This is a genomic window from Massilia sp. UBA6681, from assembly GCF_002454935.1.
GTDB lineage: Bacteria > Pseudomonadota > Gammaproteobacteria > Burkholderiales > Burkholderiaceae_D > Telluria > Telluria varians.
Genome location: NZ_DKJX01000088.1, coordinates 1 through 56,491 on the forward strand (window position 1 = coordinate 1; position 56,491 = coordinate 56,491).

Genomic DNA, 56,491 nt, shown 5'->3' on the forward strand with positions numbered 1-56,491 from the left:
AGTTCGACTAGGGTCTAGCTCCGCATGCGGAACCGGCGTGGCTTCGTCACGTCCATCCACAGGCGGTTCCGTAGTACTGACAACAGAACGGAGACTTTCAATGGCATTCCTCTTCAATCGGGCCGCACTTGCCGCCGCCTGCATGGCGCTGGCCGCACCGAGCTTCGCCCAACTCCAGGCCGGACCCGGCACCTGGAGCGCGAACCAGACCTGGGCCACCGACACGGTCAACGGCGGCGCCCTCACCGGCTACTACTACTGGCCCGCGACCGCGCCGCAACTCGACAACAAGCGCGCACTGGTGCTGGTGCTGCACGGCTGCGCCCAGACCGCGGCCAACGACGTCATCGCCGGCAGCAGCGACGCCGGCTACAACTGGAAGGCGGCGGCCGACCAGTACGGCGCCGTGATCCTCGCGCCCAATGCCACCGGCAACCTGTACGGCGCCCACTGCTGGGACTGGGCCGCCACCAACCGCAGCCGCAGCTATGGCCACAACGCGGTGCTGCTCGACCTGATCAACCGCTTCGTGAGCAACCCGCAGTATGCGATCGACCCGAAGCAGATCTACGTCACCGACATCTTCGCCGGCATCGGCATCAATGCCGGACCGGCGCCGACCGTGTCGACCTCGCAGATCTCCATGGTCCCTTCCGGCACCACCTCGAGCAGCGTGGCCAGCAGCTGCAGCTCCTGGGCCGGCAGCAACGCCAGCCATTTCGCGACCCAGGTCGCCGGCGTGGTCTGGGGCACCAACGACTACACCGTGGCGCAGGCCTACGGGCCACTCAACGCGGCGGCCATGCGCCAGGTCTACGGCGGCAGCTACACGAAAGGGACGGCAGTCACGGTGCCGACGGGCGGCAGCAACGTGCCCTATACGGACAGCAACGGCAAGCTGCGCACGTCGGAGATCGTGGTCACCGGCATGGGCCATGCCTGGCCGGCCGGTACCGGTGGGCAGAACAGCAACTACGTCGATGCGACCAAGGTCAACTACCCGGCCTTCGTGATGGATTTCTGGTTCAGGAACAACCTGCGGGTCGCACGCGCGGCGGCGCCCAGCATGAGCTCGTGCAGCGCCAGCGTATCGGGTTCGACCATCACCGTGAACGGCGCCGCCACCGATCCGGCGGGCAGCATCGGCAGCTACCGCGTGGTGCTGAACGGCCCGACGCCGGTCGACGACAGCGCGGCGGGCAGCGGCGCCGGCTTCAGCAAGGCCTATGCGGCGCGCGCCGACGGCTATTATTCGGGCATGGTCACCGCCACCAACAACACGACCGGGCTGACTTCCAGCGCCTGCAGCATCCCGCAATTCCTGGTCGGCGCGGCGCCGGCCCTGCAGCCGCCCGCCGGCCTGGCCGTCGGCACGCGCACGGCGAACAGCATCGCGCTCAGCTGGAACGCCGCAAACGGCGCTACCGGCTACAACCTCTATCGCAACGGCGCCAAGCTGAATGGCACGCCGCTCACCGGCACCAGCTACCTTGACACCGGCCTGGCCGCGGCCACCAGCTACACCTACCAGGTATCCAGCACCGGCAACGACGGTGTCGAGAGTGCGAAGTCGGCCAGCCTGACGGCCTCGACCACCTCGGGCTTCGTGTGCAGCACGACGACGGCCAGCAATTACGCGCACGTGACGGCAGGACGTGCCCATGCGAGCGGCGGCTACGCGCTGGCCAACGGCTCGAACCAGAACATGGGCTTGAACAATACCTTCTACACGAGCACGCTGGCGCAGACCGCGGCAGGGTATTACGTCATCGGCAACTGTCCGTAAAGCCTGGGCAAGGCCGGGGTGCTGCCCCCGGCCTTGTTCGTTCTTACTCAACAGCCCGCTTGATGGGGGATAAGCCACGCCGGGCGGTGCTTCGTAGCATTGGGTGTCTCCATTGTCACAATAAGGATGCCTGAATGAAATCAACCCTGCCCCTGCTGGTCCTCGCTTCCCTGTCCCTCGCCGGCTGCGCCACCTCGCCCAGCATCGGCGCCTCCGGCGCCAAGACCGTGGCCACCGGCGCGGCCGGCGGCAGCAATGCGGTCGGCGCCAACACGCAGCTCGAGCGCTGCGACAAGAGCCTCGGCACGCTGGCCATCGTCGAGGAAGCGAACCAGCCCTGGCTGAACCAGTTCACCGCCGAGTACCGCATGCAGAGCACGGTGCCGCTGCTGCGCATGATCATCCAGCAGTCGAACTGCTTCGTCATCGTCGAGCGCGGCCAGGCCTTGCGCAGCATGCAGGGCGAGCGCGCCCTGATGGAGTCCGGCGAACTGCGCAAGACCAGCAACTTCGGCAAGGGCATGATGGCCGCCGCCGACTACACCATGACGCCCTCGATCACCTTCAGCCAGAAGGATACCGGCGGCCTGGGCGGCCTGGTGGGCGGCAGGATCGGGGTCGTGGCCTCGCTGGTCGGCAGCTCGATGAAATCGAACGAGGCCTCGACCATGCTGCTGCTGACCGATAACCGCTCCGGCGTTCAGCTGGCCGCGGCCGAGGGCAGCGCGCAGAACTGGGACTTCGGCATGCTGGCCGGCTTCTTCAAGGGTGGATTGGCGGGCGCGCACGGCTTCAGCAACTCGCCACAGGGCAAGGTGCTGGCGGCATCCTTCATGGATTCGTACAACCAGATGGTGAAGGCGGTGCGCAGCTACAAGGCCCAGTCGGTGGAGGGTGGACTGGGCAATGGCGGGGTGCTGCGGTCGAACTAGGCGGCCGCCGGTGGCGATCCCTTATGCGTGCTCTTCGGGAGCACGCGTCATGCGCGAGAACATCGGCGCCACGATCAGGCCCAGCTCGTAGAGCAGGCACATCGGGATGGCCAGCGCCAGCTGGCTGACCACGTCCGGCGGCGTGACGATGGCGGCGATGACGAAGGCGCCGACGATCACGTAGGAACGGATCTCGCGCAGCTTCTCGATGCTGACGATCCCCATGCGCACCAGGATGATGACGACCACCGGCACCTCGAAGGTGGCGCCGAAGGCCAGGCACATCGACATGACGAAGTCGAGATAGTTCTCGATGTCGGGCGTCACCGCGATGGACGTCGGCGCGAACTCGCCGATGAAGTGGAACACGCGCCCGAACACGAAGAAGTAGCAGAAGGCCACGCCGCCGATGAACAGCAGCGAAGACGAGATCACCAGCGGCAGCACCAGGCGTTTCTCGTGCGCGTACAGGCCGGGGGCGACGAAGGCCCACAGCTGGTAGAACACCCAGGGGAGCGACAGGATGAAGGCCAGCAGCAGCGTGACCTTCATCGGCACCAGGAAGGGCGAAACGACGCCGGTCGCGATCATCTTGGCCCCGGGCGGCAGCGACGCGATCATGGGCGCGGCCAGCAGGTCGTAGACCTGCGAGGGTCCCGGCCAGATGAACAGGGCCGCGCAGGCGATGGCGATCCCGATCGACGCCTTGACCAGGCGGTCACGCAGTTCGACGAGGTGGGAAATGAAGGTTTCGCCTGCGGCTTCTTCGGTCATCTAGAAAAAGGAAGTCTTGGATTTGCTTGAACCCGGCCGGAACTTGCGCACGCGCGCGGCGCCGGAGAGCACATGGGTCTTGCCGCCGTTGCGGTGCTTGTACCAGGCCGGCACGGCTGAAGTGCGCACCAGCTTCTTGCGCCGGAAGTCGCGCGCCTTGCGCTCGATGTCGCCCGTGCTGACGAAGGGATACGTGCCGGACGAGGAGGTGCTGGAGGTGGAGGAGGAAACATGCTCCCTGCCGTCCCACAGCGCCTCGACCTCGTCGACGTGGCTGGACATGGACTGCTCGACCTCGTCCTTGAACGAAGCCGCGCTCTCGTGCACTTCCTTGTGCAGGTTACGCAGCTCGTCGAGCTCGATCTCGCGGCTGACCTCGGACTTGACGTCGTGCAGGTAGCGCTGGGCGCGCCCGTACAGGGTGCCCGCCATGCGCGCCACCTTCGGCAGCTTTTCAGGGCCGATCACGATCAGCGCGACAACGCCGATGATCGCCAGCTTCGACAGTCCGAGATCGATCATGCCCGTGGATCAGTGACGGGACTTGTCGCGGGCTTCCACGTCGATGGTGGACTTGTCGGCCACCTGCTGCGGCGGCTGGGTGCTCGTCGAAGCAGCGTTCGGATTGGCCTTGTCTTCCTCGCCCTTCACGCCATCCTTGAAGCCTTTCACGGCCTTGCCGAGGTCACCACCGATGTTGCTGATTTTCTTGGTGCCGAAAATCAGCATCACGACCACCAGGACGATCACCCAGTGCCAAATACTCATCGAACCCATGTTTATCTCCTAGCAAGGCGCATCGCGCCTGTAATTCGGGAAAGCGTACGTTTCAGTATACGCCATACGGGGCGTCTTGCCCCCACTAAAATCTTAGTTCAGGCTTACGTCCCCAGGCCGCGCCATGGGCGCTTGCCGCCGTACACGTGCAGGTGCAGGTGGTAGACCTCCTGCCCGCCGTCCGGTCCGCTGTTGATCAGGGTCTTGTAGCCGCCGCTGCGTCCGCCATTGCCGTCGGATTTGACGGCAATACCATGCTCTTCTGCAAGCTTCGGCGCCAGCGCCAGCATCTTGCCCAGCACGGCCGCGTGATCCATGCCGCAGTCGGACAGGCTGTCCACGTGCTGCTTCGGGATCACCAGGAGGTGTACCGGGGCAGCCGGGTTGATGTCCTTGAAGGCCAGCACGTCGTCGTCTTCATAGACGACGCTGGCCGGAATCTGCTTGGCGACGATCTTGCAAAAAATGCAGTTATCCATCTTGTCTCCGATCTTGTTACAGCGTCCCCTGTCAGGAACCCGTGCATCCTACCGGCATCGCATGACATCGATGTGACGGCGGAGGCCTGATTATGACATCGCTTGCAGGCATGGCAAGCGTGAGTAGGTACTTACTGTTTGCTTATTGTCTGTTTATTCTTTGCGCGCGGCTTTTTCTTCGATTCCCGACACGCCTTCGCGGCGCGCCAGTTCGTCGATCACCTGCTGCGGGCTCAGGCCGAATTGCGCCAGCAGGACCATCGAGTGGAACCACAGGTCGGCGGTCTCGTACAGCACCTTGGAGGCGTCGCCCGAGACGCGCGCGTCCTTGGCGGCCATCACGGTTTCGGTGGCTTCTTCGCCGATCTTCTTCAGGATGGCGTCGTCGCCCTTGCTGAACAGCTTGGCAACATAGGAAGTCGCAGGGTCGCCGCCGGCTGCCGGTTTGCGCGACTCGATGGTGGCCGCGACGCGGGCCAGGATCTCACTCATGGGATTTCTTGTTCTGGGAATAGATGGTGTCGGGGTCCTGCAGCACGGGATCGACCGCCTGCCAGTCCTCGCCGTCGAAGCGCTGGAAGAAGCAGGAGTGGCGCCCGGTGTGGCAGGCAATGCCGCCCTTCTGCTCGATCTTGAGCAGCACGACGTCTTCGTCGCAGTCGAGGCGCATTTCCAGCACTTTCTGGGTGTGGCCGGATTCTTCGCCCTTGTGCCACAGCTTCTTGCGCGAGCGGCTCCAATAGACGGCTTCGCCCAGCTCCGCCGTCTTCGCGAGCGCCTCGCGGTTCATCCAGGCGAACATCAGGATGTCGCCGGTGGCGGCTTCCTGGGCGATCACCGGCACCAGCCCGTTCTCGTCCCAGCGGATTTTATTCAGCCACTTGTTCGGCATGTTCACTCCAGGCGCATCGGGATGCCGCGCTCGTGCATGAAGCGCTTGGCTTCGCCGACCGTGTGCTGCCCGTAATGGAAGATGCTGGCGGCCAGCACGGCGTCGGCATGGCCTTCGAGGATGCCGTCGGCCAGGTCCTGCAGGCCGCCCACGCCGCCCGAGGCGATCACGGAAATGCCGACCGCGTCGGACACGGCGCGGGTCAGGCCCAGGTCGAAGCCGGACTTGGTGCCGTCGCGGTCCATCGAAGTGAGCAGCAGTTCGCCGGCGCCGAGCGATTCCATCTTGCGCGCCCACTCGACGGCATCCAGCCCGGTCGCGTTGCGCCCGCCATGGGTGAAGACTTCCCACTTGCCGGGCGCGACCTGCTTGGCGTCGATCGCCACCACGATGCACTGCGAACCGTGCTTCTGCGATGCGTCGAACACCAGCTGCGGGTTGGTGACGGCCGAGGTGTTCATCGACACCTTGTCGGCGCCGGCATTGAGCAGGCGCCGCACGTCCTCGACCTTGCGCACGCCGCCACCGACGGTGAGCGGGATGAACACGGTCGAGGCCACGGCTTCGATGATCGGCAGGATCAGGTCGCGGCCGTCGCTCGAGGCGGTAATGTCGAGGAAGGTGATTTCGTCGGCGCCCTGTCCGTCATAGCGGCGTGCGATCTCGACCGGGTCGCCGGCGTCGCGCAGCTCGGTGAAGTTGACGCCCTTGACCACACGGCCGCCGGTGACGTCGAGGCAGGGGATGATGCGTTTTGCGAGCATAAAAATTCTAGCGTTAGCCTGTGAACGTCGTTCCCGCGAAGGCGGGAACCCAATTCCTGTGTTCAGTGTGAACGCATGCAGTTCGGCATGCACGCAAACTTGGATCCCCGCCTGCGCGGGGATGACGTGCTGAGGAACGTGGCCGTAACCACTTTTACCTTACGCCTGCGCCCCTTCAGTCAGTTCATCGGCCCGTTCCTGCGCCGACGTCAGGTCCAGCGTACCTTCGTAGATCGAACGGCCGCAGATCACGCCTTCGATGCCTTCGTCCTGCACCGCGCACAGCGCTTCGACGTCGGCCAGGTTGTGCACGCCGCCCGAGGCGATGATCGGGATCTTGACGGCCTGGGCCAGCTTGACCGTCGCTTCGATGTTCACGCCGCCCATCATGCCGTCGCGGCCGATGTCGGTGTAGACGATCGACTCGACGCCGTAGCCTTCGAACTTCTTGGCCAGGTCGATGACTTCATGGCCCGACATCTTGCTCCAGCCGTCGGTGGCGACCTTGCCGTCCTTGGCGTCCAGGCCGACGATGATCGAGCCCGGGAAGGCGCCGCAGGCGTCGTGCAGGAAGCCCGGGTTCTTCACCGCGGCGGTGCCGACGATGATGTAGGTGATGCCGTCGTCCAGGTAGCGCTCGATGGTGTCGAGGTCGCGGATGCCGCCGCCCAGCTGGACCGGGATCTCCTCGATGCCCATCTCTTCGGCGTAGTCCTGCACGGTTTTCAGGATCGACTTGATCGCTTCCTCGTTCTTCGGCTTGCCCGCGAACGCGCCGTTCAGGTCGACCAGGTGCAGCCGGCGTGCGCCCTTCTTCAGCCAGTGCAGCGCCATTTCGGCGGGGTCTTCGGAAAACACGGTGGCGAGGTCCATGTCGCCCTGTTTCAGGCGAACGCAGTGACCGTCTTTCAGGTCGATGGCAGGGATCAGCAGCATGGTCGTTGTCGGTTGGTTGGCAGCGGATTAAGGTTGAAACTCACGGTTTCCAATGGATGAAATTGCGGTACAGGCGCAAGCCGGCGGCTGCGCTCTTTTCGGGGTGGAACTGGGTGGCGACCAGGTTGTCGCGCGCGACGGCACAGGTGTACATGCCGCCATAGTCGGCCTCGCCGATCGTGTCGGCAGGCTCGTCGGGCGCAGCATAATAGCTGTGCACGAAATAGAAATAACTGCCGTCTTCCACGCCTTCCCACAGCGGGTGGGCGCGGGTCTGGCGCACGCGGTTCCAGCCCATCTGCGGCACCTTGAAGCGCGAGCCGTCGGCCTGCAGCTTGCCATCCAGCTGGAAGCGCACGACCCGGCCCGGCAACAGGCCCAGGCCCGGCGTGCCTTCGTTCTCTTCGCTCTCGTCGAACAGCATCTGCTCGCCGACGCACACGCCCATCACCGGGCGCGTCTTCACGGCGCGCAGCAGGGCTTCCTCGGCGCCGGATTCGCGCAGGCTGCGCATGCAGTCGCGCATCGCGCCCTGGCCCGGCAGCACGATGCGGTCGGCCGCGTCGATGTCGGCCGCGTTGTTGGACACCAGGATGTCGGCTTCGGGCGCCGCGGCGCGCAGGGCCTGCGCCACCGAGCGCAGGTTGCCCAGGCCGTCGACCACCACAATCTTGTTCGTCATGATGGTTTTACAGAGTGCCTTTGGTCGAAGGGATGATGCCGGCGGCGCGTTCGTCCAGCGCGGTGGCCATGCGCAGCGCGCGGCCGAAGGCCTTGAACACGGTCTCGCACTGGTGGTGCGCGTTCACGCCGCGCAGGTTGTCGATGTGCAGGGTCACGCCGGCGTGGTTCACGAAACCGCGGAAGAATTCGCCGGTCAGGTCGACGTCATAGGTGCCGATCATGGCGCGCGTCCAGGGGATGTGCATTTCCAGGCCCGGACGGCCCGAGAAGTCGATCACCACGCGCGACAGCGCTTCGTCCAGCGGCACGTAGGAGTGGCCGTAGCGCACCATGCCCTTCTTGTCGCCCACGGCCTTGGCCACCGCCATGCCCAGCGTGATGCCGGTGTCCTCGACGGTATGGTGCGCATCGATGTGCAGGTCGCCGACGGCTTCGACTTCGAGGTCGATCATGCCGTGGCGCGCGATCTGGTCGAGCATGTGGTCGAGGAAGGGGACGCCGGTATTGAGATTCTGGCGGCCGGTGCCGTCGAGGTTGATCGCGACGCGGATCTGCGTCTCGTTGGTGTTGCGCGTGATGTCGGCGGTGCGGTTCATTGCTGGGGGCTCGTCAGTGCGGCCTGCCCGAAAGGGGCTGCCGCGGGTAACACTTTATAGGGACGCTTTCAGGGCATTCAGGAATGCGGTGTTTTCTTCGGGGGTACTGACCGTGACGCGAATGCAATTGGCCAATACCTTGTCCATTTTACTCAAATTTTTAATCAGCACCTTTTCGTCGCGCAGTTTTGAACAGGCACGGTCCGCGTCCGGCACCCGCATCGAGATGAAATTCGCCGCCGATGGAAACACTTCGACTCCCGGCAGGGCCGCCAGTTCGGCGGCCAGGCGCGTGCGCTCGGCGTTCAGCATCTCGGCCTGCTGGTCGAGCACGTCGAGGTGATCGAGCGCGAACTCGGCCGCGACCTGGGTCAGCACGTTGACGTTGTAGGGCGGGCGCACCTTCTCGAACTGCTCCAGCAGTTTCGGATCGCCCGACAGGTAGCCGAGGCGGATGCCGGCCAGGCCCAGCTTGGACAGGGTGCGCATCACGACCAGGTTCGGGAATTCCGGCAGGCGGCCCATGAAGCTCTTCTTCGCGAAGGGCTGGTAGGCCTCGTCCACCACCGCGATGCCGGTCTCGCCCAGCGCGCGGATGATGGCTTCCATGTCCCCGGCATCGAACAGGTTGCCGGTCGGGTTGTTCGGATAGGCCAGGAAGACCAGCGACGGCTTGTGCTGCGCGATGGCGGCCAGCATGGCCGGCAGGTCGAGCGAGAAGTCGGCTTTCACCGGCACGCCGACGAAATCCGCGCCCGCGAACTGGGCAGAACGCGCGAACATCACGAAGGCCGGGGTCGGCGCCATGACGACCGCCCGTTTGTCCTGGCGCGCCACGGCGGTGGCCATGATCGAAATGAGCTCGTCCGAACCGTTCCCGAGCAGGACGTCGTAGCCGCCCGGCACGCCCAGGCCGGCGCAGATCTTCCCCTTGAGCGTGCTGTAGGAAGGCGGTGGATAGCGGTTCAGCGCGGCGTCGGCCAGGCGCTGGCCCAGCTCGGCGCGCAGCGCGTCCGGCAGTTCATAGGGGTTTTCCATCGCGTCGAGCTTGATGTAGCCGCTCGCATCCGGCACGAAGTAGGTGGCGGTGTCGCGGACGTCTTGGCGGATGGTATTGGCGATCAGCTTGTCGATCGCAGTGACGCTCGATGTCATGCGGTTTCCTCGTTCAGGGGAGCGTTCTTCGCGCTCTTGCGTTTTTTACCTGCGACCGGCACCTCGGGCGCGGCCAGGCGCGCGCGGATGATGTCGCAGTAGGCGGGGTTCAGTTCGAAGCCGGTGAAATGGCGCCCGGTCTGGCGCGCGGCGATGGCCGTGGTGCCGCTGCCCATGAAGGGGTCGAGCACGACGCCGCCCGGCGGGCAGGAGGCTTTCACCATGCGCTCGATGATCTCGAGCGGCTTCTGGGTCGGGTGGTCGGCGCGCTCCGGGTGCTCGCGGTGCAGGCGCGAGACGCTCCACACGTCCTTCGGGTTGTAGCCGACTTCCAGCCACTTGGCGCCGATGAAGATCGAGCGCGAGCGCGCCTTCTTGGTCTCGGCGTCATAGGGAATGCGCACGGCATCCAGGTCGAAATAATAATCCTTGCGGTTGACGAAGAAGCCGATGGTGTCGTGCACCGAGGAGAAGCTGCGCACGCTGCCGCCCATCGAGGGCACGCGGCGGTCCCAGATGATCTCGTTCATCATCGTCATGCGCCGTTTCAGCATCACGAAGATCTCGGGAGCGAAGCGCCAGGTGAGGAAGATGTACAGGCTGCCGTTGGCTTTCAGCTTGGGCAGCGCGGCATCGATCCATTGCTCGGTCCAGGCCAGGTAATCCTCGACGCTCTGCTGGTCGGAGGCATTGCCGTAGTCCTTGCCGAGATTGTAGGGCGGGTCGGTCAGGATCAGGTCGATGGACGCATCCGGGATGCGCGCCATGCCGGCGAGCGCATCCTCGCAGAAGACCTGGTCGACCCAGGTGCTCATGATTTCAGGCGGAGTTCTGCGCTGCGGGCGTGCGCCTGCAGGCCTTCGCCATAGGCCAGTTCGGCCGCCACCTTGCCCAGCGTCTGGGCGCCCTGCTCGCTCACCTGGATCACGGACGAGCGCTTCTGGAAGTCGTACACGCCCAGCGGCGACGAGAAGCGCGCCGTGCGCGAGGTCGGCAGCACGTGGTTCGGGCCGCAGCAGTAGTCGCCCAGCGACTCGGACGAGAAACGGCCGAGGAACATGGCGCCTGCATGGCGGATTTTATCCGCCCACTGCAGCGGCTCCTCTGCGGAGATCTCGAGGTGCTCGGCGGCGATGGCGTTGGCGATCTCGCACGCCTCTTCCATGTCGCGCACCTTGACCAGGGCGCCGCGGTCGCTCAGCGAGGTGGTGATGGTCGCGGCGCGCGGCATGGTCGGCAGCAGCTTGTGGATGCTCGCTTCCACGCGCGCAATGTAGTCCGCGTCCGGGCACAGCAGGATGGCCTGGGCCAGCTCGTCGTGCTCGGCCTGCGAGAACAGGTCCATCGCCACCCAGTCCGGGTCGGTCGTGCCGTCGCACAGCACCAGGATTTCCGACGGGCCCGCGATCATGTCGATGCCCACCACGCCGAACACGCGGCGCTTGGCGGCCGCCACATAGGCATTGCCCGGGCCGACGATCTTGTCCACCGCGGGAATGGTCTCGGTGCCGTAGGCCAGCGCGCCGACCGCCTGGGCGCCGCCGATGGTGATCACGCGGGTGACGCCGGCGATCGCGGCGGCAGCCAGCACCATCTGGTTCTTCACGCCGCTAGGTGTCGGCACCACCATCACGATTTCCTGCACGCCCGCCACCTGGGCCGGAATGGCGTTCATCAGGACCGAGGACGGATAGGCAGCCTTGCCGCCCGGGACGTAGATGCCGACGCGGTCCAGCGGCGTCACGCGCTGGCCCAGCACAGTGCCGTCAGGCTCGGTGAAGGTAAAACCGTTCAGTTCCTGCTTCTGGCGCTCGTGGAACACGCGGATGCGCTGCGCTGCGGTACGCAATGCCGCGCGTTGCGCTTCCGGCAGCGAGGCCAGGGCCGCATCCAGTTCGTCCTGCTTGACGTCGAAGGCGCCCATCGACGTGGCGCCGCCGTTCGGGATGCGATCAAAACGGTTGGTGTACTCCAGCACGGCAGCGTCACCGCGATGCTTCACGTCCGCCAGGATCTTCGCGACGCTGGACTCGATGGCGTCGTCGGTTTCGGCTTCGAAGGCCAGCAGGGCGGAAAGCAGCTGCTTGAAGTCGGGGGCGGTGGAGTCGAGCTTGCGGATCTGTACTGCCATGATGCTTTAGCCTTGTTGTGAGGATGCCCGCTGGAAGGCATCGAGGATGGGTTGCAGGCGCTCGCGCTTGAGCTTGAGCGCGGCCTGGTTGACCACCAGGCGCGACGAGATGTCCATGATCTTTTCGACTTCGACCAGGTTGTTGGCGCGCAAGGTGCCGCCGGTGGAGACGACGTCGACGATGGCGTCGGACAGGCCGACCAGCGGCGCCAGTTCCATCGAACCGTACAGCTTGATCAGGTCGACGTGCACGCCCTTGCGGGCGAAGTGCTCGCGCGCGGTGTTGACGAACTTGGTCGCCACGCGCAGGCGCGCGCCCTGGCGCACCGCGCTCTCGTAGTCGAAGCCGGCGTTCACCGCCACCGACATGCGGCAGCTGGCGATGTGCAGGTCAATCGGCTGGTACAGGCCTTCGCCGCCATGCTCGAGCAGCACGTCCTTGCCGGCCACGCCGAAGTCGGCGGCGCCATGCTGGACATACGTCGGCACGTCGCTGGCGCGCACGATCAGCACGCGCACGCCCGGGTCGTTGGTCGGCAGGATCAGCTTGCGCGAGGATTCCGGATTCTCGAGGACGGTAATGCCGGCGCTTTCCAGCAGCGGCAGGGTGTCCTCGAAAATGCGGCCCTTGGAGAGGGCCAGGATCAGGCCCGGCTCTCCGGTGTTGGTGGTCATAGTCATTCTTTGATGCGGACGATGTCGGCGCCGACGGCCGAGAGCTTGACTTCCATGCGGTCGTAGCCACGGTCGAGGTGGTAGATGCGGTCGACCAGGGTGGTGCCCTGCGCCGCCATGCCGGCGATCACCAGCGAGGCCGAGGCGCGCAGGTCGGTCGCCATCACCGGCGCGCCGACCAGGCGGTCCACACCCTTGATGAAGGCGGTATTGCCCTCGGTGGAGATCTGGGCGCCCAGGCGGTTCATCTCCTGCACGTGCATGAAGCGGTTTTCGAAAATGGTTTCGGTGACGCGGCTCGGGCCGTCGGCCAGGATGTTCACGGCCATGAACTGGGCCTGCATGTCGGTCGGGAAGCCCGGGTATTCGGTGGTGCGGAACGAGACCGGGTGCGGACGCTTGTCCATGCGCGCGCGGATCGTGTCCGTGCCGACGTCGAGCTGCAGGCCGATCTCGCGCAGCTTGTCGAGCGCCACGTCGAAAATGTCGGTGCGGGTGTTGCGCAGCATGATGTCGCCGCCGGTGGCCGCCACCGCGCACAGGAAGGTCGCGGCTTCGATGCGGTCCGAGATCACGGCGTGCTGCGCGCCATGCAGGGCTTCGACGCCCTGGATCACCAGGCGGTCGGTGCCGATGCCTTCGATCTTCGCGCCCATGGCTACTAGCAGGTTGGCCAGGTCGGTCACTTCCGGCTCGCGCGCGGCGTTCTCCAGCACGGTCTCGCCCTCGGCCAGGGTGGCGGCCATCAGGAGGTTCTCGGTGCCGGTCACCGTGATCATGTCGGTGTGGATGCGCGCGCCCTTGAGCTTGCCGTTGGTCCGGGCGTGGATGTAGCCGCCTTCGATGGTGATCTCGGCGCCCATCTGGCGCAGGCCCTTGATGTGCTGGTCGACCGGACGCGAACCGATCGCGCAGCCGCCCGGCAGCGAGACCCTGGCTTCGCCGAAGCGCGCCAGCAGGGGCCCCAGCACCAGGATCGAGGCGCGCATGGTCTTCACCAGCTCGTACGGCGCTTCCAGCGAAGTGATGTTCGAACCATTCAGGGTGACGCGTTCGTCGTCCTGGGTCACCTTCAGGCCGGTCTGGGCGAGCAGCTTGAGGATGGTGCGCACGTCGTGCAGGCGCGGCACGTTCGACAGTTCGAGGTCGCCGCCCGTCAGCAGGCCGGCGCACAGGATGGGCAGCGCCGCGTTCTTGGCGCCCGAAACGGAAATGTCGCCATTCAGGCGCTTGCCGCCAACGATCTGGAGCTTGTCCATGTTTTAGCCTTGGTACTCTTCAGGGGTGAGGGTCTTCATCGACAGCGCGTGGATCTCTTCGCGCATGCGGTCGCCGAGCGCGGCGTACACCAGCTGGTGGCGCTGGATCGGGCGCTTGCCGGCAAAGCTTGGGGACACGATGACCGCCGTGAAGTGCTGGCCGTCGCCTTCGACGTGCAGATGGGTGCATTCGAGGCCGGCGCTGATGTAGCTGTGGATCAGTTCGGGTGTGGTCGCCACGGATAACTCCAAATGAATTCTTTTAGTGGCGCAGCCTGTAGCCGCGCTTGAGAAGGTTGACCGCAATGGCCGCCAGCACCACGAAGAACACCGACACGATGGCCAGGCTGGTCCAGGGCGAGACGTCGGACTTGCCGAAGAATCCATAGCGGAACCCGTCAATCATATAAAAGAACGGGTTGAAATGCGAGACTGCGAGCCAGAACGGCGGCAGTTTTTGGATGGAATAGAACACCCCGGCCAGGAAGGTGGCCGGCATGATCAGGAAGTTCTGGAAAGCGGCCAGCTGGTCGAACTTCTCGGCCCAGATGCCGGCGATCACGCCCATGGTGCCGAGGATGGCCGCGCCCAGGAAGGCGAACACCAGGATCCACAGCGGCGCCACGAAACTCAGGTGGGCAAACCAGGCGGTGATCACGAACACGCCGAAGCCGACCACGACGCCGCGCAGCACGGCCGCCGCCACATACGCCGACAGGATTTCGGCATGCGACAGCGGCGGCAGCAGGATGAACACCAGGTTGCCGGTGATCTTGGACTGGATCAGGGACGAGGACGAGTTGGCGAAGGCGTTCTGCAGCACGCTCATCATCACCAGGCCCGGGATCAGGAAGGCGGTGTAGCTGACGCCGTCCAGCATCTCGACGCGGCCGTCCAGCACGTGGCCGAAGATCAGCAGATACAGCATGGCCGTGACGACCGGCGCGGCGATGGTCTGGGTCGCCACTTTCCAGAAGCGCAGCGACTCCTTGTAGAACAGGGTGCGGAAACCCACGGAGAACAGGGTCATTGCGGACCTCCCGGCTGTTTGTCGCCGACCACCTGCAGGAAGATGTCTTCCAGGTCGGCCTGCTCGAGCTGCATCTCGTCGATCACGGCGCCGTTCGTGCGCAGGCTGGCCAGGATCGGCTCGACTTCGTTGACGTGGTTGACGCGCAGGGTATAGCGGTTGCCGCTGCCGTTGTTCTGGTCGTGCTCATCATGCGAGACCAGGTGGCGCAGGCCATCCGGCAGTTCGCCGCTCTTCAAATGCACCACCAGCTGCGAGCCGGACACGCGGCGCAGCAGCGCCGACATGGTGTCCAGCGCCACCACTTCGCCCAGTTTGAGCATCGCCACGCGCTGGCACATGGCCTGCGCTTCTTCCAGGTAGTGGGTGGTCAGGACCACGGTATGGCCCTCGCGGTTCAGGCGCGAGATGAACTTCCACAGGGTCTGGCGCAGCTCGACGTCGACGCCGGCGGTCGGCTCGTCCAGCACGATGACGGGCGGCTTGTGCACCAGCGCCTGGGCCACCAGCACGCGGCGCTTCATGCCGCCCGACAGGGCGCGCATGTTGACGTCGGCCTTGTTGGTGAGGTCGAGGTTGTGCATCACCTCGTCGATCCAGGCGTCGTTGTTCTTGATGCCGAAATAACCCGACTGCAGGCGCAGCGTCTCGCGCACGGTGAAGAAGGGATCGAACACCAGTTCCTGCGGCACCACGCCCAGGCGCTTGCGCGCTTCGCGGAAGTCGCTCACGACGTCGTGGCCGTGGATCTTGACACTGCCCACGTCCGGGCGGATCAGGCCGGCCACGGTGGAGATCAGGGTGGTCTTGCCGGCGCCGTTGGGGCCGAGGAGGCCGAAGAACTCGCCTTCCTCGATGTTCATCGAGACGCCCTTGAGGGCCTTGAAGCCCTTGTAGCTCTTCTCGACGCTGTTAATCTGGATCGCTGTCATTCTTGTTGGGAGGCGGCGCGAGCGCGCCAGGCCGTGCGGGGAAACGACCCATTATAGGGGAAATCGACAATGCAAGAGGCCGGCGGGGTAATTCGGCGCAGGAGGGGTTCCCCGGTGGGCGGCCTTGCCGCCCACCGGGGAAATATGAGATTACGACTGCGGGATCAGCTGGTCCACGCCATACAGCGCAGCCAGCTTCTGCACGTTCTGGGGAACGTTGATGAAGGTGAGGCGCTGGCCGGCCTTCTGGGCACGGCGCTGCCAGGCCAGCAGCAGGGCCACGCCGGACGAATCGGCGGCGCCGACGCCGGCCAGGTCGAACACGGTCTCGCCCGCGGCGATCGCCGCGCAGCCCTGCTCCAGGGCGCTTCTGGCGCTCTGGAAGGTCAGGGCATCGAGCGAGAGCATCGGATTGGCTTCGGCCATTACTTCGGCGCCTTCAGCGGCTTGGAGGCCAGCTGCTGGTTACGCTCGGCCAGCTTCTTGATCAGGCCATCGATGCCGCCCTTGTTGATCTCGCTGGCGAAGGTGCTGGTGTAGGTCTGGACCAGCCAGGCGCCCAGCACGTTGATGTCGTAGATCTTCCAGCCCTGCGGACCATTGGCCAGGCGATAGTTCAGGGTGATCGGCTCGCCACGGGCGACCTTCACCTGCGAACGCACTTCCACGTCGTTGGCGCCCGCTTCGGCACGCATCGGCTGGAATTCGACGGTCTCGTTCTTGATCTGCGACAGCGCACCCGAGTAGGTGTAGACCAGCAGGTTGGTGAATTCCTTGGTCAGCGCCTGCTGCTGCGCCGGGGTGGCCTGGCGCCAGAAGCGGCCGGCCGCCTGCTGGGTCATTTTCTGGGCGTCGACGTGCGGCAGGATCTTGGAATTGACCAGGTCCATGATCTTGTTGCGGTTGCCGGCCTGGATGTCCTTGTCCGACTTGACGGTCTCGATGACGTCGGCGCTGATGCGCTTCACCAGGGCGTCCGGGGCTTCGGCGGCGATGGCCGAGGTGGCGAAGGCGACGGTGGCGCTTGCTGCTGCGATCAGTTGGATGATGGGCTTCATGTGGTTTCCTTGTCGTTGGGGCACGGCGCCGGCTTGAAGCGGCGCGGCATGTCCCCGGTTAACTCTTCTTGCTGTGCTACGGATGACACCGGTATGTAAGGACTTGTTACTTGGTCGGCTCCGCCGCTGCTTTACCGGCCGGGTCGGCGGCCGGTTCGGCGTTGCTGGTGGCCTCATCGGCATCCTCGACCTGGCGCGGCACGTTGCCGTCATAGACCTGGCTCTGGCGGCGCTGCATGTAGCCGTCGCGGATGAACTCGTAGCGGTCCAGGGCGGCGTCTTCCAGCAGGTTGCCGGCATCGAGCAGGCTGGCGCGCTTGTCGACCACGCGAATCGCCGAACCGATGTTGCGCCAGTTGTCCGGGCGCTTGTACTTCCAGATGTCGGCGCCGATATCGGCCGGCAGCGCAGCGGTGTCACGCACCGTAGATGGGCCCAGAATCGGCAACATCAAGAAGGGGCCGCTTGGAACGCCCCAGACGCCCAGGGTCTGGCCGAAATCCTCGTTGTGCTTCTGGATGCCGGCTTCCGAGGCGATATCGAGCAGGCCGAAGATGCCGAAGGTCGAGTTGACGGCGACACGGGTGACGTCGCCCATGCCATTCTCCACCTTGCCCTGCAGCAGGTTGTTCACCGCGCTCCAGGCGTCGGACAGGTTGCCGAAGAAGTTGCCGACGCCAGTCTGCACGAAGCTCGGCGTCACGTTCTTGTAGGCGGTGGCGGTCGGCTTCAGGACGGTGCGGTCGACCGCGTCGTTGAAGCGGAACACGGTACGGTTATAGCCTTCGAGCGGGTCTTGCGTCGTGGCGCAGCCGGTCAGCAGCAGGACGGCAGCGATTGCTGCAAGCCCATGGATACGGCCGGTGGTACGGTGTGGTGCGTGCTTCATTCACTACCTTCCTTTCCTTCAGCGGCCTTGCTATAGATAAATTGGTTGATCAGGTCTTCGAGCACCGTCGCCGACTGGGTACGGTTGATGCGGTCGCCCTCAGCCAGGTTCTGGGTGTCGCCACCCGGTTCGATGCCGATGTACTGCTCGCCCAGCAGGCCAGCAGTCAGGATCTTCAGCGAACTGTCTTTCGGGAATTTATATCCTGGCTCCATATCGAGGCGCACGAGCGCCTGGTAGGTCTTGTCGTCGAAGGTGATTTCACCCACGCGGCCGACCACCACGCCGGCGCTCTTGACCGGCGCCTGCGGCTTGAGGCCGCCGATATTGTCGAACTTTGCGGTCACGGCATAGGTCTTGCTGAACGAGAGCGAGCTCATATTGCCGGCCTGCAGGGCCAGGAACAGCAGCGAGGCCGCGCCCAGCAGGACAAACAGGCCAACCCAGACGTCGATAGTTTTGCGGTGCATACGAATACCCTAGTAAATCTTGTTTAGTTACTTGCTTGTTCTTACTTGTTGAACATCAGCGCGGTCATGATGAAGTCCAGGCCCCAGACCATCAGCGACGCGATGACGACGGTACGCGTGGTCGCGCGCGACACGTCTTCCGGGGTCGGCTTGGTCTGGTAACCCTGGAACAGCGCCGTGAACGTCACCGCGATACCAAAGATAAAGCTTTTGAGAACACCATTCAGTACGTCAGCACGCACATCCACACCAGCCTGCATCTGCGACCAGAACGCGCCCTCGTCCACGCCGATCAGCTGCACGCCGACCAGGTAGCCGCCGAACACACCGACTGCCGAGAAGATGGCCGCCAGGATCGGCATGGCGATCACACCGCCCCAGAAGCGCGGCGCCAGCACGCGCTGGACCGGATTGATTGCCATCATTTCCATGGCGGACAGCTGCTCGCCGGCCTTCATGAGACCGATCTGGGCGGTGAGCGAGGTGCCGGCACGGCCGGCGAACAGCAGCGCGGTCACGACCGGGCCGAGTTCGCGCACCAGGGCCAGCGCCACCACCTGTCCCAGCGCCTGCTCGGCGCCGTACTGGTTCAGTGTGTAATAGCCCTGCAGGCCGAGCACCATGCCGACGAACAGGCCGGACACGATGATGATCACCAGCGAATAGTTGCCGATGAAGTGGATCTGTTCCGAGATCAGGGCCGGGCGCCTGAAGGCGCCGGGCGAGACGCCGAGCAGGTTGAAGAAGGCGCGCGTGGCGAAGCCGACGCTTTCGATGGCTTCGCGTACGCTGCGGCCGATGTTTCCCAGGAAACGCGTGATCATCATTTGCGCACCCCGCCCAGGCCGAGGTCGTCGGCCAGCGACTTGCCCGGATAGTGGAAGGGCACCGGACCATCGGGCGCGGCATTCACGAACTGCTTCACATACGGGTCTTCCGAGACGCGCAGCTCGGCCGGCGTGCCTTCGGCCACGATCTTGCCTGCCGACATGAAGTACACGTAGTCGGCGATCGCGAAGCATTCGTGGACGTCGTGCGACACCAGGATCGAGGTCGAGCCGAGGGCATCGTTCAGGTTGCGGATCAGGTTGGCGGTAACGCCCATCGAGATCGGGTCGAGGCCGGCGAAGGGCTCGTCATACATGATCAGTTCGGGGTCGAGCGCGACGGCGCGGGCGACGGCCACGCGGCGCGCCATGCCGCCGGAAATCTCGGCCGGCTTCAGGCGGTGCGCGTTGCGCAGGCCCACGGCATTGAGCTTCATGAGCACCAGGTCGCGGATCACTTCTTCCGGCATGTCGGTATGCTCGCGCAGCGGGAAGGCGACGTTGTCGAATACCGACAGGTCGGTAAACAGCGCGCCGAACTGGAACAGCATGCCCATGCGGCGGCGCAGGCGGTACAGGCCCTCGGTATTGAGCTGGTGCACGACTTCGCCGCCCACGCGCACCTCGCCGCGCTGCGGACGGATCTGGCCACCGATCAGGCGCAGGACCGTGGTCTTGCCACAGCCCGAACCGCCCATGACGGCCACGAGCTTACCGCGCGGGAAGTCCATGCGCAGGTTCGACAGGATGGAACGCTCCCCGTACGCAAAGTGCAGATCGCGGATTTCAACTAGGTTGGACACAGCGTGTTTGATATTTTGGGTAATCCGTTATTGTAGTGCAGAAAGCTTAAGCCCCGCTTGAGGTGGCCCATTTTGGCCCGCTTTCGCGACGTGCTCTTACAACAATATTGACTAATGAGTCAGATATTTTATTTTGTAAGGCATTGTTTTTTAAGAGATATGTATATCTACTAACATGACAGTTATTGAATTATATCAATAAATACTGCGGAGCAATGAACCATACATTTGCGGATGTATCTTTTTGCCCGCACCCGCATTTTGTGTCATGTGATGCACTGCAATAAGGCTTAGCCTACGAACATTGAGCGCTTGATCGTCGTGCGGACACGCACATAAGTGTGTCGGTAAGCGGTAAATACCTCCCGGCTGTTGGAACCTGTACACACCAAGATAAAAAAACCAAAAGAAAAAGGCGACCACAGCCGCCTTTGTCCCGCTATTGAAAAGCTTAGTACCGCCGGGGTCAGGTCTGACATTCGGACACAGGCTGAGCAATACAACAGGGTTAACGCTCGAGCTCGTGTCTAAAAGTCAGACCTGACCCTGAAGGGTTTATAAAAAAGGCGGCCGAAGCCGCCTTGGTTTCGCTATTGAAAAGCTTAGCGCGGCAGCACCGAGCTTCCCATCAGGAATTCATCGACCGCACGGGCGCACTGCCGGCCCTCGCGGATGGCCCACACGACCAGCGACTGGCCGCGGCGCATGTCGCCGGCGGCAAACACTTTCGGCTGCGAGGTCTGGTACGACTTTTCGCCCTCGACCGTGGCGCGGGCATTGCCGCGTGCGTCCTTCTGCACGCCGAAGGCGTCCAGCACGTTCTGCACCGGCGACACGAAGCCCATCGCCAGGAAGACCAGGTCGGCCTTCATCTCGAATTCCGAATCCGGCACCTCGACCATCTTGCCGTCTTTCCACTCGACGCGGCAGGCCACCAGCTTTTCGACCTTGCCGCCCTTGCCTTCCAGGCGCTTGGTGGCCACCGCCCAGTCGCGCTGGCAGCCTTCCTCGTGCGAGGACGAGGTGCGCAGGCGGGTCGGCCAGTAAGGCCAGACCAGCGGCTTGTTTTCCTGCTCCGGCGGCATCGGCATCAGTTCGAACTGGGTGACGGACGCCGCGCCATGGCGGTTCGAGGTGCCGACGCAGTCGGAACCGGTATCGCCGCCGCCGATCACGACCACGTGCTTGCCGGTGGCCTTGATCTGGTCCTTCAGCTTGTCGCCGGCATTCACGCGGTTCTGCTGCGGCAGGAAGTCCATCGCGAAGTGCACGCCCTTCAGCTCGCGACCCGGCACCGGCAGGTCGCGCGGCTGCTCGGCGCCGCCGGCCAGGACCACTGCGTCGAAGTCTTTCGCCAGGTCTTCCGGGAAGATGGTGTCGCGCGCCATGTTGCTGACGGTGGCCGGGAAGTCCTTGCCGATCAGGACGCTGGTGCGGAAGACCACGCCTTCCACCTTCATCTGCTCGACGCGGCGGTCGATCAGGTCCTTCTCCATCTTGAAGTCGGGAATGCCGTAGCGCAGCAGGCCGCCGATGCGGTCGCTCTTCTCGAACACGGTCACGTCGTGGCCGACACGCGCCAGCTGCTGGGCGGCGGCCAGGCCCGCGGGGCCGGAGCCGACCACGGCGACCTTCTTGCCGGTTTTATTGGCGGCCGGCTGCGGCACGATCCAGCCGTGCTCCCAGCCGGTGTCGGCGATCTTGCGCTCGATCGACTTGATGCCGACCGGGTCGTCGTTGATGCCGAGCGTGCAGGCCGACTCGCAGGGCGCCGGGCAGATGCGGCCGGTGAACTCCGGGAAGTTGTTGGTCGAATGGAGGTTCTCGACGGCCGCACGGTAGTTGCCGTGGTAGACCAGGTCGTTCCAGTCCGGGATCATGTTGTTGACCGGGCAGCCCGTGTTGCAGAAGGGGATGCCGCAATCCATGCAGCGTGCGCCCTGCACCTTGGCCTGGCCATCGGTCAGGGTCAGCACGAATTCCTTGTAGTTCTTGACGCGATCGCTCGGCTCGAGGTGGCCCTCTTCCTGCCGTTCGAATTCCATGAAGCCGGTAATTTTACCCACGTTGTTTTCCTTATGTCGTCGGAAGCAGCTCCGCTACTTCCTTCATTCCTGCCACCACCGCCTCCCTACCACCGTCATTCCCGCGAAGGCGGGAATCCAAGTTCGTCGCGTTACTTCTGCGCTTGCAAAATTGGGTTCCCGCCTGCGCGGGAACGACGTTCATAAGGCCGTGATCTGGTTTTACGTTATCGGTGCATTAACAACTTGGGTCCCGGCCTGCGCCGGGACGACGTTGTTCAGCTTTCCTGGTCAAGCCGCCAGCTCGATCTTGTCGTTCGCCTCTTCCATGCTCGAGTTGTGCATTTCCTCGAGGGCGCGCTTGTAGTCGGTCGGGAAGACCTTCACGAACTTGCCGCGGCTGTTGGCCCAGTCGTCCAGCAGGTTGCGCGCGCGGGTCGAACCCGTGTGCTTGAAGTGGCGCTCGATCAGGCGGCGCAGGATGACCTCGTCCGACTCGCGCTCGCCGCCCCGGGTCTGGCTGTGCCAGCCGGCCTTGTCGCCCTGCTGCTTGGTGGTGAGCACCGGCTCCAGGTTGACCATCGTGGTATTGCACTTGCCTTCGAACTCGCCCTTCGGGTCGTACACGTAGGCGACGCCGCCCGACATGCCCGCCGCGAAGTTGCGGCCGGTCTCGCCCAGCACCACGACCGTACCGCCGGTCATGTATTCGCAACCGTGGTCGCCGCAGCCCTCGACCACCGCCGTGGCGCCCGAGTTACGCACCGCGAAGCGCTCGCCGGCCACGCCGTTGAAGAAGGCTTCGCCCGAAATCGCGCCGTACAGTACGGTGTTGCCGACGATGATGTTGTCCACCGCCCAGCCGCGGAACTCGGTGTTCGGGCGCACGATGATGCGGCCGCCCGACAGGCCCTTGCCGACGTAGTCGTTGCCCTCGCCCACCAGGTCGATCGTGATTCCCGCCGCCAGGAAGGCCGCGGCCGACTGGCCGGCGGTGCCCTGCAGCTGGATGTGGATGGTGTCGTCCGGCAGGCCGGCGTGCCCGTAGCGCTTGGCCACTTCGCCTGACAGCATGGTGCCCACGGTGCGGTTCAGGTTCCTCACCGGCGAGATGAAGGAGACCCGCTCGCCCTTCTCCAGCGCGGCCTTGGCCTGCGCGATCAGCTTGTGGTCCAGCGCCTTGTCCAGGCCATGGTCCTGGCCGTCGGTGTGGAACAGCGCACGCTGCGATTCGACCTTCGGCTGGTAGAAGATGTTCGAGAAGTCCAGGCCTTGCGCCTTCCAGTGCTGGACCGCGCGGGCCTTGTCCAGCAGGTCGGTGCGGCCGATCAGTTCGTCGTAGCTGCGGATGCCCAGCTGCGCCATCAGCTGGCGCGCTTCTTCGGCGACGAAGAAGAAGTAGTTCACCACGTGCTCTGGTTTACCCTGGAACTTGGCGCGCAGCACCGGGTCCTGGGTCGCGACGCCGACCGGGCAGGTATTCAGGTGGCACTTGCGCATCATGATGCAGCCTTCGACCACCAGCGGCGCGGTCGCAAAGCCGATTTCGTCGGCGCCCAGCATGGCGGCAACGACCACGTCGCGGCCGGTGCGCATCTGGCCGTCGGCCTGGACGCGGATGCGGCTGCGCAGGCCATTGAGCACCAGCGTCTGCTGGGTCTCGGCCAGGCCGAGCTCCCACGGGGTGCCGGCGTGCTTGACCGAGGACAGCGGCGAAGCGCCGGTGCCGCCGTCGTGGCCGGCGACCACCACGTGATCGGCCTTGGCCTTGGAGACGCCCGCAGCCACGGTGCCGATGCCCACTTCCGACACCAGCTTGACCGAGATCGAGGCATTCGGGTTGACGTTCTTCAGGTCGTGGATCAGCTGCGCCAGGTCTTCGATCGAATAGATGTCGTGGTGCGGCGGCGGCGAGATCAGGCCCACGCCCGGCACCGACACGCGCAAGGACGCGATGTATTCGGACACCTTGTGACCCGGCAGCTGGCCGCCTTCGCCCGGTTTTGCTCCTTGCGCCATCTTGATCTGGATCTGGTCGGCCGATGCCAGGTACTCGGCGGAGACACCGAAGCGGCCCGACGCCACTTGCTTGATCTTCGAGCGCAGCGAATCGCCCTCTTCCAGCGGGATGTCGGCCACCACGCGGTCCGAGCCCAGGATCGAGGCCAGGCTCTCGCCCTTGGCGATCTTGATGCCCTTGAATTCGCCCATGTAGCGGCGCGGGTCTTCGCCGCCTTCGCCGGTGTTGCTCTTGCCGCCGATGCGGTTCATGGCGATGGCCAGGGTGGCGTGCGCTTCGGTACTGATCGAGCCGAGCGACATCGCGCCGGTGGCGAAGCGCTTGACGATTTCCTTGGCCGGCTCGACTTCTTCCAGCGGGATGGCTTTCGACGGATCGATCCTGAATTCGAACAGGCCGCGCAGGGTCAGGTGGCGGCGGCTCTGGTCGTTGATGATCTGCGCGTATTCCTTGTAGGTGCTGAAATTGTTGGCGCGGGTCGAGTGCTGCAGCTTGGCGATCGCGTCCGGGGTCCACAGGTGATCTTCGCCGCGCACGCGGAAGGCGTATTCGCCGCCGGTGTCGAGCGCGTTGGCCAGCACCGGATCGTTGCCGAAGGCGAGCGCGTGCAGGCGCAGCGCCTCTTCCGCCACTTCGAACAGGCCGATGCCCTCCACCGTGGACGAAGTGCCGCGGAAGTACTTGTCGACCAGCGACTTGTTCAGGCCCACGGCCTCGAAGATCTGGGCGCCGCAGTAGGACATGTAGGTGGAGATGCCCATCTTGGACATCACCTTCATCAGGCCTTTGCCGACCGCCTTGGTGTAGTTGTAGATCGCCTTGTCGGCGTCCATCTCGTGCGGCAGGTTGTGCGCCAGGTCGCTGAGCGTTTCCAGGGCCAGGTAAGGGTGCACGGCTTCCGCGCCATAGCCGGCCAGCAGGGCGAAGTGGTGGGTCTCGCGGGCCGAGCCGGTTTCGACCACCAGGCCGGTGGAGGCGCGCAGGCCGCGGCCGACCAGGTGCTGGTGGATGGTCGAGGTGGCGAGCAGCGCGGGAATCGCGACCTGGTCGGCGGACATGTTGCGGTCCGAGACGATCAGGATGTTGTGGCCCGACTTGACCGCGTCCACGGCTTCGGCGCACAACGAGGCGAGACTCGCTTCGATGCCTTCCTTGCCCCAGGCGACCGGATAGCAGATGTTCAGCTCATAGGACTTGAACTTGCCGCCGGTGTGCAGGCTGATGGCGCGCAGGCGCGCCATGTCGTCGAAGCCGAGGATCGGCTGCGAGACTTCCAGGCGCATTGGCGGGTTGACGTTGTTGGTGTCCAGCAGGTTCGGCTTCGGACCGATGAAGGAGACCAGCGACATGACCATGCTTTCGCGGATCGGGTCGATCGGCGGATTGGTCACTTGCGCAAACAATTGTTTAAAGTAGTTATACAAAGGTTTGAGCTTGTTCGACATGACCGCCAGCGGCGAGTCATTGCCCATCGAACCGGTGGCTTCTTCGCCCAGCACCGCCATCGGCGCCATCAGGAACTTCAGGTCTTCCTGGGTGTAGCCGAAGGCCTGCTGGCGGTCCAGCAGCGGCACCGCCGCTTTTTCGCCCTGGGCATCCTTGGCTCGGTGCTGGGTCAGCTGCGATTCCGACAGCTTGATTTCGTTGAGCTTGATGCGCACCGACTTGATCCAGGCTTTATAGGGCTTGGCGTTCGAGTAGGTGTCCTTCAGCTCCTTGTCGTCGATGATGCGGCCGGCTTCCAGGTCGATCAGGAACATCTTGCCCGGCTGGAGGCGCCATTTCTTGACGATGCGCGATTCGGGAATCGGCAGCACGCCGGATTCCGAGGCCATGACGACCAGGTCGTCTTCGGTGATGACGTAGCGCGCCGGACGCAGGCCGTTGCGGTCCAGGGTGCCGCCGATGTGGCGGCCGTCGGTGAAGGCCATGGCGGCCGGGCCGTCCCACGGTTCCATCATCGCGGCGTGGTATTCGTAGAAGGCGCGGCGGTTGTCGTCCATCGACGTATGGTTTTCCCAGGCTTCCGGGATCATCATCATCATCGCCTGGGCCACCGGGTAGCCGGCCATCACCAGCAGCTCGAGCGCGTTGTCGAAGCAGGCGGTGTCGGACTGGCCCTCATAGATCAGCGGAAAGAGTTTGCCCAGGTCTTCGCCCAGCACGGCGGATTTCAGCATGCCTTCGCGGGCGCGGGTCCAGTTGAAGTTGCCCTTGACGGTGTTGATCTCGCCGTTGTGCGCGATCAGGCGGTAGGGGTGGGCCAGCGGCCATTCCGGGAAGGTGTTGGTGGAGAAGCGCTGGTGCACCAGGGCCAGGGCCGAGATGCAGCGCGGATCCTGCAGGTCCTTGTAGTAGACGCCGACCTGGTCCGCCAGCAGCAGGCCCTTGTAGACGATGGTGCGGGCCGACATCGAGGGCACGAAGAACTCCTTGCCGTGCAGGAGCTTCAGGGCCTGGATCGCGTGGCCGGAGGATTTGCGGATGACGTACAGCTTGCGCTCGAGCGCGTCGGTGACCATGATGTCCGGGCCGCGGCCGATGAAGATCTGGCGGATCACCGGCTCTTTTGCCTTCACGAAGGGCGACATCGGCATGGTCTCGTCGACCGGCACGTTGCGCCAGCCGAGCACGACCTGGCCTTCGATGCGCACGGCGCGTTCGATTTCCTGTTCGCAGGCGATGCGCGAGGCGTGCTCCTTCGGCAGGAACACCATGCCGACGCCGTATTCGCCGGGCGGCGGCAGTTCCACGCCCTGCTTGGCCATCTCGTCGCGGAAGTACTGGTCCGGGATCTGGATCAGGATACCGGCGCCGTCGCCCATCAGCGGATCGGCGCCGACCGCGCCGCGGTGGTCGAGGTTCTTCAGGATCTGCAGGCCCTGCTCGATGATCGAGTGGCTCTTGTTGCCCTTGATATGGGCGATGAAACCGACGCCGCAGGCATCGTGTTCATTGGCGGGATCGTACAAACCTTGGGCAATCATGAGGCAATCTCCACAGCTTAATCTAGGGTCGAAAATCGAGAATAGTGCAACGCAACACAAACGTAAACAAGAATAATTAGGGTCAGAGTCGAATTGTTTGACAAGTTTTTGAACTTTCCATTAATTGGGGACAGAGTAAAATGCAAACGGCAAAAATGGGCCTGTGCATCGATAAACCCTTGATTTAATGAGAAGAAGTGGAGGCGCTCGGCATGGCGGCAGGCTCGTCCGGATGTCACGTTCCGTGCCAGCAGAGCTGCCTTGCGCGATGCCGAATAAAAAAGGGCACGAATAATCGTGCCCTTGATCAATTCCTGATTACTTATGCTTGCGAAAGCGGCGGGATCGGTTCCCGGAACGGCCGCCCGCGCTTGGCCGGCAGGATCTGGCGCTTGGTCCGGCGCTCGAGCTCGGCCTTGAAGGCATCCGACCCCAGGGGCTGGTTCTTCAGCACCGAGGCGGTCACGAAGTCCACCTCTTCCTGCGCAATGCCCTGCATCACGAGGTCGGTATAGGCCGCTTCGCGCTGGAAAGGCGTATTGCCCAGGCCCCAGTAGAGCAGGTGGTCGGTGATGAGGGCGTCCGTGCGCACGCCGGTGTGGTGGGCGTAGCTCGACCACGGGTAGTCCAGCGGCGCCGCGGCCAGCCCGGCGCGCACCGGATTGAGCTCGATGTAGCGGCTGCAGGCCAGGAGATAATGCTCGGTATCGACCAGCGAGGTGCGGAAGCGCCCTTCGAACAGGCCGCCCGTGCGCTCGTACTTCTGATTGAACCAGGGGACGTAGAAGCGGCCGACCTTCTGCATCATCAGCGCCAGCCCGGTGTCGTTGGAAGGCGTCGCCAGCAGGTGCAGGTGGTTCGGCATCAGCACATAGGCGTGAATGGCCACCTCGTAGAAGCGCGCCGCCTCCTTCAGCCAGGCGAGGAAGCGCTGGTAGTCGACCTCTTCGCGAAAGATCGGCTGGCGGTTGTTGCCGCGCTGGATGAGGTGCTGCGGCTGGTTCGGGATGATGAGTCGGGGAAGGCGTGCCATGGCGTGCTCAAAAGTCGAGCACGCATTTTAGCCGAGAAACCTGACTCTGTCCCCGATTAATCTCAGCGCAGTCAAAAAATGGGCCGACTCTGTCCCTATTTAATGCTCAGGCCAGGGTGAAGCCGGCGGAGAGGCTGTAGCCTTCGCCGTAGGCGCTGCGCAGAGGCAGATCCTGGCCGAGGCCGGAACGGGCTTTCTTGCGCAGGCGGTAGACCAGCATGTCGACGCGGCGGCTGGCGTCCGGGTCTTCGCCGCCCATGCCGGCGACGATCACTTGGCGCGGCACCGGACGGGTGTTGATGGTCAGGAGGTGCAGGAAGTTGCACTCCTTTTCGGTCAGGTCGATCACCTTGCCGCCCAGCTCGAGCTGGCGGGCGCTCACGCGCAGGGTCCACTTGCTCGGCGCCGGCGCCGGGTCGGCCGGACGCACACGGCGGTCCAGCGCTTCGATGTGCGCCGCCAGTTCGGGGAACTTGATCGGCTTGGTCAGGTAGTGGTCGGCGCCCAGGCGCAGCCCGAGGATGCGGTGGTCGAACGCGACCCGGCCGGTCAGCACCAGGAGGCCGATCTCCGGGTACAGCTGGCGCATCCGCGGAATGACATTGAAACCATCCTCGTCGGGCAGGCCGAGGTCGAGCACGACGACCGCTGCCGGCGTGCGCGTCAGCGCCGCCCACATCTCGCTCGCGGTCTTGGCGATCGTGACGTCGTGGTCCAGTTCCCGCAGGAACTCGGCCATGTCGTCGGCGTATTCGCCATTGTCTTCAACAATCAGTATCTGCGTCATGGATTGGTCAGGTTAATGATCGGTCCGATTATCACTGTTGGGAGAGGATGAGGCAAGTTGTTGTTGGCCGTTAATATCCAGGGCGGGTAGCCAGAGCCGGAATTCCTTGCCGCCCTCTCCCAGGCGCAGCATGCCGCCGTGGACGTCGACGATCGAGCGCGCCATATAGAGGCCCAGGCCGCTGCCCGGCAGGCCGGTGGCATTGCTGCCGCGGTAGCCCTTGTCGAAAATGCAGGCTGCATCCTCCGGCGGCACCCCGGCGCCTTCGTCGCGCACCGTGAACTCGACGCCGTTGCCGCTGCGGCGCGCGCCCAGCGTCACCTTGCTGCCGGCCGGCGAGTACAGCAGGGCATTGTCGACCAGGACCTTCAGCGCCAGCCGCAATCCCTCGGGCTCGCCGCGCAGGCCCAGCCTCAGCTGTTCCGCGTCCACCACCGCTTCGCGGCCGGCTTCGCGCAACTGCTTCACGCCGACGTCCAGCAAATCGCGCGCGGCGATCGTGTTCGGCTGGCGCACCTGGCCGATCGCGGCCATGCGGTCGGGCGACAGGTATTCGTCGAGCATGGCGATCAGGCGGTCGGCCGCGACCGCGATCTTGCGGTAGCGCTGGCGCACGGTGTCGTCGGCGCCCTGCGCGGTCGCTTCCAGGCGCTGGATTGCGCCGTCGATGGTTGCCAGCGGCGTGCGGAATTCGTGGTTCAGCATGCTCGCGAAACGGAGCTGGTCGGCCAGGTGGGCGCGCTGCGCCGACAGGTCGCGCAGCAGTCCCACCAGCGAGCGGCTGGCGTCAGCATTGCGCACCACCGTGGTGATCACCTGCAGCCCGACCGGATGGCCGTCCGCGTTGCGCACGTCGACTTCCTGCACGCGGCGCTCGCCCGGCGCGAGCCCGCCCTGCGCGGCGAGGTGCAGGCCGAGCGCACCCAGCGCCTCGTGCGCGCCGCCGCCGGTGATCGCGGCCTGCAGTGCGCCGGCCTCGTGGCCCAGCAGGACGGAAAATGCCGGGCTCAGGTAGCGCAGCGTGTGCGCGGGCAGCTCGATGCTGAAGGCAATGTCGCCGGCGAGTTCGGCAATGGTCCGGAAATGATGATCGATACCGGCAATGCCGGCAGGGCGCTCCGGACTGGCCGGAGCATGGGGATCAGCAGCCGTGCTACGGGTCATTGGGCACTTTCTGTTATCGATGGGACAATGAACGTTGTCACCCAGTATATCGTTGCTCCGGCTACTTTGTATAGGAGCGAGCCCGGCCTTGCCCTGCACCGGCGCCGGATCGCTATGTCGATGTGATGAAAAATGCGCCACGGTGGGCGCAGTTGATGGATAATTCGCGTCTATGAACGATACCGCTACCCTCCCCCCACTCCCGGACCGGCTCTCGATCGACCCGAGCAGCCCTTTTCATAACCGCGACGTTTTCCAGCGCGAGATCGGCATCCGCTTCAACGACAAGGATCGCCACGACGTCGAAGAGTATTGCATGAGCGAAGGCTGGATCAAGGTCGCCGCCGGCCGCACGCTCGACCGCAAGGGCAAGCCGATGCTGATCAAGCTGAAGGGCAAGGTCGAGGCTTTTTACAAGTAATCCGCATTGATGCAAAAAGAAAGGGCGGCTGGTGCAAACCAGCCGCCCTTTTTATTCGCGCCTTTGGAGCGCTCTTAGTCTTCCAGCGGTGCGAAGATCGCTTGGAGATCTTCCTGCGTCAGCGCCATCTTCTGCGATTCGCCTTCGGACAGGATCGACTGCGCCAGTTCCGACTTCTTCAGCTGCAGCTGCTGGATCTTTTCTTCCAGCGTGCCCTTGGCGATCAGCTTGTACACGAACACCGGCTTGTCCTGCCCGATGCGCCAGGCACGGTCGGTGGCCTGGTTTTCGGCCGCCGGGTTCCACCACGGGTCGTAGTGGATCACGGTGTCGGCCGCGGTGAGGTTCAGGCCCACGCCGCCGGCCTTCAGGCTGATCAGGAAGATCGGCACTGCGCCCTGCTGGAAAGCGGCCACCTGGGCCGAGCGGTCGCGCGTCTCGCCGGTGAGCAGCGCGTAGTGGATGCCGCGCGCGGCCAGCTCTTCCTCGATCAGGAACAGCATGCTGGTGAACTGCGAGAACACCAGGATCTTGCGGCCTTCCTGCAGCAGGTCTTCGACCATCTGCATCAGGTCGGTCAGCTTGGCCGACACCGCGGCGGTGTTCTTCTTGCCCGGCATGGCCTTCACCAGGCGCGGGTCGCAGCAGACCTGGCGCAGCTTGAGCAGCGCTTCGAGGATGACGATCTGGCTGCGCGCCACGCCCTTGCGGTCGATCTCGTCGCGCACCTTCTTGTCCATCGCCAGGCGCACGGTTTCGTACATGTCGCGCTGCGCACCCGAGAGCTCGATGCGGCGCACCATCTCGGTCTTCTCCGGCAGTTCCTTGGCCACGTGGTCCTTGGTACGGCGCAGCAGGAAGGGCTTGATGCGGCGGCTCAGCAGGGTGCGGCGCACCGAGTCGTCCTGGCGTTCGATCGGGTGGCGGAACTGGTTGTTGAAACTCTTCTCGTCGCCCAGCAGGCCAGGCAGCAGGAAGTGGAACTGCGACCACAGCTCGCCCAGGTGGTTTTCCAGGGGCGTGCCGGACAGGCACAGGCGGTGGCGGGCATTGAGCGAGCCGGCCGTCTGCGCCGCCTTGGAGCGGGTGTTCTTGATGTAGTGCGATTCGTCCAGGATCACCAGGTGATAGTGGTGCTCGCGCAGCTTTTCCTCGTCGCGCGGCAGCAGCGCATAGGTGGTCAGCACGATGTCGGCGTCGTCGATCTGGTCGAACAGGTCCATGCGCTCCTTGCCCTGCAGGAGCAGCACCTTCAGGCTCGGGGCGAAGCGCGCGGCCTCGTCGAACCAGTTGGTCATGAGGCTGGTCGGCGCGATCACCAGGGCCGGGCTGGTCAGGCGCCCTGCTTCCTTCTCGGTGAGGATGTGGGCCAGGGTCTGCACGGTTTTGCCGAGACCCATGTCGTCGGCCAGGATGCCGCCGAGGTCGTACTCGCGCAGGAACTGCATCCACGACAGGCCGTCGAGCTGGTAGTCGCGCAGCGTGGCCTGCAGGCCTTTCGGGGCCTCGACCTTCTTGACCGAGCCGAACTGGCTCAGCTTGCGGCCGGTCTCGCGCAGGCGCTCGCCGCCGGTCCAGCGCAGCTCGAGGCCGCGCGCCAGGTCTTCCAGGCGCGCCGCGTCCAGCGTGGACATGCGCATGCGGCCCTTGATCTTGTCATTGAAGTACAGCTCGCCGAGCGTGGCGAGGATGGGCTTCAGGCGGCCCCAGGGGAGCGCCACGCGCACGCCGTCCGGCAGCGTGGCCAGCATCTGGTCGGCTTCGGCATGGGCGGCCAGCACGGCCGGGTCGAACTCTAGAGGGGCGCTGCGGATCAGCTGCACCAGCACCGGCAGCAGCGGCACGCGCTTGCGCGCCACCACGATGCCCAGCTCCAGTTCGAACCAGGCATTGCCCGCTTCTTCGGGTTCGTCGATGTCGGCATACCAGTCTTCGACCGGCACCACGTCGTAGCGGTACTTGGCCGACTTCTGCAGGTGCCAGCCGGTGTCGGACAGGGCGTCGAGGTCGTTCTCGGCGAAGCGCAGCCAGTGCGCCTGGCTGTCCAGCACCAGGGCGCCGGCCATGGCGTTGAAAGGTGCGGTGACCGGCTTGCGGAAGCCGATCTCGTTCAGTTTGTTCAGGGCCGCGGCTTCGGCCTTCGGGTCGCGTTCGATGACCTCGGTGACGTCGCCGATCTGGCGCACCACGCGCTGGGCCGGATCGAAGGACACGCGCTGGCCGTCGTAGTCGTAGGCCAGCACGGCGAAGTCGTGCCAGCGCGGCGTGCCGCCGTCGGACAGCTGCACCGAATCGAGCAGCAGGTGCGGAATCGGCTTGACGTCGTTGCGCAGGCGCTGGGTGAGCGGCTGCGGCAGCGGCATCAGCTGCTGCAGGCCGTGCGCCAGCAGCAGTTGCGAGACGCGCTTCTTGTCGGTGCCGGTCAGGGTCGGGGCCTGGGCCACCAGCGCCTGCAGTTCGGCCAGCGAGATGTCGATGCCGCCGCGATTCAGTTCGAGCGGGCCGATCGACAGGTTGTCGATGTACCACGGCGGGTCGGTCGGCAGCATGTAGTCGATCAGGTCGGCCCCGCTGTGGGTGGCGCCGTTGGCCGGTTCCACCGACCACCCGAGTTTGGCCACGCGGCCCTCGTCGCGCCAGGCCAGGCTGGCCAGGCGGGTCGGGCCGGCCTGCAGCGGATAGACCAGGCCATTGGCCATGTCGGACCACGAGTTCGCCCACAGCAGCTTGCCTTGTTCAAGAAGCATCTGCAGCAGGATGGCGCCCACTTTGCCTTTCGGTTCGGTGGCGCTGGTGCCCTGGGCCGAGCCGCTGCGCATGGCGATGAAGAAGCGCACCAGGTCGACGTCGTCGCCTTCGAGGTAGGCCGGCGGCGCCGACAGCAGCGAGAACACTTCGCTTACCGGGCTGGCGGCGGCGACGTCGCCGTTCGGGCGCAGGCGCGCCTTGCACAGGCAGATGGCGACGTGGCGGCCGCCGCTGGTCGGGGCCATCACGTAGACAAACTTGTACTGCACGGCCTTCGGATCGGCGACCTCGTCGGTCAGCCTGGGCTGCGGGTGCGCCGCCGCCTCGACCCTTTGCAGCCAGCTCACCACCGGCGCGGGCAGGGCGGGAGCGCGTGCGGGAGCGCGGGCGACGGCAGGTGCTGCTACGGGTGCGTCGTTGGCGTTCTCGCGGTGATCATCGACTGTGTGCATGGGTCTCGTGTGTCTGTATTAAAAACGACAATAACGAACATTATCCTTCATACGGACGCTTCCGTTTTGTTCGGAATCGCACGTAGCGGACAAAACTTGTCCGCACCATCTGCGTGCGCGCTGTTCGTGCATGCGAATCACGCGTACAGCCGACTGTTCTCGCATGTTCAAGTAGCGCTGTCAAGACTGGTGTATCCACCGCGTTTGCGTATCATTGTTTGCTTGACCTTTTAGAGACACGCGCGTACTCATCGCGCGCACCATCGCACCATGCTGCCATCCATCGAACAACGCCTCGCCCTCGAACTGTCCGCCAAACCGGCCCAGGTGGCCGCCGCCGTCGCCCTGCTCGACGAAGGCGCGACCGTCCCCTTCATCGCACGCTACCGCAAGGAAGCCACCGGCGGCCTCGACGACACCCAGCTGCGACTTCTGGAAGAGCGCCTGCGCTACCTGCGCGAGCTCGAAGACCGCCGCGCGTCGATCATCGCGTCGATCACGGAGCAGAACAAGATGACGCCGGAGCTGCTCGATGCGATCGCCCATGCCGAGGACAAGACCCGGCTGGAAGACCTGTACCTGCCCTACAAGCAGAAGCGCCGCACCAAGGCGCAGATCGCGATCGAGGCGGGCCTGGCGCCGCTGGCCGATGCCTTGCTCGGCGACCCGTCGCTCAATCCGGAAGAGGTGGCGTCCGGCTACCTGCGCGAGACCTTCACCAACGCCGACGGCGGCGCCAACCCGGGCGTGGCGGATACCAAGGCGGCCCTCGACGGCGCGCGCCAGATCCTGATGGAGCGCTTCGCCGAAGATGCGACGCTGCTGCAGTCGCTGCGCGAATACGTGCAGGAGCACGGCGTGGTCGAGTCCAAGGTCGTGGCAGGTAAAGAAGACGAAGGCGAAAAATTCGCCGACTATTTCGACTATTCCGAAACCCTGTCCACGATTCCCTCGCACCGCGCGCTGGCGCTGATGCGCGGCCGCCGCGAGGGCGTGCTGGACGTCACCCTGCGCCTCGATTCGGAGCTTGAAAAGCCGAAGTGGGACGCGCCCCACAACCCTTGCGAAAGCCGCATCTGCGCCGCCTTCGGCATCAAGGCGCTTGGTCGCCCGGCCGACAAGTGGCTGCTCGACACCGCGCGCTGGACCTGGCGCGTGAAGAGCTCCGTGTACATCGAGACCGAGCTGATGGGCGCGCTGCGCGAGAAGGCCGAACTCGATGCGATCGGGGTCTTCGCCCGCAACCTGAAGGCGCTGCTGCTGGCCGCGCCGGCCGGCCCGCGTGCCACCATGGGCCTGGACCCGGGCCTGCGCACCGGCGTCAAGGTGGCGGTGGTGGACGCCACCGGCAAGGTGGTCGACACCGCCACCGTCTACCCGCACCAGCCGCGCAACGACTGGGACGGCGCCCTGCACGTGCTCGGCCAGCTGGCGGCCAAGCACAATGTGTCGCTGATCTCGATCGGCAACGGCACCGCCTCGCGCGAGACCGACAAGCTGGCCCAGGACCTGATCAAGCAACGCCCGGAGCTCAAGCTGACCAAGATCGTCGTCTCGGAAGCCGGCGCCTCGGTGTATTCGGCCTCGGAATTCGCCTCGCGCGAGCTGCCGGAACTGGACGTGTCGCTGCGCGGCGCGGTCTCGATCGCGCGCCGCCTGCAGGACCCGCTGGCGGAACTGGTCAAGATCGACCCGAAGTCGATCGGCGTCGGCCAGTACCAGCACGACGTGTCGCAGACCCAGCTCGCGCGTTCGCTCGACGCCGTGGTCGAGGATTGCGTGAACGCGGTGGGCGTGGACGTGAACACGGCTTCGGCGCCGCTGCTGGCGCGGGTCTCGGGTTTATCCGGCAGCGTGGCGCAGAGCATCGTGAACTACCGCGACATGCAGGGCGCTTTTGCCTCGCGCGCGGCATTGAAGAAGGTGCCGCGCCTGGGCGACAAGACCTTCGAGCAGGCGGCCGGCTTCTTGCGCGTGATGAACGGCGAGAACCCGCTGGACGCCTCGGCGGTCCACCCGGAATCCTATCCGGTGGTCGAGAAGATCCTGGGCGACATCAAGCGCGACATGAAGGCGGTGATCGGCGACAGTACGCTCATCAAGTCGCTCAACCCGGCCAAGTATGCGGATGACAAATTCGGCGTGCCGACCGTGACCGACATCCTGAAGGAACTGGAAAAGCCGGGCCGCGACCCGCGTCCGGAATTCACCACCGCGACCTTCAAGGAAGGCGTTGAAGAAATCTCGGACCTGCGCCCGGACATGATCCTGGAAGGCGTGGTGACCAACGTGGCCGCCTTCGGCGCCTTTGTCGACATCGGCGTGCACCAGGACGGACTGGTGCACATCTCGGCGCTGTCGAACACGTTTGTGAAAGACCCGCACACCGTGGTCAAGGCCGGCCAGGTGGTGAAGGTGAAAGTGCTGGAAGTGGACGTCAAGCGCAAGCGCATCGCGCTCACCATGCGCCTGTCGGATGCAGCGCCGCAGCCGGGCGCGCGTCCGGAGCAGCGCGGCGACCGCAACGACAGCAAGCGCCTGGCCCAGCATCAGCGCCAGGAGAAGCCGGCGCAGGCCGCCGGCGGCGCGATGGCCGCGGCCTTCGCCAAGCTGAAGAAGTAATGGCGCGTGCGCGGTGGCCGGCTGGTGAGCCGGTCAGCCCGCGTGCTTGAGGAACAGCCCGACCATGTAGACGCTCAGGAAGCCGAAGCCGATCAGGATCATGCGCTTTTGCGGCAACCCGGGCAGTCCGGTTTTCTTGATATGCAGTCCTTCGCGCACCAGCAGCAGGCCATAGCCGAGGGCCGCGATGCCGCACAGGAGGCGGCCGATGCCCAGGCCCATCAGGCCCTCGATGAGGTTGATCAGGCCGGGGATGGCCAGCAGGGCGCCGATCGCGAAATTGGCGGTGGCCGAGGGTCTGCGTTGGGGTGTCTGTTGCATGATGCTTGCCGGACGAAGGGAATGCGCGCGATCATACCAGTCCCGCCCCGCCCATGGGCAAAAAACGCGGGCCGGTTCAGCCCAGGACGCGCACCGCGGTCATGCCCACCTTCACCAGGAAGCACAGGCAGAACAGGCCGAAGCAGGCGTAGCCGACCATGGTCGTGCGCGTTGATGCCAGCTCGGCGCGGCGGTCGCGCCAGGCCTGCACCGCGCAGTACAAGAGGAACAGGCCGGCCGGCAGCTGGCCGATGTAGAGCAGGACGTCTTCCAGAGGTTCCCGGTACATGCCGGTGATGATTTCGTACATGCCGGCAATGACAAAGAAGGCAGCCATGCACCACAGCAGGGGCGATGGCATGGAAGCAAAGCCTCGGTAGGCGCTCATGATGGTTCCCGTTCGGGTGGCATGAAAGGCCATCATAGCGGGGATTTTCCGGTAAAAATCCGCCGATTGTCACAGCAGGCGGGAGAACGACGCCAGGCCCCGTGCCCGCCCTGCCGAATTCTTATAAAATGGCGGCATCTTATCCATTCCCACTGAAGGCACACACATGAGCGACGTTCAAACCTGGATCAAAGACACCGTGACCAACACCCCGGTCGTGCTGTTCATGAAGGGAACCGCGCAATTCCCGCAATGCGGCTTCTCGGGCCGCGCCATCCAGATCCTGAAAGCCTGCGGTGTCGACAACATCGCCACCGTCAACGTCCTGGAAGACGCGGAAGTCCGCCAGGGCATCAAGGACTACTCGAACTGGCCGACCATCCCGCAGCTCTACGTGCGCGGCGAATTCATCGGCGGCACCGACATCATGAACGAGATGTACGAATCGGGCGAGCTGCAGACCCTGCTGAAGAACGGCTGATCACATGGCCGCGCGTCCGCGCCGTATTATCGTCGCCATCACTGGCGCAACCGGCGCGACGTATGGCGTGCAGCTGCTGCGGCGGCTGCACGCGACTCCCGGCGTCGAGACCCACCTGGTGATTTCCGACGCCGCCTCCCTCACCCTGCACCAGGAACTCGGCCTGCAGCGGCGCGATGCCGAGGCGCTGGCCCACGTCGTCCACCGCAACCGCGACATCGGCGCCTCGATCGCCAGCGGTTCGTTCCAGACCGACGGCATGGTGATCGCTCCCTGTTCGATGAAAACCCTGGCGGCCGTCGCCCATGGCCTGTCGGACAACCTGGTCACGCGCGCCGCGGACGTGATGCTGAAGGAAAGGCGCAGGCTGGTGCTGATGGTGCGTGAGACGCCCTTCAACCTGGCGCACCTGCGCAATATGACGGCGGTGACGGAGATGGGCGGCATCGTGTTCCCGCCCCTGCCGAGCTTTTATCACCGTCCGGCGACGATCGAAGAGATGGTCGAGCATACGGTCGACCGGGCGGTCGACCTCCTCGGGCTCGACAACGCCCACGCCCCCAGGTGGGGCGGCATGAAAGACGCGCTGGACGGCTAGCGCTTGTCGCCGTCGAACGGATCGTCGGCCTTTTTCGCCTCGCGCGCTTCCTCGAGCATCCGCCGCCGGGCATTGCGTTGTCGCATCACCTCGGCATGGCGCGCCGCCGTCATCGGCGGTGCGGTCATCAGTTCCTTGAGCTGGGCGGTGTTGGCGTAGTTGTTTCGCATACGGCAGCTGCTCCTTGACATGACCCGGTGACGGCGGATCCGCTCGCCACTGGACAGATTATGACCCAGCTGCAGCTGTTTGTGCCGTTCTGCACTCACGAAAAGTGCAAATACGAAACTATTTCTGGTCTGGCTTCTGGTGATTCATTCGCACCAGCATGCGGATGAACTCGCGCGCCAGCTGGCGATGGTGCTCGTCCAGACGTTGTAAATCTGCAATCAGCTTCACGTCCGCGGATTCGAAGCGGGCGCCACCGCCATTGCTTTCGCTGCCGGCAGCGGCATGCTCGGCGCCGCCGAAGCGCAGCCAGTCGGCCGGCACGCCCAGCCACTGGGCAATCATGCGCAGCTTTTCCTGGGTCGGGATGGCTTCGCCCACCAGCCACTTGCGCGCGGCGTGGACGGTGATCGGGCGGCCTTCGAAACGGATGTTGAATTCCCTGGCCAGGCGGGTGGGGCTATCGGGCGAGTAGTGGGCGTTCTTCAGCGCCTGTTGCAGGCGCTCACTGAAGCTCTCCCGTTCATTGGTTGAATTCATTGCAATGCTTACGTTATGTGCGGATGGCCTGTGCAGACGGCCGGGCGTTCTATGGCTGAGAAGCCTCAGCAAACAATCATACCTTTAAAAAGTAACAAAGATGTGATTATTTAATAGAATTTGCATGTTTTACGAACCGGAAATATTAACCGCAATTCCCCATTCGGGGAATCGATAATATATCCTAAAGGAAAAAGTATGACATTGCCGCACGATTGTATGCAACAAATATGCATATTGCCGACGCTGCCGGCATTGCGGAAAGAGATCAGGCCAGTCGGAAACGAATAATACCGTCGCTATCCTTACTGCGGCGCAGCATCCCATCGCGCCATAATTTATGCAAGTGGGCTAGCGCCTCGCCCAGAGCGAAACTGAGCTGATGGGCGTCGAGCTGGCGGCGGAACATCAGGGGCACGATGTCGACGGCCGACTTCGGCTCGACACAGGCCGCCAGCACCTCGGCCAGGCGGGCCGCATGATGATCATGCAATTGAGCGATTCGTGTGTGCAGGCCGCGGAAGGGCTTGCCATGCGAAGGCAGGACAAGAGTGTCCTCAGGCAAGTTTGTGAACTTTTCCAGCGACTGCAGATAGAGGTCTAGCGGGTTGCCTTCCGGCTCGACCGCGAATACCGACACGTTTGTCGAAATGCGCGGCAAGACCATGTCGCCGGAAACCAGGACCTTCAGCTCCTCGGAATACAGCGACGCATGTTCCGGCGAGTGGCCGAAGCCGGTGATCACGCGCCAGCCCCTGCCGCCGATCTCGACCAGGTCGCCGTCCTGCAGGCGGGTATAGGCTTCCGGCACCGCCGGCACCAGGGACGGATAGTAATTGCGGCGGCTGCGCATCTGCTCCAGCATGTCCGGGTCCACCAGACCGTGGCGCTCGAAGTGCGGGATGGCTGAGGGGCCGTCGACGCCCGGCAGCGCCGCCGCCATCATGCGGGCAAAGGCGAACTCCCCGGCGGTGGTCCAGAACGGCGCCGCGAAGCGGCTGCTCAGCCAGCCCGACAGGCCGACGTGGTCGGGATGGCAATGGGTGGCGAACACGCGCAACAGCGGCGCGCCCTGCAAGCCCTCGCCCAGCACCTGTTCCCAGGCCGCGCGGGTGGCGTCGGTTCCGGCGCCGCAGTCGATCACGCTCCAGCCGGCGCGGCCCTCCTGTTCGTCGCGCAGCAGCCACAGGTTGATGTGGTCGAGCGCGAAGGGCAGCGGCATCCGGATCCAGGCCAGGCCCGGCGCCAGTTGATGGACCATGCCCGGTGCCGGGATGGTGTCGCCAAAGGGATAATCGAGCTGGGCTTCGAGCGGGTTCATGGAAAACTTTCGTGTTCGTCGTGGGCGGTCGCGCTACAATGCCGTTAACGTAAACGTAAACCGGGGCGCAGACATCGATTGTAAGCGATTCCCTGTTTCGCTTCTTTTGCTTCATAGAGAACCATGGTCACCTACACCATCGCCGAACTGGCCCGCGAATTCGACATCACTGCCCGCGCCATCCGCTTTTATGAAGACCAGGGCTTGCTCAGTCCCAAGCGCGAAGGCGTGGGCGGCCGCAACCGCGTCTATACCCCGCGCGACCGTACCCGGCTGAAACTGACCCTGCGCGGCAAGCGCCTGGGCCTGACCCTGTCGGAAATCAAGAGCATCGTCGACATGTACGAGTCGCCACGCGACACCGCGGCCCAGATCGAACGCTTCCTCGGGGTACTGGCCCACCAGCGCGTGACGCTGGAACAGCAGCGTGCCGACATCGAGATGGCGCTCGAGGAAATTTCCGCACATGAGGAAGAATGCCGCCGCCTGCTGGCGGAAAGCGCGGACAACAAGAACGCCGCCTGAAGCACGCGGAGGGCCTGGCACCCTCCCTTTTTTGGCCCTTTAGTTGACGTTTACGTTAACGTAAGAGGCGAGTATCATGCACCCTATCCTGCTCAACCACCGTTCACGAGGACGACAATGCTGCATCTCCCAGGCTTGACCTTTGACCATGGCGAAGACATCGCCGCGCTGCGCGAAGCCGTACAACAGTTCGCGACAGCCGAAATCGCACCGCGCGCTGCCGAGATCGACCGCAGCGACCAGTTCCCGATGGACCTGTGGAAGAAGATGGGCGAACTCGGCCTGCTGGGCATTACCGTCGGCGAGGAATACGGCGGCGCCAACATGGGCTACCTGGCCCACATCGTCGCGATGGAAGAAATCTCGCGCGCCTCGGCCTCGGTCGGCCTGTCCTACGGCGCCCACTCGAACCTGTGCGTCAACCAGATCAAGCGCAACGGCAACGAAGAGCAGAAGCGCAAGTACCTGCCCAAGCTGATCTCGGGCGAGCACGTGGGCGCGCTGGCCATGTCCGAGCCGAACGCCGGTTCCGACGTCGTCAGCATGAAGCTCAAGGCCGAACTGAAGGGCGACCGTTACGTCCTGAACGGCACCAAGATGTGGATCACCAACGGTCCGGACGCCGACACCCTGGTGGTGTACGCCAAGACCGACCTCGAAGCCGGCCCGCGCGGCATGACCGCCTTCCTGATCGAAAAAGGCTTCAAGGGCTTCTCGATCGCCCAGAAGCTCGACAAGCTGGGCATGCGGGGCTCGCACACCGGCGAACTGGTGTTCCAGGACTGCGAAGTGCCGGTCGAGAACGTGCTGGGCGGCGTCGGCAAGGGCGTCAACGTGCTGATGTCGGGCCTGGACTTCGAGCGCACCGTGCTGTCGGGCGGTCCGCTGGGCATCATGTCGGCCTGCATGGATTCGGTGGTGCCCTACATCCACGAGCGCAAGCAGTTCGGCCAGGCGATCGGCGAGTTCCAGCTCATGCAGGGCAAGATCGCCGACATGTATTCGACCATGATGGCTTGCCGCGCCTACGTCTACGCCGTGGGCCAGGCCTGCGACCGCGCGAGCTCGCCGGAGCAGGTGCGCGCCCTGCGCAAGGACGCCGCCGGCGCCATCCTGTACAGCGCCGAGAAGGCGACCTGGATGGCGGGCGAAGCGATCCAGACCCTGGGCGGCAACGGCTATATCAACGAGTACCCGGTCGGCCGCCTGTGGCGCGACGCCAAGCTGTACGAGATCGGCGCCGGCACCAGCGAGATCCGCCGCATGCTGATCGGGCGCGAGCTGTTCGGCGAGACGATGTAATCCGGATAATCGGATCAGCCAAGGATACGTAGGGTGGGCGGGTTTCCCGCCCACGCGTTCAACCACCGCAAGAACAGCCGATGCGTTTGTTCATATTCGGTTTGAACGCGTGGGCAGAGAACCTGCCCACCCTACATTGCCATAAACTGTACGCTTATCACTGCGCGCGAGACGAACGATGACCCAGCAAGCGTTCCCCAAACTGCTGTCTTCCCAGATCGCCTTCGACATCGCGCGCACCATCCTGGACGGCTTCGACAAGCATTACCGCCTGTTCCGCCAGGCCAGCCAGGCGGCGCGGCGCCATTTCGAGGCCGCCGACTGGACCACCGCCCAGGCGGCCGCGCGCGAACGCATCGATTTCTACGACAAGCGCGTGCAGGAATGCGTCCACGTCCTGCAGGACGAGTACGCCCCGGAAGAACTGACGGACCCGGTCTGGCGCGAAACCAAGCTGCACTACATCGGCCTGCTCTCGGGCCACAAGCAGCCGGAACTGGCCGAAACCTTCTTCAACTCGGTCAGCTGCATCATCCTGCACCGCAGCTACTACCATAATGACTACATCTTCGTGCGCCCGGTGATCTCCACCGAGTACATCGAGACCGAGGAGCCGCTGCCGACCTACCGCGTCTACTATCCGGCGGCCGACGGCCTGAGCAATGCCCTGCGCCGCGTGCTCACCAACTTCCAGTTCGCCGTGCCCTTCGCCAACCTCGACCGCGACGTCGCCAGCGTCGAGGCGCGACTAAGCGAGGCCTTCGGGCTGGCGCAGGCGGAACCGAACCTGCAGCTGCAGGTGCTGTCCAGCCCCTTCTTTCGCAACAAGGCCGCCTACGTCGTCGGCCGTGTCATCAACGGCCCGCGCAACTACCCTTTCGTGATCCCGGTGCTGCATGACCGCCAGGGGCGGCTGGTGCTGGACACGGTGCTGCTCGACGTCTACCACATCACCCTGCTGTTCAGCTTCACGCGCGCCTACTTTTTGGTGGACATGGAGGTGCCCTCGGCCTACGTGGGTTTTCTGCGCAGCCTGATGCCGCGCAAGCCGCGCAGCGAGATCTACACGGTGCTGGGCCTGCAGAAGCAGGGCAAGGCCCTGTTCTACCGCGACTTCCTGCAGCACTTGAAGCACAGTTCCGACCTGTTCCGCATCGCCCCGGGCATCCGCGGCCTGGTGATGCTGGTGTTCGAACTGCCGTCCTTCCCTTATGTGTTCAAGGTGATCAAGGATTTCTATCCGCCGCCCAAGGAAACCACGCGCGCCCAGGTCAAGGAAAAATACCTGCTGGTGAAGCACCACGACCGGGTCGGGCGCATGGCCGACACCCTCGAGTATTCCGACGCCGCCTTCCCGCTGGCTCGCTTCTCGGAAGAGTTATTGAACGAGCTGAAGCAACACGCGCCCTCGCTGGTCGAGATCGAAGGCGAGCGCATCATCGTGCGCCACCTTTACATCGAGCGCCGCATGGTGCCGCTGAATATCTACCTGGCCGAGGCCCAGGCCGCCGGCGACGACGAACGCCTGGAGCACGGCGTGATCGAATACGGCAATGCGATCAAGGACCTCGTTGCCGCGAATATCTTCCCGGGCGACATGCTGTACAAGAATTTCGGCGTCACCCGCCACGGCCGCGTCGTGTTCTATGATTACGACGAGATCGAATACCTCACCGACTGCCAGTTCCGCGACATCCCGGAAGCGCGCAACGAAGAGGACGAGATGGCATCGGAACCCTGGTACCCGATCGGCAGGCACGACGTCTTTCCGGAACAATTTGGCCGCTTCCTGCTTGGAAATCCGAGCATCCGGCGCCATTTCATGAAACACCACGCGGAGCTGTTGACCCGCGCGTATTGGCAATCCCACAAGGACCGCATACTGGCGGGCGTCGTCGACGACGTCTTCCCTTATCCCCAGCAGATCCGTTTCTGTGCACAAGACGCAAGCACACCATCCCCACCCATTTTGGAGAACTTACACAATGAATGATCCAGTCGTTATCGTTGGCGCCGCCCGTACCCCGATGGGCGCCTTTCAGGGCGATTTTTCGTCGAAGTCGGCGAGCGACCTCGGCGCGGTGGCGATCAAGGCCGCGGTGGAGCGCGCCGGCGTCGACGCCAACAGCGTCGAGCACGTCTACTTCGGCAACTGCCTGATGGCCGGCCAGGGCCAGGCCCCGGCACGCCAGGCGCTGATCAAGGCCGGCCTGCCGCTGTCGACCGGCGCCGTGACCCTCTCGAAGATGTGCGGCTCGGCGATGCAGGCCGCGATCTTCGCCCATGACCAGCTGGTGGCTGGCAGCGCCGACATCGTCGTCGCGGGCGGCATGGAATCGATGACCAACGCGCCCTACCTGATCCCGAAGGCGCGCGGCGGCTACCGCATCGGCCACGCCCCGATGTTCGACCACATGATGCTCGACGGCCTGGAAGACGCCTACTCGCGCAACGAGAAGACCGGCGAAGGCCGCTCGATGGGCACCTTCGCCGAAGAGTGCGTGGCCACTTACCAGTTCTCGCGCGAAGAGCAGGACAACTTCGCGATCGAATCGGTCAAGCGTGCCCAGGCCGCCAACAACGAAGGCTGGTTCGACTGGGAAGTGGCGCCGGTCTCGGTCGCCACCCGCACCGGCGAACTGCTGGTCGAGAAGGACGAAGGCCCGATGAAGGCCAAGGTCGACAAGATCCCGTCCCTGAAGCCGGCATTCAAGAAGGACGGCACCGTGACCGCCGCCTCGTCCTCGTCGATCAACGACGGCGCCGCCGCCCTGGTGATGATGCGCGAATCGAAAGCGAAAGAGCTGGGCCTGGCCCCGATCGCCCGCGTGCTCGGCCACGCCACCCACGCGCAGGAACCGAACCTGTTCACCACCGCCCCGATCGGCGCGATGCAGAAGCTGTTCAAGAAGACCGGCTGGACGGCGGGCGACGTGGATCTGTTCGAGATCAACGAAGCCTTCGCCGCGGTGCCGATGGCCGCCATGCGCGACCTCGACATCCCGCACAACAAGGTCAACATCCACGGCGGCGCCTGCGCCCTGGGCCACCCGATCGGCGCCTCGGGCGCGCGCATCATCGTCACCCTGCTGGGCGCCCTGAAGCGCATCGGCGGCAAGCGCGGCGTGGCCTCGCTGTGCATCGGCGGCGGTGAAGCGACTGCGATGGCGATTGAGCTGGTTTGATGACGAAATGTGGTTAATACGGCCAATTTAGCTTGTATTAACCACGAATTGTAGGGTGGGCGGGTCTCCCGCCCACGCGGTGATAATTAGCATCAAGATCATCCGGCACGAAAGCGGAGCCGCCAACAATCACCGCGTGGGCGGCGAAGCCGACCACCCTACAAAAACCGACACAAGGAGCTTGCTATGCCCACTGCCCTGATTATCGGTGCCTCGCGCGGCATCGGCCACGAGATGGTGCGCCAGTACCGTGCGGACGGCTGGCGCGTGATCGCCACCGCCCGCAAGCAGGAAGACTGCGACGAACTGGCGCAGATGGGCGCGACCGCCCACCAGCTCGACGTCCTGAGTGCCGATTCGATCGCGGCGCTGGGCTGGCGGCTCGACGACGAACAGGTCGACGTGGCCTGGCTGGTGGCCGGCGTCTACGGCCCCTCGGGCTCGAGCTTCCCGACCGGCCCCGAATTCGACGCGGTCATGCACACCAATGTGCTGGCGGCCATGCGCCTGCTCCCGATCGTCGGCCCGCTGCTGGCCGACACGCGCGGTAAACTCGCCGTGCTGTCCTCGAAGATGGGCTCGATCGGCGCACGCAATTCCACCGAAGGCACCCTGTACCGCGCCAGCAAGGCCGCGCTCAACTCGGTGCTGGCCGATGCCGCCATCACCTATGGCGCGCAAGGAGCGACCTGCGTGTCCTTCCATCCGGGCTGGGTCCAGACCGACATGGGCGGCAGCGGAGCCACCCTCACGGTGGAGCAAAGCGTGAGCGACCTGCGCGCCACGCTGGACAAGCTGGACGCATCGTCCAACGGCGCCTTCCTGAACCACGACGGCACGCCGATTCCGTGGTAACCACATAACAAACAACGAGACACCATGATTCTGAGCGAAGAACACCAGATGATCCGCGACGCCCTGCGCAGCTACGCGCAGGAGCGCCTGGCCCCGAACGCCGCGCGCTGGGACCGCGAGCACTACTTTCCGAAGGACGAGCTGAAGGAACTGGCCGGCCTGGGCGCCTTCGGCGTCGCGGTGCCGGAGCAGTACGGCGGCGCGGGCCTCGACTACGTGTCGCTGGCGCTGGTGCTGGAAGAGATCGCGGCCGGCGACGGCGGCACCTCGACCATCATCTCGGTCAACAACTGCCCGGTCTGCTCGATCGCCATGATGTACGCGAACGAAGAGCAGAAACAACGCTACCTGGTCCCGCTGGCCCGGGGCGAGATGCTGGGCGCCTTTGCCCTCACCGAACCGCACACCGGCAGCGACGCCTCGGCCCTGCGCACCACGGCCACCCGCGACGGCGACCACTACGTCCTGAACGGCACCAAGCAGTTCATCACCAGCGGCAAGTACGGCGACGTGGCCATCGTCATGGCGGTCACGGATAAAGCCGCCGGCAAGAAGGGCATCAGCGCCTTCTGGGTCGAGACGAATACGCCCGGCTACATCGTCGCCGGCCTGGAACAGAAGATGGGCCAGCACTCCTCGGACACGGCGCAGATCGTGTTCGACAATTGCCGCGTCCCGGCCGCGAACCTGATCGGCGAGGAAGGCATGGGCTACAAGATCGCCCTGTCGGGCCTGGAGGGCGGCCGCATCGGCATCGCCTCGCAGTCGGTCGGCATGGCGCGCGCCGCCTACGAGGCTGCCCTTAGCTATGCGAAAGACCGCGAAAGCTTCGGCAAGCCGATCTTCGAACACCAGTCGGTGCAGTTCCGCCTGGCCGAGATGGCGATGCAGATCGAGGCCGCGCGCCAGCTGATCCTGCACGCGGCGTCGATGAAGGACGCGGGCCTGCCCTGCCTGAAGGAAGCCGCGATGGCCAAGCTGTTCGCTTCCGAGATGGCCGAACGCGTGGTCTCCAGCGCCATGCAGGTGTTTGGCGGCTATGGCTACGTGGCTGACTTCCCGGTCGAGCGCATCTACCGCGACGTGCGCGTGTGCCAGATCTACGAAGGCACCAGCGACATCCAGAAGATCCTGATCGCCCGCGCGCTGTGATCACGATTCGTCCCGCTACACCGGAGGACTTGCCGGCGCTGTTCGCCTACCTGGGCGAACAGCTGGCGGAGAACGGCCGCGACGGCCTGCTGTTCCAGCCGATGGCGCCGACAACGGAGGGCGTGCCGCTGGCCATGCGCGAACGTTTCAGCGCCGGCATGACAAGCTCGCCTGGCCACCCGGGCTGGCGCCACGTGTGGATCGCACTCGACGACGACGGCGCGATTGCCGGCCACATCGACCTGCGCGGCAGGCCGGAACCGGCATCGAGCCACCGCACCCTGCTCGGCATGGGCGTGCGCCACGACCTGCGCCGCGCGGGCATCGGCACGCGCCTGGTACAGGAAGCGCTGGCCTGGGCCCGCGCCAGCGGCTTCGCCTGGGTGGATCTCGAGGTGCTGTCGCAGAACCACAAGGCGCGTGCCTTGTACGTGCGCATGGGCTTCGTCGAGACCGGCGAAGTGCCGGACTTGTACCGCATCGAAGGACAATCGATCGGCGCGGTGTCGATGAGCTTGCGGATGTAGGGTGGGCGGCTCCACCTGGCAGTTGGACCACACGCGGCCATGGCGCCGCCCACGCGTTCAGCTCCCCTTTGCGCAGCGATGCAGACATTCATGCCTGGTTTGAACGCGTGGGCGGCATCCAGGCCGCCGGCAGATACGCGGATCTCGGTATAGCCGCCCCCCTACGTCAGGTAACGCAGGACTCCAGCAGCGTCACCGTTCGGGCCGCCGTATCGAGGGTGGCGCGCAAACCCACCGGCAGCATGAACTGGTGGCGGATGTGGCCGATCGAGTAGCCGGTCACCGCCGGAATGGTCAGGGGCTTGAGATGCTGGTCGAAGGTCTCGTCCAGGCTCAATGAGCGCCTGCCCTCCTGCGGCGCGCAGTCCTCGCAGATGCCGACCATGACCCCGGCCGCATTCGCGAAGCCGAACGACAGGTCGAGCTGGGTCATCCAGCGGTCCAGGCGGTAGGGCGCCTCGTCCACCTCTTCCAGGAACAGCAGGGCGTTGCGGAAGTCCGCCGCATAGGGCGTGCCGCACAGGGCCGCCACGATCGACAGGTTGCCGCCCAGGAGCGGACCGGTGGCCGTGCCCGAGGTCAGGGTGCGGATGCCGAAATGCGGCATGGTCTGGGCCTTCAGGGCGTTTTCCGGCGCCATCGGGATCGTGTAGCGCGGCTGCGGGTCGCACAGCACCGCCATCATGTGCTCGCGCGGGTAGTCGGCCAGCGTCGACGAGGCCACCGGGCCGTGGAAGGTCACCAGGCCGGTCTTGTTATGGATCGCCAGGTGCAGCGCGGTGATGTCCGAGTAGCCGAGCAGGATCTTCGGGTGGCGGCGAATCAGTCCGTAGTCGAGTGTCGACAGCAGCGAGATGCAGCCCGAGCCGCCGCGGATCGGCCAGATCATCTTCACCTCGGGATCGAGGAACATGGCGTGCAGGTCGGCCAGGCGTTGCTGCACCGAGCCCGCATAATTGCCGTGCACGGCCTTGATGTAAGTGCCCACTTTGGCGCGCAGGCCGAGGGCTTCGATATTCCTGACGGCTTTCTCGATCAGGCGGTCGTCGGCATAGCCGCCGGGGGCGATCAGGCCGACCAGGTCGCCGGGGCGCAGGCGTGGGGGTTTGATGAGGCGCCTGGACGCGCGCCGCGGGGCGGCTGCGGCCAGGCCAGGGGTGGAGAGAGCGGCTGCGACGGAAGCGCCGAAGCCGCGCCGGCTGATTTTCATGCTCGACATCCGCTACAAGGAAAAACGGCCCGCGCCGTGGAAGCTTGCGCTTCCATCGACAGCGGGCCGCCGGGTTCGATCAACTTATACGATCAACTTAGAAGAACTTGTAGGTCGCCATCAGGGTGAACGAGCGGCCACGCGGGTCGGCCACGCGCGGTTCCCAGGTGCTGCCCGCGCCGGTGTTGCTGTCGTAGGTGACAGCGAACGGCGGATCTTCGTCCAGCAGGTTCTTGATGCCTGCGGTCAGCGACAGGTTCTTGAAGCCGGTGTAGGTAGTCGTCAGGTGGAAGATCGAGTACGCATCCACTTTCGGATTCCAGTTGGCCGGCTTCACCAGGCCGTTGGCCACGCCCGGCAGCACCTGGTCGTCATAGCCCGAACGGTAGATGTTCTGCAGCATGGTGCTCCAGTTGCCGTACTTGTAGGTCGCATAGGCGCTGTGCTTCCACTTCAGGCCCAGGTCGCCGGTGAAGACGAAGCGGCCCACTTCGCTCTTGCCGAATTCGGCGTTGGTGGTGGCGCGCGACTTTTTCTCCAGCAGGCGCGAACCGTCGATGCCCAGGGTCCACTGCGAACCGGTGCTGAACTTGCCGTTGAAGCGGGCGCCCAGCTCGAGGCCGCGGGTGATGCGCTCGCCGGCGTTGACCCAGCGCTGGTCGATGATGGCGATGTTGCCCGCCGCGTCGCGGATGAACTGATCCTTGAACAGGTTGTAGTTCGCCACCATGGTCGACGTGCTGAACGAATCGATGGTGTTCTGCTTGCGGATCTCCCACAGGTCGGCGTTGGCCGAGAACCAGTTGAACGGCTCGATCACGACACCGATGGTGCCTTGCTTCGCGGTTTCCGGGCCCAGGTTCGACTTGCCGCCGGTGATGTAGTTCGGGGTGATCGATTCGCAGCCTGGCTTGGTCGCGTCGACCAGGCCGGTCGGGCACTTGGCCGGGTCGACCAGGTCCTTGCCGGCGTACGGCGACTCGGTGATGCCGTTGAACAGCTGGTTGAACGACGGGGCGCGGAAGCCCTCGTTGTACGAACCGCGGAACAGCAGCTGCGGGATCGGCTGGTAGCGGAACGAGACCTTCGGGTTGGTGGTGCTGCCGATGCCGCTGTAGTGGTCGCGGCGGATGGCCAGGGTGATGTCGAGGTTCTTGACCACCGGCACCAGCAGTTCGGCGTACACGGCCTTGATGTCGCGATGCACGTTGTCCAGGGCGTTGGCGTCGTCGAAGGGCGCGTTCAGGATCGCCGGACGGGCGGCTGCGGCACGCTTGTCGCCGTTGAACTTGTACTCTTCGCGGCGCAGGTCGAAGCCGACTGCGCCCATGACGGCGCCGGCCGGCAGGTTGAACAGCTCGCCCGACAGCGCGCCGTCGAGCTGGGTCAGGATGGTCTTGCCGCCATACAGGGTGACGCCTGCGGCCGAGGTGGCCTGGATCGCGTCGATCGCCGCCTGCGACTGGGTCTGGCCCGGCAGCAGGAAGGGGTTGACGATGCCCGAGCCCAGCACATTGGCCAGGGCAACGGTGTAGTTGTAGCCAGTGCCCAGCTGCGATTCCGACTCGCTGAAGGCACGCGACAGGCCGACGCGGTAGTCATAGCTGCGGCCGAACAGGTTGACCGGGCCGTCGGCGCCGACCAGCACGCGGGCGGCCTTCGATTCGGTCACGATTTCGCGGTTGCCGCACTCCATGCAGCGCCAGCGGTAGGCGATCGGCAGGCCGTAGTTGGCCGAGATGCTCGGGAACACCTTGACCAGCGCATTGTAGACGCTGTCGTAGGCGGCGCCGGTGCGCGGATAGAAGGAGGTCGGGCCGAAAGTCGAGCTGGAGGGCGAAATCTGGTTCGGCGAGAAGCGCTTGGACACTTCCACGTTCGAGGCCACGCCTTCGATGAAGAACTGGTGATCGCCCGACTGGAAGGTGGCGCGCGCCAGCGCATTGCTGTTCTTGACCGGCTGCTGCAGCACGGCCGCGCGGCCGGTGTCCCAGGCGCAGCCATAGGCGGAGCCGGCGCTGTTCCACAGTTTCTCGTCGTACGGGCCCATGCCGTCGATGCTGTTGCAGCCCGCGCCGCCCGGCAGGTCGAGCAGGCTGATGCCGTTATAGGTGGTGGTGCCGCCGCCCGGCAGGGTCGGGCCGGTGCCGGTGCGCGACAGCAGGGTCGGGGCCAGGGTGGTGGCGAACACGTTGGCGCTTGGCGAGCCGCGGGTATCCACCGAGACGCCGCGGTCCGGCTGGAAGGTGTTGACGAAGTCGCGCTGGTCGCCGCGCAGGGCCTTGTTCTGGCTGTGCGCGAAGGTCGCCAGCACGTTCCAGCCGTCGACCTGCAGGTCGCCCCAGCCGCCGGTGATCGACGCGCGGCCGATCTCGCTGCCGCCGGCCTCGGTGACGTCGACGAAGGCCTGGGTTTCCAGGCCCCGGTAATTCTTTTTAAGGATGAAGTTGATCACGCCGCCGATCGCGTCGGTGCCGTAGATCGCGGAGGCGCCGTCCTTCAGCACCTCGACGCGCTCCACCGCCGCCATCGGGATCGAGTTCAGGTCGACCGCGGAACCCTTCATGCCGTGGGTCGCCACGCGGCGGCCGTTCAGCAGCACCAGGGTCGAATCGGCGCCCTGGCCGCGCAGGTTGGCCGAGGAGGCGCCGTTGTTGCCGCGCTGCGCACCCGAGGTGACGTCGGCGTTCGAGGCCAGGTTGTCGGAACCGTTGCCGTTGACGTTCAGCGTCGCGATCAGCTGCTCGGCGGTGACGATGCCCTGGGCTTCGAGCTGCTTGGCCGTGATGACCTCGACCGGCAGCGCGCCTTCCTTGGCGATGCGCTTGATGCTACTGCCGGTGATCTCGACACGCTGGACCGGACCGGAAATCTGCACATTCTGTGCGATGGCCGGGCTGACCGCGCCCATCAGGGCGATCAATTGAGCGAGCTTCTTTACCTTCACGCGTTTCTCCTAACGTTTTTCCCTTGGCGACCCAGGAATTCCTGGCCGATCTTCGTTGTAATGTCTTGGCATTACGTTATTTTTCGATTTCAGGGTAAGCCTTCTTATTTACGGCTATCCAATGAAATATCCGGCGGCCAGTATAACTAAGGGGAATGTTTTATTTGGGAAAAACTCACCAAAACTAGCGCGCACCTCTGCTGGAGCGTGCTCTTTGCGCAACATCGACATCCAGATAACGCCAGGTCGTGAATTCAACCGGATGGCGTTTGTAGTTTTTCAACCACGGATGGCGCAGATCGCCCGACAAGACCTGGGTCAGCGGCACCCACGGGTTATAGGCGTGGATCAGCTGGTTCATCTCGAAATACAGCTTCTGGCGCGCGGGGCCGTCGCTGAGCAGGCGCGCCTGTTCGTAGCGCTGGTTATAGGCGGGCAGGTTGAAACGCGCGTAATTGGCGCGGCCGGCGTTGGGGCCGTACAGCAGCTGGTAGAAGTTGTCGCCATCGGGGAAGTCGGCGATCCAGTTGCTCTCGAACATCTGGACCGTGCCCAGGCGCGAGGCCTTGATGATCTCGGTCTTCTTGTCCGACTTGAACACGACGCGCAGGCCGATCGCGTTCAGGCACTTGCGCCACAACTCGTCGCGCAGGCGGCCGCCGACCGTGGCCTCGCTGTGCATGGTCAGCGTCAGCGGCCTGCCGTCGGGCGTGCGCCGAAACCCGTCCGGGTCGCGCCGGGTGTAGCCGTAGCGGTCCAGCAGCGCATTGGCCAATGCCGGATCGTAGGGCACCGGACTGCGATAGTTCGGGTCGTAGCCCAGCACATTGGGCGGCAGCGGCGATTCGGCCTTGATCGCGAAGCCCTTCTTCAGCAGCGCGATGTCCTCGGCGCTGTTGTAGGCCATCGAGATCGCGCGGCGCAGCGCCACCTTGTCCTTGCCATAGCCGCCGACGACCGGGTCGTTCATGTTCATCCACATGTAGTAGGTCTGCAGGACCGGGAAGCGCGACAGCACGATGCCGCGCGCCGCCAGTTCGGGCTTGAGCTGGCCGTCGCTGACCACCATGTCGGTCATCGACTCCGGAATCTGCTCCAGGTAGTCGTACTCGGCGTTCAGGAAACCCAGCATGCGGCCCTGGAATTCCTCGGCGATGCGCACCTCGACCCGGTCCACCCGCGGCAGGCGCTTGCCCTCGAGGGCGGCGGCGATCGCCTTGTCTTCGGGCTTATCCCCGGGCGTCGCATGGAACACGGCGGTCGAATCGGGATTCGCCAGCAGGACGATGCGGTCGCTGCGCTTCCACTCGCCGACCATGAAGGGGCCGGTGCCGACCGGGTGGTTGCCGGCCTGGCCCGGGTAGGCCTCGATCACTTCGCGCGCCACCGCGCTCGAGGCGGGCATCGCCAGGTAGAACAGGAAGTTGTTGTCCGGCGCCTTCAGGCGGATGCGCAAGGTATGGCGGTCGAGGGCGCGCAGCTCGGCCACGCCTTCGAAGGTGGCGGCCCAGGGCGACCTGGTGGCGGGATCGCGCAGGCGCTTGATGCTGTAGACGTAGTCCTGGGCGGTCATCTCGCGCTTCGCTCCCTTGAAAGCCGGGTCCGGCGTGAAATGGATGCCGGGGCGGATGCGGAAGGTGTAGGTCAGGCCGTCGGCGCTCACCTCGGGCATGGCGGCGGCCGTGTTGGGCCGCAGCTTGGCCGGACGCGCCAGGTAGTCGTAGCGCAGCAGGGGGTCGAACAGGTTTTCCAGCAGCGAGAGGGTGGCGTTGTCCGAGGCCACGGCCGGGTCCAGGCCGGTTTCGCTGGTGGACAGGAACATGCGCAGGACTTTTTCCTGCGCGTTCGCGCTACCGGCGCACAGCAGGGAGAACAGGAGGGCGGCGGCGGTCAGGCGAAGTGTCATGGCGAACGATATCGGCAGGGAAAACCTGCGTATCATAGCCGCGGCTGCAGCGAAACGGTGCTTATTGCTTCGCCGGCGTGAGCGTGATCTCCTGCACCTTGGGCTCGCGTTCGGGCGTGAGCGTGAAGGCGACATCTACCCTGCCACGCTCGCCGACCAGCGGGAAGCTGCCGCGCAAGGCGTTGTCGGCCTTGATCGGGCCGACCGAGGTAATCTTCCCGATCGGCCCCAGCTTTTCGCGCGCGTGCACGATCCAGTCTTCGCGCGAGCGGTCGAGGAACAGGTTGTCGGCCGCGATCGCACTTGCCAGCGCCGCATCCCACGACTGCACCAGTTGCGCCACTTGCCCATGGCGCGTCGCCAGGATCGACGATACGGGAATGGGGCGCGGGCCAAGCTCGGCACGCTCGACCAGCATGGCCAGCGCCTTGGCGGTCGGGCCGTACACCGGCCCGTAGCGCAGGTTGGTGAAGGCGAACACGCCCACCCCGTGGTCCGGCGCGAAACGGTACTGGCTGCCGAAGCCCGGCAGGCCGCCCGAATGGCCCGAGCTCACCACGTTGCGGCTGTCGCGCTGCCAGACCAGGCCATGGCTGTAGAAGCTCACGGTCGGATTCGGCGTTGTCATGTCGCTCAGGGTGGCCTTGGTGGACAGGCCGGCAAACGCCTGCGGCAGGTGCATCTCGCGCACCGAGGCACGGCGCAGCGGTCCGCGTTCCGGATCGTTGCGGGCCGGCCAGGCGTCCAGGTGGAAGGCGACGTAGCGCGCGAAGTCGTCCGCCGTCGTGATCAGGCCGCCCATCGCGGCGCCGTCGCCGTCGTGCAGGATAGGCTCCGCCTCCCAGTGATCGCGGTCCCAGCGATAGCCCAGCGCCAGCTTGCCCGGCGCGGCCTGCGTATATTCCCAGCGCGTGTTGTGCATGCCCAGCGGCCGCAGGATCTCGCGCGTCACGTAGTCCTGGAAGCGCATGCCCGACACCTTGCTCACTACCTTGCCCAGCAGGATGTAGCCGAGGTTGCTGTATTCGAAGGTCTGCCCGGGCGCGTTGGAAAACGACAGCCCGGCGCCGACCAGCTGCTCGAGCCTGGCATTCGGGACAGCCATCTGGCGGTCGCCCCAGGGATTGTCCTCGGGCAGCCCGGTGGTCATGGTCGTCAAGTGGCGGATCGTCAGCGCGGGCGAGTCGCTCGTCGGCAGCTGGACCCGGCGCACTTCGGGCAGATAGTCGGCGACCGGATCGTCGAGCCGCAGCTTGCCCGCGTCACGCAGTTTTAGCGCCGCCATCGCCACGAAGCTTTTGCTCATCGAGGCAATACGGAATTCGGTCGACCCCGTCACAGGGGTCTTGCGCTCCACGTCGGCCAGGCCGAGCGGGCGCATGTGCACCAGCTTGCCATCGAGGACCACGCCGTACACCAGGCCCGGCAGGTGCTCCTTGGCGGCAAGCTCCGTGTACATCTTGTCTATCTCGGGAAGCAAGGCCGCCACGCGTTCGCCCCGGCTCGCGGCCGGCGCCTGGGCATAGGCATGCACGGCGGCGACGCTGCCGACGATGAAAACGAGGCTGCACAGGCTAAGGCGAGAGGGGCGATGCATGCTGGGCTTCTCCGGTAGGCGCGGGGTGGAGAAGGATTATGCCCTGATTTTCATGCCATGAAGCAAACAAAAAAGCGGGCAGGCCGCCGCCCCTTATAACTTTTAAACATGGCGCAGGCGCATTCTTTCATCTGCGCAGCTGTTTCCGGGCCTATACTCTCCGCTGCACAATCGTACGATCTCAGCAGCGGCATTCACATGGCACTCAATTACATCTGGACTGGCTTCTTCCTCGTCGGCTTCATCGCGGCACTCGCGCAATGGCTGTTCCTGGGCGATACCGAGATCTTCAAGCGCATCATCGACGGCACCTTCTCGTCGGCCAAGATGGCGGTGATGGACATCGCCCTGCCCCTGGCCGGCGTCATGACGCTCTGGCTGGGCATCATGAACGTCGGCGAAAAGGCCGGCGCCATCAACCTGTTCGCCCGCATCATCGCGCCCTTCTTCTCGCGCATCTTCCCGGGCGTGCCGAAGGACCATCCGGCCAACGGCCACATGGTGATGAACTTCTCGGCCAACATGCTCGGCCTGGACAATGCCGCCACCCCCTTCGGCCTGAAGGCCATGGAAAGCCTGCAGACCCTGAACCCGAACAAGGACGAGGCCAGCGACGCGCAGATCATGTTCCTGGTGATCCAGACCTCGGGCCTGACCATCATCCCGCTGGCGATCATGGCCCAGCGCGCAATTCTCGGGGCCGCGAATCCGGCCGACATCTTCATCCCGACCCTGATCGCGACCTACTGCTCGACCATGACCGGCATCATCGCCGTCAGCCTGCGCCAGCGCATCAACCTGCTGCACCCGGCGGTGTTCGGCTGGATCGGCGGCCTGACCGCCCTCATCGCCCTGCTGGTCTGGTACTTCACCGTCTTCCTCGACAAGGCGCAGATCCAGCTGGTCTCGGTGGTCACCGCCAACCTGATCCTGTTCTCGATCATCGCGGCTTTCATGGTCGGCGCGCTGGCGAAGAAGGTGAACGTGTTCGAAGCCTTCATCGAAGGGGCCAAGGGCGGCATCGAGACCTCGCTGCGGATCATTCCCTACCTGGTCGGCATGCTGGTGGCGATCAGCGTGGTGCGCAACTCGGGCATCCTGGGCCTGATCGTGAGCGGCTTCGCCTGGATCTTCACCGCCCTCGGCCTGCCGACCGACTTCGTCGGCGCGCTGCCGACCGCGCTCATGAAACCGCTGTCGGGCAGCGGCTCGCGCGCCATGATGATCGACGCCATGACCACCTACGGCGTCGACTCCTTCGTGGGCCGCCTGGCCAGCATCCTGCAGGGCGCCGCCGACACCACCTTCTACATCATCGCGCTGTATTTCGGCTCGGTCGGCATCCGCAAGACCCGCTATGC

General features: G+C 64.8%; 53 protein-coding genes (1 of these 53 cut by a window edge). 14 read left to right on the top strand and 39 right to left on the bottom strand.

Annotated features, from left to right (window positions below; translation table 11 throughout):
- Nucleotides 1-100: 100 nt before the first annotated feature.
- Both B2R83_RS15885 and B2R83_RS15890 read left to right on the top strand, forming a co-directional pair.
- Entirely contained in the window at nt 101-1,786 is a 1,686-nt protein-coding gene (locus tag B2R83_RS15885) for a PHB depolymerase family esterase (RefSeq protein WP_292043292.1), read from the top strand.
- A gap of 134 nt (nt 1,787-1,920) precedes the next feature.
- Nucleotides 1,921-2,718 (top strand): CsgG/HfaB family protein, encoded by a 798-nt coding sequence (locus tag B2R83_RS15890; RefSeq protein WP_292043294.1) that lies wholly within the window; start codon nt 1,921-1,923, stop codon nt 2,716-2,718.
- 21 nt (nt 2,719-2,739) lie between these two features.
- On the opposite strand, the gene tatC is transcribed toward B2R83_RS15890, so the two are convergent.
- From tatC to B2R83_RS16035, 29 genes are all read right to left on the bottom strand, one after another.
- Nucleotides 2,740-3,492 (bottom strand): twin-arginine translocase subunit TatC, encoded by a 753-nt coding sequence (gene tatC / locus B2R83_RS15895; protein ID WP_036209600.1) that lies wholly within the window; start codon nt 3,490-3,492, stop codon nt 2,740-2,742.
- Nucleotides 3,493-4,014 (bottom strand): Sec-independent protein translocase protein TatB, encoded by a 522-nt coding sequence (gene tatB / locus B2R83_RS15900; protein ID WP_036209604.1) that lies wholly within the window; start codon nt 4,012-4,014, stop codon nt 3,493-3,495. It abuts the gene before it with no gap.
- Nucleotides 4,015-4,023: 9 nt separating this feature from the next.
- Complete coding sequence (gene tatA / locus B2R83_RS15905) at nt 4,024-4,269, bottom strand: Sec-independent protein translocase subunit TatA (RefSeq protein WP_285377362.1); 246 nt, start codon at nt 4,267-4,269, stop codon at nt 4,024-4,026.
- Nucleotides 4,270-4,373: 104 nt separating this feature from the next.
- The gene (locus B2R83_RS15910; RefSeq protein WP_027866460.1) at nt 4,374-4,748 is read right to left on the bottom strand and encodes a histidine triad nucleotide-binding protein; all 375 of its coding nucleotides are present in this window, start codon (nt 4,746-4,748) and stop codon (nt 4,374-4,376) included.
- Between the two features lie 153 nt (nt 4,749-4,901).
- Nucleotides 4,902-5,240 carry a phosphoribosyl-ATP diphosphatase gene (locus B2R83_RS15915; RefSeq protein WP_036209610.1) on the bottom strand — a complete coding sequence of 113 codons (339 nt, stop codon included), beginning with the start codon at nt 5,238-5,240 and terminating at the stop codon, nt 4,902-4,904.
- Entirely contained in the window at nt 5,233-5,640 is a 408-nt protein-coding gene (gene hisI, locus B2R83_RS15920) for a phosphoribosyl-AMP cyclohydrolase (protein WP_307189304.1), read from the bottom strand. The genes B2R83_RS15915 and hisI overlap by 8 nt, the downstream gene beginning before the upstream one ends.
- Nucleotides 5,641-5,642: 2 nt before the next feature.
- On the bottom strand, nt 5,643-6,404 hold the full coding sequence (gene hisF / locus B2R83_RS15925; RefSeq protein WP_027866457.1) for an imidazole glycerol phosphate synthase subunit HisF: 762 nt from the start codon (nt 6,402-6,404) through the stop codon (nt 5,643-5,645).
- A gap of 159 nt (nt 6,405-6,563) precedes the next feature.
- Nucleotides 6,564-7,340 (bottom strand): 1-(5-phosphoribosyl)-5-[(5-phosphoribosylamino)methylideneamino]imidazole-4-carboxamide isomerase, encoded by a 777-nt coding sequence (hisA, locus tag B2R83_RS15930; RefSeq protein WP_036209620.1) that lies wholly within the window; start codon nt 7,338-7,340, stop codon nt 6,564-6,566.
- 40 nt (nt 7,341-7,380) lie between these two features.
- Entirely contained in the window at nt 7,381-8,022 is a 642-nt protein-coding gene (hisH, locus tag B2R83_RS15935; RefSeq protein WP_027866455.1) for an imidazole glycerol phosphate synthase subunit HisH, read from the bottom strand.
- Between the two features lie 7 nt (nt 8,023-8,029).
- Nucleotides 8,030-8,620, bottom strand: coding sequence for an imidazoleglycerol-phosphate dehydratase HisB (hisB, locus tag B2R83_RS15940; RefSeq protein WP_027866454.1), 591 nt, complete (start codon nt 8,618-8,620; stop codon nt 8,030-8,032).
- A gap of 54 nt (nt 8,621-8,674) precedes the next feature.
- Entirely contained in the window at nt 8,675-9,775 is a 1,101-nt protein-coding gene (hisC, locus tag B2R83_RS15945) for a histidinol-phosphate transaminase (protein WP_292043307.1), read from the bottom strand.
- The gene (locus B2R83_RS15950) at nt 9,772-10,590 is read right to left on the bottom strand and encodes a DNA-methyltransferase (protein WP_209589903.1); all 819 of its coding nucleotides are present in this window, start codon (nt 10,588-10,590) and stop codon (nt 9,772-9,774) included. The genes hisC and B2R83_RS15950 overlap by 4 nt, the downstream gene beginning before the upstream one ends.
- Complete coding sequence (hisD, locus tag B2R83_RS15955; RefSeq protein WP_292043312.1) at nt 10,587-11,906, bottom strand: histidinol dehydrogenase; 1,320 nt, start codon at nt 11,904-11,906, stop codon at nt 10,587-10,589. The genes B2R83_RS15950 and hisD overlap by 4 nt, the downstream gene beginning before the upstream one ends.
- Before the next feature lie 6 nt (nt 11,907-11,912).
- Nucleotides 11,913-12,581, bottom strand: coding sequence for an ATP phosphoribosyltransferase (hisG, locus tag B2R83_RS15960; RefSeq protein WP_209589901.1), 669 nt, complete (start codon nt 12,579-12,581; stop codon nt 11,913-11,915).
- Nucleotides 12,582-12,583: 2 nt separating this feature from the next.
- The gene (gene murA, locus B2R83_RS15965; RefSeq protein ID WP_209589900.1) at nt 12,584-13,840 is read right to left on the bottom strand and encodes a UDP-N-acetylglucosamine 1-carboxyvinyltransferase; all 1,257 of its coding nucleotides are present in this window, start codon (nt 13,838-13,840) and stop codon (nt 12,584-12,586) included.
- A 3-nt stretch (nt 13,841-13,843) separates the two neighbouring features.
- Complete coding sequence (locus B2R83_RS15970) at nt 13,844-14,080, bottom strand: BolA family protein (RefSeq protein ID WP_292043318.1); 237 nt, start codon at nt 14,078-14,080, stop codon at nt 13,844-13,846.
- A gap of 22 nt (nt 14,081-14,102) precedes the next feature.
- Complete coding sequence (locus B2R83_RS15975) at nt 14,103-14,870, bottom strand: ABC transporter permease (protein ID WP_036209641.1); 768 nt, start codon at nt 14,868-14,870, stop codon at nt 14,103-14,105.
- Entirely contained in the window at nt 14,867-15,802 is a 936-nt protein-coding gene (locus B2R83_RS15980) for an ABC transporter ATP-binding protein (RefSeq protein ID WP_292043320.1), read from the bottom strand. The genes B2R83_RS15975 and B2R83_RS15980 overlap by 4 nt, the downstream gene beginning before the upstream one ends.
- 150 nt (nt 15,803-15,952) lie before the next feature.
- Nucleotides 15,953-16,228, bottom strand: coding sequence for an STAS domain-containing protein (locus tag B2R83_RS15985; RefSeq protein ID WP_036209648.1), 276 nt, complete (start codon nt 16,226-16,228; stop codon nt 15,953-15,955).
- Nucleotides 16,228-16,860 (bottom strand): MlaC/ttg2D family ABC transporter substrate-binding protein, encoded by a 633-nt coding sequence (locus tag B2R83_RS15990; protein WP_292043322.1) that lies wholly within the window; start codon nt 16,858-16,860, stop codon nt 16,228-16,230. The genes B2R83_RS15985 and B2R83_RS15990 overlap by 1 nt, the downstream gene beginning before the upstream one ends.
- Nucleotides 16,861-16,966: 106 nt before the next feature.
- On the bottom strand, nt 16,967-17,749 hold the full coding sequence (locus B2R83_RS15995) for an MlaA family lipoprotein (protein ID WP_292043324.1): 783 nt from the start codon (nt 17,747-17,749) through the stop codon (nt 16,967-16,969).
- Nucleotides 17,746-18,219, bottom strand: a complete 474-nt coding sequence (mlaD, locus tag B2R83_RS16000) for an outer membrane lipid asymmetry maintenance protein MlaD (RefSeq protein WP_027866443.1) — start codon at nt 18,217-18,219, stop codon at nt 17,746-17,748. The genes B2R83_RS15995 and mlaD overlap by 4 nt, the downstream gene beginning before the upstream one ends.
- 41 nt (nt 18,220-18,260) lie before the next feature.
- Nucleotides 18,261-19,043 (bottom strand): lipid asymmetry maintenance ABC transporter permease subunit MlaE, encoded by a 783-nt coding sequence (mlaE, locus tag B2R83_RS16005; protein ID WP_036209651.1) that lies wholly within the window; start codon nt 19,041-19,043, stop codon nt 18,261-18,263.
- Nucleotides 19,043-19,849 (bottom strand): ABC transporter ATP-binding protein, encoded by an 807-nt coding sequence (locus B2R83_RS16010; protein ID WP_036209654.1) that lies wholly within the window; start codon nt 19,847-19,849, stop codon nt 19,043-19,045. The genes mlaE and B2R83_RS16010 overlap by 1 nt, the downstream gene beginning before the upstream one ends.
- A 602-nt stretch (nt 19,850-20,451) precedes the next feature.
- Nucleotides 20,452-21,915, bottom strand: a complete 1,464-nt coding sequence (locus B2R83_RS16015) for a glutamate synthase subunit beta (RefSeq protein WP_292043331.1) — start codon at nt 21,913-21,915, stop codon at nt 20,452-20,454.
- Between the two features lie 249 nt (nt 21,916-22,164).
- The gene (locus B2R83_RS16020; protein WP_292043333.1) at nt 22,165-26,880 is read right to left on the bottom strand and encodes a glutamate synthase-related protein; all 4,716 of its coding nucleotides are present in this window, start codon (nt 26,878-26,880) and stop codon (nt 22,165-22,167) included.
- Between the two features lie 322 nt (nt 26,881-27,202).
- On the bottom strand, nt 27,203-27,913 hold the full coding sequence (locus B2R83_RS16025) for a transposase (RefSeq protein ID WP_292043336.1): 711 nt from the start codon (nt 27,911-27,913) through the stop codon (nt 27,203-27,205).
- A 106-nt stretch (nt 27,914-28,019) separates the two neighbouring features.
- Entirely contained in the window at nt 28,020-28,700 is a 681-nt protein-coding gene (locus B2R83_RS16030) for a response regulator transcription factor (RefSeq protein ID WP_036253354.1), read from the bottom strand.
- 12 nt (nt 28,701-28,712) lie between these two features.
- Nucleotides 28,713-29,864, bottom strand: coding sequence for a sensor histidine kinase (locus B2R83_RS16035; RefSeq protein ID WP_292043344.1), 1,152 nt, complete (start codon nt 29,862-29,864; stop codon nt 28,713-28,715).
- Between the two features lie 172 nt (nt 29,865-30,036).
- Here B2R83_RS16035 and B2R83_RS16040 point away from each other — a divergent pair, with 172 nt between their 5' ends.
- Entirely contained in the window at nt 30,037-30,285 is a 249-nt protein-coding gene (locus tag B2R83_RS16040) for a DUF3297 family protein (RefSeq protein ID WP_027866436.1), read from the top strand.
- Between the two features lie 74 nt (nt 30,286-30,359).
- Here the strand turns inward: B2R83_RS16040 and B2R83_RS16045 are convergent, their stop codons facing one another.
- The gene (locus B2R83_RS16045) at nt 30,360-33,485 is read right to left on the bottom strand and encodes a DEAD/DEAH box helicase (protein WP_292043348.1); all 3,126 of its coding nucleotides are present in this window, start codon (nt 33,483-33,485) and stop codon (nt 30,360-30,362) included.
- A 270-nt stretch (nt 33,486-33,755) separates the two neighbouring features.
- Here B2R83_RS16045 and B2R83_RS16050 point away from each other — a divergent pair, with 270 nt between their 5' ends.
- Nucleotides 33,756-36,107, top strand: a complete 2,352-nt coding sequence (locus B2R83_RS16050; protein WP_292043350.1) for a Tex family protein — start codon at nt 33,756-33,758, stop codon at nt 36,105-36,107.
- A 33-nt stretch (nt 36,108-36,140) separates the two neighbouring features.
- Here B2R83_RS16050 and B2R83_RS16055 read toward each other — a convergent pair whose 3' ends face one another.
- Complete coding sequence (locus tag B2R83_RS16055) at nt 36,141-36,428, bottom strand: hypothetical protein (protein WP_036209673.1); 288 nt, start codon at nt 36,426-36,428, stop codon at nt 36,141-36,143.
- A gap of 76 nt (nt 36,429-36,504) precedes the next feature.
- The gene (locus tag B2R83_RS16060) at nt 36,505-36,816 is read right to left on the bottom strand and encodes a hypothetical protein (RefSeq protein ID WP_292043352.1); all 312 of its coding nucleotides are present in this window, start codon (nt 36,814-36,816) and stop codon (nt 36,505-36,507) included.
- A 166-nt stretch (nt 36,817-36,982) separates the two neighbouring features.
- Between B2R83_RS16060 and grxD the strand changes: the two genes are divergently transcribed.
- Nucleotides 36,983-37,297, top strand: a complete 315-nt coding sequence (gene grxD / locus B2R83_RS16065) for a Grx4 family monothiol glutaredoxin (RefSeq protein ID WP_285377407.1) — start codon at nt 36,983-36,985, stop codon at nt 37,295-37,297.
- Between the two features lie 4 nt (nt 37,298-37,301).
- Nucleotides 37,302-37,895 (top strand): UbiX family flavin prenyltransferase, encoded by a 594-nt coding sequence (locus B2R83_RS16070; protein WP_292043354.1) that lies wholly within the window; start codon nt 37,302-37,304, stop codon nt 37,893-37,895.
- On the opposite strand, the gene B2R83_RS16075 is transcribed toward B2R83_RS16070, so the two are convergent.
- From B2R83_RS16075 to B2R83_RS16085, 3 genes are all read right to left on the bottom strand, one after another.
- The gene (locus B2R83_RS16075; protein WP_292043357.1) at nt 37,892-38,065 is read right to left on the bottom strand and encodes a hypothetical protein; all 174 of its coding nucleotides are present in this window, start codon (nt 38,063-38,065) and stop codon (nt 37,892-37,894) included. The two genes, B2R83_RS16070 and B2R83_RS16075, sit on opposite strands and share 4 nt — an antisense overlap.
- 118 nt (nt 38,066-38,183) lie before the next feature.
- A complete protein-coding gene (locus B2R83_RS16080; RefSeq protein WP_036209684.1) occupies nt 38,184-38,603 on the bottom strand; it encodes a hypothetical protein in 420 nt (139 codons plus the stop codon).
- A 268-nt stretch (nt 38,604-38,871) separates the two neighbouring features.
- Nucleotides 38,872-39,924: an MBL fold metallo-hydrolase gene (locus B2R83_RS16085; protein WP_292043363.1), complete on the bottom strand. Its 1,053-nt coding sequence runs from the start codon at nt 39,922-39,924 to the stop codon at nt 38,872-38,874.
- Nucleotides 39,925-40,047: 123 nt separating this feature from the next.
- Between B2R83_RS16085 and B2R83_RS16090 the strand changes: the two genes are divergently transcribed.
- The 7 genes from B2R83_RS16090 to B2R83_RS16120 all read left to right on the top strand — a co-directional run bounded on the left by B2R83_RS16090 (nt 40,048) and on the right by B2R83_RS16120 (nt 47,470).
- Complete coding sequence (locus tag B2R83_RS16090; RefSeq protein WP_036209687.1) at nt 40,048-40,449, top strand: MerR family transcriptional regulator; 402 nt, start codon at nt 40,048-40,050, stop codon at nt 40,447-40,449.
- 117 nt (nt 40,450-40,566) lie between these two features.
- Nucleotides 40,567-41,751 carry an isovaleryl-CoA dehydrogenase gene (locus B2R83_RS16095; protein WP_292043367.1) on the top strand — a complete coding sequence of 395 codons (1,185 nt, stop codon included), beginning with the start codon at nt 40,567-40,569 and terminating at the stop codon, nt 41,749-41,751.
- A 178-nt stretch (nt 41,752-41,929) separates the two neighbouring features.
- Nucleotides 41,930-43,744: a bifunctional isocitrate dehydrogenase kinase/phosphatase gene (aceK, locus tag B2R83_RS16100; protein ID WP_292043368.1), complete on the top strand. Its 1,815-nt coding sequence runs from the start codon at nt 41,930-41,932 to the stop codon at nt 43,742-43,744.
- Nucleotides 43,737-44,936 carry an acetyl-CoA C-acyltransferase gene (locus tag B2R83_RS16105; RefSeq protein ID WP_292043370.1) on the top strand — a complete coding sequence of 400 codons (1,200 nt, stop codon included), beginning with the start codon at nt 43,737-43,739 and terminating at the stop codon, nt 44,934-44,936. The genes aceK and B2R83_RS16105 overlap by 8 nt, the downstream gene beginning before the upstream one ends.
- A gap of 186 nt (nt 44,937-45,122) precedes the next feature.
- Nucleotides 45,123-45,791 carry an SDR family oxidoreductase gene (locus B2R83_RS16110; protein WP_292043372.1) on the top strand — a complete coding sequence of 223 codons (669 nt, stop codon included), beginning with the start codon at nt 45,123-45,125 and terminating at the stop codon, nt 45,789-45,791.
- A 24-nt stretch (nt 45,792-45,815) separates the two neighbouring features.
- Nucleotides 45,816-46,943 (top strand): acyl-CoA dehydrogenase family protein, encoded by a 1,128-nt coding sequence (locus tag B2R83_RS16115; RefSeq protein ID WP_292043374.1) that lies wholly within the window; start codon nt 45,816-45,818, stop codon nt 46,941-46,943.
- Nucleotides 46,940-47,470 (top strand): GNAT family N-acetyltransferase, encoded by a 531-nt coding sequence (locus tag B2R83_RS16120; RefSeq protein ID WP_051996341.1) that lies wholly within the window; start codon nt 46,940-46,942, stop codon nt 47,468-47,470. The genes B2R83_RS16115 and B2R83_RS16120 overlap by 4 nt, the downstream gene beginning before the upstream one ends.
- A 166-nt stretch (nt 47,471-47,636) precedes the next feature.
- Here B2R83_RS16120 and B2R83_RS16125 read toward each other — a convergent pair whose 3' ends face one another.
- From B2R83_RS16125 to B2R83_RS16140, 4 genes are all read right to left on the bottom strand, one after another.
- Nucleotides 47,637-48,680 (bottom strand): S66 peptidase family protein, encoded by a 1,044-nt coding sequence (locus B2R83_RS16125; RefSeq protein WP_292043377.1) that lies wholly within the window; start codon nt 48,678-48,680, stop codon nt 47,637-47,639.
- Nucleotides 48,681-48,777: 97 nt separating this feature from the next.
- Entirely contained in the window at nt 48,778-51,627 is a 2,850-nt protein-coding gene (locus B2R83_RS16130; protein WP_292043379.1) for a TonB-dependent receptor domain-containing protein, read from the bottom strand.
- Between the two features lie 184 nt (nt 51,628-51,811).
- Entirely contained in the window at nt 51,812-53,533 is a 1,722-nt protein-coding gene (locus B2R83_RS16135) for an ABC transporter substrate-binding protein (protein WP_292043381.1), read from the bottom strand.
- A gap of 61 nt (nt 53,534-53,594) precedes the next feature.
- Nucleotides 53,595-55,130: a serine hydrolase domain-containing protein gene (locus tag B2R83_RS16140; RefSeq protein WP_292043384.1), complete on the bottom strand. Its 1,536-nt coding sequence runs from the start codon at nt 55,128-55,130 to the stop codon at nt 53,595-53,597.
- A 198-nt stretch (nt 55,131-55,328) separates the two neighbouring features.
- Between B2R83_RS16140 and B2R83_RS16145 the strand changes: the two genes are divergently transcribed.
- Nucleotides 55,329-56,491: the 5' portion of a nucleoside recognition domain-containing protein gene (locus B2R83_RS16145; protein ID WP_292043386.1), read on the top strand. The gene runs 76 nt beyond the window's last position; 1,163 of the gene's 1,239 nt are visible here — the first part of the coding sequence; the start codon lies at nt 55,329-55,331; its stop codon lies off the right edge, out of view.

Excerpts from the sequence above, each read along its gene's own strand:
- B2R83_RS15885 (WP_292043292.1), top strand. The coding sequence starts at position 101 with ATGGCATTCCTCTTCAATCGGGCCGCACTTGCCGCCGCCTGCATGGCG.
- B2R83_RS15890 (WP_292043294.1), top strand. The coding sequence starts at position 1,921 with ATGAAATCAACCCTGCCCCTGCTGGTCCTCGCTTCCCTGTCCCTCGCC.
- tatC (WP_036209600.1), bottom strand. The coding sequence starts at position 3,492 with ATGACCGAAGAAGCCGCAGGCGAAACCTTCATTTCCCACCTCGTCGAA.
- tatB (WP_036209604.1), bottom strand. The coding sequence starts at position 4,014 with ATGATCGATCTCGGACTGTCGAAGCTGGCGATCATCGGCGTTGTCGCG.
- tatA (WP_285377362.1), bottom strand. The coding sequence starts at position 4,269 with ATGGGTTCGATGAGTATTTGGCACTGGGTGATCGTCCTGGTGGTCGTG.
- B2R83_RS15910 (WP_027866460.1), bottom strand. The coding sequence starts at position 4,748 with ATGGATAACTGCATTTTTTGCAAGATCGTCGCCAAGCAGATTCCGGCC.
- B2R83_RS15915 (WP_036209610.1), bottom strand. The coding sequence starts at position 5,240 with ATGAGTGAGATCCTGGCCCGCGTCGCGGCCACCATCGAGTCGCGCAAA.
- hisI (WP_307189304.1), bottom strand. The coding sequence starts at position 5,640 with ATGCCGAACAAGTGGCTGAATAAAATCCGCTGGGACGAGAACGGGCTG.
- hisF (WP_027866457.1), bottom strand. The coding sequence starts at position 6,404 with ATGCTCGCAAAACGCATCATCCCCTGCCTCGACGTCACCGGCGGCCGT.
- hisA (WP_036209620.1), bottom strand. The coding sequence starts at position 7,340 with ATGCTGCTGATCCCTGCCATCGACCTGAAAGACGGTCACTGCGTTCGC.
- hisH (WP_027866455.1), bottom strand. The coding sequence starts at position 8,022 with ATGACGAACAAGATTGTGGTGGTCGACGGCCTGGGCAACCTGCGCTCG.
- hisB (WP_027866454.1), bottom strand. The coding sequence starts at position 8,620 with ATGAACCGCACCGCCGACATCACGCGCAACACCAACGAGACGCAGATC.
- hisC (WP_292043307.1), bottom strand. The coding sequence starts at position 9,775 with ATGACATCGAGCGTCACTGCGATCGACAAGCTGATCGCCAATACCATC.
- B2R83_RS15950 (WP_209589903.1), bottom strand. The coding sequence starts at position 10,590 with ATGAGCACCTGGGTCGACCAGGTCTTCTGCGAGGATGCGCTCGCCGGC.
- hisD (WP_292043312.1), bottom strand. The coding sequence starts at position 11,906 with ATGGCAGTACAGATCCGCAAGCTCGACTCCACCGCCCCCGACTTCAAG.
- hisG (WP_209589901.1), bottom strand. The coding sequence starts at position 12,581 with ATGACCACCAACACCGGAGAGCCGGGCCTGATCCTGGCCCTCTCCAAG.
- murA (WP_209589900.1), bottom strand. The coding sequence starts at position 13,840 with ATGGACAAGCTCCAGATCGTTGGCGGCAAGCGCCTGAATGGCGACATT.
- B2R83_RS15975 (WP_036209641.1), bottom strand. The coding sequence starts at position 14,870 with ATGACCCTGTTCTCCGTGGGTTTCCGCACCCTGTTCTACAAGGAGTCG.
- B2R83_RS15980 (WP_292043320.1), bottom strand. The coding sequence starts at position 15,802 with ATGACAGCGATCCAGATTAACAGCGTCGAGAAGAGCTACAAGGGCTTC.
- B2R83_RS15985 (WP_036209648.1), bottom strand. The coding sequence starts at position 16,228 with ATGGCCGAAGCCAATCCGATGCTCTCGCTCGATGCCCTGACCTTCCAG.
- B2R83_RS15990 (WP_292043322.1), bottom strand. The coding sequence starts at position 16,860 with ATGAAGCCCATCATCCAACTGATCGCAGCAGCAAGCGCCACCGTCGCC.
- B2R83_RS15995 (WP_292043324.1), bottom strand. The coding sequence starts at position 17,749 with ATGAAGCACGCACCACACCGTACCACCGGCCGTATCCATGGGCTTGCA.
- mlaD (WP_027866443.1), bottom strand. The coding sequence starts at position 18,219 with ATGCACCGCAAAACTATCGACGTCTGGGTTGGCCTGTTTGTCCTGCTG.
- mlaE (WP_036209651.1), bottom strand. The coding sequence starts at position 19,043 with ATGATCACGCGTTTCCTGGGAAACATCGGCCGCAGCGTACGCGAAGCC.
- B2R83_RS16020 (WP_292043333.1), bottom strand. The coding sequence starts at position 26,880 with ATGATTGCCCAAGGTTTGTACGATCCCGCCAATGAACACGATGCCTGC.
- B2R83_RS16025 (WP_292043336.1), bottom strand. The coding sequence starts at position 27,913 with ATGGCACGCCTTCCCCGACTCATCATCCCGAACCAGCCGCAGCACCTC.
- B2R83_RS16030 (WP_036253354.1), bottom strand. The coding sequence starts at position 28,700 with ATGACGCAGATACTGATTGTTGAAGACAATGGCGAATACGCCGACGAC.
- B2R83_RS16035 (WP_292043344.1), bottom strand. The coding sequence starts at position 29,864 with ATGACCCGTAGCACGGCTGCTGATCCCCATGCTCCGGCCAGTCCGGAG.
- B2R83_RS16040 (WP_027866436.1), top strand. The coding sequence starts at position 30,037 with ATGAACGATACCGCTACCCTCCCCCCACTCCCGGACCGGCTCTCGATC.
- B2R83_RS16045 (WP_292043348.1), bottom strand. The coding sequence starts at position 33,485 with ATGCACACAGTCGATGATCACCGCGAGAACGCCAACGACGCACCCGTA.
- B2R83_RS16050 (WP_292043350.1), top strand. The coding sequence starts at position 33,756 with ATGCTGCCATCCATCGAACAACGCCTCGCCCTCGAACTGTCCGCCAAA.
- B2R83_RS16055 (WP_036209673.1), bottom strand. The coding sequence starts at position 36,428 with ATGCAACAGACACCCCAACGCAGACCCTCGGCCACCGCCAATTTCGCG.
- B2R83_RS16060 (WP_292043352.1), bottom strand. The coding sequence starts at position 36,816 with ATGAGCGCCTACCGAGGCTTTGCTTCCATGCCATCGCCCCTGCTGTGG.
- grxD (WP_285377407.1), top strand. The coding sequence starts at position 36,983 with ATGAGCGACGTTCAAACCTGGATCAAAGACACCGTGACCAACACCCCG.
- B2R83_RS16070 (WP_292043354.1), top strand. The coding sequence starts at position 37,302 with ATGGCCGCGCGTCCGCGCCGTATTATCGTCGCCATCACTGGCGCAACC.
- B2R83_RS16075 (WP_292043357.1), bottom strand. The coding sequence starts at position 38,065 with ATGCGAAACAACTACGCCAACACCGCCCAGCTCAAGGAACTGATGACC.
- B2R83_RS16080 (WP_036209684.1), bottom strand. The coding sequence starts at position 38,603 with ATGAATTCAACCAATGAACGGGAGAGCTTCAGTGAGCGCCTGCAACAG.
- B2R83_RS16085 (WP_292043363.1), bottom strand. The coding sequence starts at position 39,924 with ATGAACCCGCTCGAAGCCCAGCTCGATTATCCCTTTGGCGACACCATC.
- B2R83_RS16090 (WP_036209687.1), top strand. The coding sequence starts at position 40,048 with ATGGTCACCTACACCATCGCCGAACTGGCCCGCGAATTCGACATCACT.
- B2R83_RS16095 (WP_292043367.1), top strand. The coding sequence starts at position 40,567 with ATGCTGCATCTCCCAGGCTTGACCTTTGACCATGGCGAAGACATCGCC.
- aceK (WP_292043368.1), top strand. The coding sequence starts at position 41,930 with ATGACCCAGCAAGCGTTCCCCAAACTGCTGTCTTCCCAGATCGCCTTC.
- B2R83_RS16105 (WP_292043370.1), top strand. The coding sequence starts at position 43,737 with ATGAATGATCCAGTCGTTATCGTTGGCGCCGCCCGTACCCCGATGGGC.
- B2R83_RS16110 (WP_292043372.1), top strand. The coding sequence starts at position 45,123 with ATGCCCACTGCCCTGATTATCGGTGCCTCGCGCGGCATCGGCCACGAG.
- B2R83_RS16115 (WP_292043374.1), top strand. The coding sequence starts at position 45,816 with ATGATTCTGAGCGAAGAACACCAGATGATCCGCGACGCCCTGCGCAGC.
- B2R83_RS16125 (WP_292043377.1), bottom strand. The coding sequence starts at position 48,680 with ATGAAAATCAGCCGGCGCGGCTTCGGCGCTTCCGTCGCAGCCGCTCTC.
- B2R83_RS16135 (WP_292043381.1), bottom strand. The coding sequence starts at position 53,533 with ATGACACTTCGCCTGACCGCCGCCGCCCTCCTGTTCTCCCTGCTGTGC.
- B2R83_RS16140 (WP_292043384.1), bottom strand. The coding sequence starts at position 55,130 with ATGCATCGCCCCTCTCGCCTTAGCCTGTGCAGCCTCGTTTTCATCGTC.